This window comes from Psychrobacter sp. TB20-MNA-CIBAN-0197 (assembly GCF_040309765.1).
GTDB classification, from domain to species: domain Bacteria; phylum Pseudomonadota; class Gammaproteobacteria; order Pseudomonadales; family Moraxellaceae; genus Psychrobacter; species Psychrobacter submarinus.
Window position 1 is genome coordinate 1 of sequence record NZ_JBEOPC010000026.1, and the last position, 51,428, is coordinate 51,428.

The 51,428-nt window shown below is 44.9% G+C and carries 42 protein-coding genes; 24 read left to right on the top strand and 18 right to left on the bottom strand.

Features of this window, described 5'->3' with window-relative positions; genetic code table 11:
• Window positions 1-456: 456 nt before the first annotated feature.
• From AAEY83_RS09225 to yfaE, 13 genes are all read left to right on the top strand, one after another.
• Window positions 457-1,683: an outer membrane protein assembly factor BamD gene (locus AAEY83_RS09225; protein ID WP_025644217.1), complete on the top strand. Its 1,227-nt coding sequence runs from the start codon at window positions 457-459 to the stop codon at window positions 1,681-1,683.
• Window positions 1,684-1,914: 231 nt separating this feature from the next.
• Complete coding sequence (locus AAEY83_RS09230) at window positions 1,915-4,020, top strand: DNA primase (RefSeq protein ID WP_025644216.1); 2,106 nt, start codon at window positions 1,915-1,917, stop codon at window positions 4,018-4,020.
• Window positions 4,021-4,444: 424 nt separating this feature from the next.
• Entirely contained in the window at window positions 4,445-6,370 is a 1,926-nt protein-coding gene (rpoD, locus tag AAEY83_RS09235; protein ID WP_025644214.1) for an RNA polymerase sigma factor RpoD, read from the top strand.
• A 142-nt stretch (window positions 6,371-6,512) separates the two neighbouring features.
• Entirely contained in the window at window positions 6,513-6,893 is a 381-nt protein-coding gene (locus tag AAEY83_RS09240; protein ID WP_025644212.1) for a YbeD family protein, read from the top strand.
• Between the two features lie 571 nt (window positions 6,894-7,464).
• On the top strand, window positions 7,465-9,741 hold the full coding sequence (nrdA, locus tag AAEY83_RS09245) for a class 1a ribonucleoside-diphosphate reductase subunit alpha (protein WP_025644210.1): 2,277 nt from the start codon (window positions 7,465-7,467) through the stop codon (window positions 9,739-9,741).
• 76 nt (window positions 9,742-9,817) lie between these two features.
• Complete coding sequence (locus AAEY83_RS09250; protein WP_025644209.1) at window positions 9,818-10,282, top strand: hypothetical protein; 465 nt, start codon at window positions 9,818-9,820, stop codon at window positions 10,280-10,282.
• Window positions 10,282-10,692: a hypothetical protein gene (locus tag AAEY83_RS09255; RefSeq protein WP_025644207.1), complete on the top strand. Its 411-nt coding sequence runs from the start codon at window positions 10,282-10,284 to the stop codon at window positions 10,690-10,692. Before AAEY83_RS09250 ends, AAEY83_RS09255 begins: the two co-directional genes overlap by 1 nt.
• Before the next feature lie 135 nt (window positions 10,693-10,827).
• On the top strand, window positions 10,828-11,391 hold the full coding sequence (locus AAEY83_RS09260) for a hypothetical protein (RefSeq protein WP_025644205.1): 564 nt from the start codon (window positions 10,828-10,830) through the stop codon (window positions 11,389-11,391).
• A 338-nt stretch (window positions 11,392-11,729) separates the two neighbouring features.
• Entirely contained in the window at window positions 11,730-11,981 is a 252-nt protein-coding gene (locus AAEY83_RS09265) for a type II toxin-antitoxin system Phd/YefM family antitoxin (RefSeq protein WP_025644203.1), read from the top strand.
• A complete protein-coding gene (locus AAEY83_RS09270) occupies window positions 11,971-12,258 on the top strand; it encodes a type II toxin-antitoxin system RelE family toxin (RefSeq protein WP_025644202.1) in 288 nt (95 codons plus the stop codon). The genes AAEY83_RS09265 and AAEY83_RS09270 overlap by 11 nt, the downstream gene beginning before the upstream one ends.
• Window positions 12,259-12,323: 65 nt before the next feature.
• Window positions 12,324-12,701: a hypothetical protein gene (locus AAEY83_RS09275; RefSeq protein WP_227501922.1), complete on the top strand. Its 378-nt coding sequence runs from the start codon at window positions 12,324-12,326 to the stop codon at window positions 12,699-12,701.
• A gap of 83 nt (window positions 12,702-12,784) precedes the next feature.
• Window positions 12,785-13,918: a class Ia ribonucleoside-diphosphate reductase subunit beta gene (gene nrdB / locus AAEY83_RS09280; RefSeq protein ID WP_025644197.1), complete on the top strand. Its 1,134-nt coding sequence runs from the start codon at window positions 12,785-12,787 to the stop codon at window positions 13,916-13,918.
• Between the two features lie 103 nt (window positions 13,919-14,021).
• Entirely contained in the window at window positions 14,022-14,288 is a 267-nt protein-coding gene (gene yfaE / locus AAEY83_RS09285) for a class I ribonucleotide reductase maintenance protein YfaE (RefSeq protein WP_025644195.1), read from the top strand.
• A 126-nt stretch (window positions 14,289-14,414) separates the two neighbouring features.
• On the opposite strand, the gene AAEY83_RS09290 is transcribed toward yfaE, so the two are convergent.
• Window positions 14,415-15,728, bottom strand: coding sequence for a S1C family serine protease (locus AAEY83_RS09290; RefSeq protein WP_025644193.1), 1,314 nt, complete (start codon window positions 15,726-15,728; stop codon window positions 14,415-14,417).
• A 486-nt stretch (window positions 15,729-16,214) separates the two neighbouring features.
• On the opposite strand from AAEY83_RS09290, the gene AAEY83_RS09295 reads away from it, so the two are divergent.
• Window positions 16,215-17,138 (top strand): Nif3-like dinuclear metal center hexameric protein, encoded by a 924-nt coding sequence (locus tag AAEY83_RS09295; RefSeq protein WP_025644191.1) that lies wholly within the window; start codon window positions 16,215-16,217, stop codon window positions 17,136-17,138.
• A gap of 747 nt (window positions 17,139-17,885) precedes the next feature.
• Window positions 17,886-19,085 carry an MltF family protein gene (locus AAEY83_RS09300; protein ID WP_025644189.1) on the top strand — a complete coding sequence of 400 codons (1,200 nt, stop codon included), beginning with the start codon at window positions 17,886-17,888 and terminating at the stop codon, window positions 19,083-19,085.
• Window positions 19,086-19,232: 147 nt separating this feature from the next.
• Here AAEY83_RS09300 and AAEY83_RS09305 read toward each other — a convergent pair whose 3' ends face one another.
• From AAEY83_RS09305 to AAEY83_RS09315, 3 genes are all read right to left on the bottom strand, one after another.
• Window positions 19,233-22,208, bottom strand: coding sequence for a LysM peptidoglycan-binding domain-containing protein (locus AAEY83_RS09305; protein ID WP_025644187.1), 2,976 nt, complete (start codon window positions 22,206-22,208; stop codon window positions 19,233-19,235).
• Between the two features lie 447 nt (window positions 22,209-22,655).
• Entirely contained in the window at window positions 22,656-23,165 is a 510-nt protein-coding gene (locus AAEY83_RS09310) for a nuclear transport factor 2 family protein (RefSeq protein ID WP_025644185.1), read from the bottom strand.
• A gap of 183 nt (window positions 23,166-23,348) precedes the next feature.
• Window positions 23,349-24,536 (bottom strand): CNNM domain-containing protein, encoded by a 1,188-nt coding sequence (locus tag AAEY83_RS09315; protein ID WP_238062403.1) that lies wholly within the window; start codon window positions 24,534-24,536, stop codon window positions 23,349-23,351.
• 590 nt (window positions 24,537-25,126) lie between these two features.
• Between AAEY83_RS09315 and yajC the strand changes: the two genes are divergently transcribed.
• The 6 genes from yajC (at window position 25,127) to AAEY83_RS09345 (ending at window position 31,593) form a co-directional block, all read left to right on the top strand.
• Window positions 25,127-25,465 carry a preprotein translocase subunit YajC gene (yajC, locus tag AAEY83_RS09320; RefSeq protein WP_025644181.1) on the top strand — a complete coding sequence of 113 codons (339 nt, stop codon included), beginning with the start codon at window positions 25,127-25,129 and terminating at the stop codon, window positions 25,463-25,465.
• A 201-nt stretch (window positions 25,466-25,666) separates the two neighbouring features.
• A complete protein-coding gene (gene secD / locus AAEY83_RS09325; protein ID WP_025644179.1) occupies window positions 25,667-27,544 on the top strand; it encodes a protein translocase subunit SecD in 1,878 nt (625 codons plus the stop codon).
• Between the two features lie 9 nt (window positions 27,545-27,553).
• On the top strand, window positions 27,554-28,825 hold the full coding sequence (secF, locus tag AAEY83_RS09330) for a protein translocase subunit SecF (RefSeq protein ID WP_025644177.1): 1,272 nt from the start codon (window positions 27,554-27,556) through the stop codon (window positions 28,823-28,825).
• A gap of 159 nt (window positions 28,826-28,984) precedes the next feature.
• Window positions 28,985-30,415, top strand: coding sequence for an MATE family efflux transporter (locus AAEY83_RS09335; protein WP_029374370.1), 1,431 nt, complete (start codon window positions 28,985-28,987; stop codon window positions 30,413-30,415).
• 181 nt (window positions 30,416-30,596) lie between these two features.
• Window positions 30,597-31,241, top strand: coding sequence for an AzlC family ABC transporter permease (locus tag AAEY83_RS09340; protein WP_084212601.1), 645 nt, complete (start codon window positions 30,597-30,599; stop codon window positions 31,239-31,241).
• The gene (locus tag AAEY83_RS09345) at window positions 31,234-31,593 is read left to right on the top strand and encodes an AzlD domain-containing protein (RefSeq protein ID WP_025644174.1); all 360 of its coding nucleotides are present in this window, start codon (window positions 31,234-31,236) and stop codon (window positions 31,591-31,593) included. Before AAEY83_RS09340 ends, AAEY83_RS09345 begins: the two co-directional genes overlap by 8 nt.
• A 170-nt stretch (window positions 31,594-31,763) precedes the next feature.
• Here AAEY83_RS09345 and purF read toward each other — a convergent pair whose 3' ends face one another.
• The 11 genes from purF to AAEY83_RS09400 all read right to left on the bottom strand — a co-directional run bounded on the left by purF (window position 31,764) and on the right by AAEY83_RS09400 (window position 43,366).
• The gene (gene purF, locus AAEY83_RS09350) at window positions 31,764-33,299 is read right to left on the bottom strand and encodes an amidophosphoribosyltransferase (protein ID WP_025644172.1); all 1,536 of its coding nucleotides are present in this window, start codon (window positions 33,297-33,299) and stop codon (window positions 31,764-31,766) included.
• 386 nt (window positions 33,300-33,685) lie between these two features.
• Window positions 33,686-34,183, bottom strand: a complete 498-nt coding sequence (locus AAEY83_RS09355) for a CvpA family protein (RefSeq protein WP_025644170.1) — start codon at window positions 34,181-34,183, stop codon at window positions 33,686-33,688.
• A 98-nt stretch (window positions 34,184-34,281) separates the two neighbouring features.
• Window positions 34,282-35,340 carry a quinone-dependent dihydroorotate dehydrogenase gene (locus AAEY83_RS09360; RefSeq protein WP_025644168.1) on the bottom strand — a complete coding sequence of 353 codons (1,059 nt, stop codon included), beginning with the start codon at window positions 35,338-35,340 and terminating at the stop codon, window positions 34,282-34,284.
• Window positions 35,341-35,548: 208 nt separating this feature from the next.
• The gene (locus tag AAEY83_RS09365; RefSeq protein WP_025644166.1) at window positions 35,549-36,094 is read right to left on the bottom strand and encodes a DUF4870 family protein; all 546 of its coding nucleotides are present in this window, start codon (window positions 36,092-36,094) and stop codon (window positions 35,549-35,551) included.
• Between the two features lie 171 nt (window positions 36,095-36,265).
• Window positions 36,266-36,865: a type II secretion system protein M gene (locus AAEY83_RS09370; RefSeq protein ID WP_025644164.1), complete on the bottom strand. Its 600-nt coding sequence runs from the start codon at window positions 36,863-36,865 to the stop codon at window positions 36,266-36,268.
• Window positions 36,866-36,965: 100 nt separating this feature from the next.
• Complete coding sequence (gene gspL, locus AAEY83_RS09375) at window positions 36,966-38,177, bottom strand: type II secretion system protein GspL (RefSeq protein WP_025644162.1); 1,212 nt, start codon at window positions 38,175-38,177, stop codon at window positions 36,966-36,968.
• 92 nt (window positions 38,178-38,269) lie between these two features.
• Window positions 38,270-38,725, bottom strand: coding sequence for a phosphohistidine phosphatase SixA (gene sixA, locus AAEY83_RS09380; protein ID WP_025644160.1), 456 nt, complete (start codon window positions 38,723-38,725; stop codon window positions 38,270-38,272).
• Between the two features lie 45 nt (window positions 38,726-38,770).
• The gene (locus tag AAEY83_RS09385) at window positions 38,771-40,123 is read right to left on the bottom strand and encodes an NAD(P)H-dependent glycerol-3-phosphate dehydrogenase (protein ID WP_025644158.1); all 1,353 of its coding nucleotides are present in this window, start codon (window positions 40,121-40,123) and stop codon (window positions 38,771-38,773) included.
• 162 nt (window positions 40,124-40,285) lie between these two features.
• On the bottom strand, window positions 40,286-40,975 hold the full coding sequence (locus tag AAEY83_RS09390; protein ID WP_084212598.1) for a nitroreductase family protein: 690 nt from the start codon (window positions 40,973-40,975) through the stop codon (window positions 40,286-40,288).
• Between the two features lie 291 nt (window positions 40,976-41,266).
• The gene (gene zapE / locus AAEY83_RS09395; protein ID WP_025644153.1) at window positions 41,267-42,367 is read right to left on the bottom strand and encodes a cell division protein ZapE; all 1,101 of its coding nucleotides are present in this window, start codon (window positions 42,365-42,367) and stop codon (window positions 41,267-41,269) included.
• A 339-nt stretch (window positions 42,368-42,706) separates the two neighbouring features.
• Window positions 42,707-43,366: an alpha/beta hydrolase gene (locus AAEY83_RS09400; protein ID WP_025644151.1), complete on the bottom strand. Its 660-nt coding sequence runs from the start codon at window positions 43,364-43,366 to the stop codon at window positions 42,707-42,709.
• Between the two features lie 349 nt (window positions 43,367-43,715).
• Here AAEY83_RS09400 and AAEY83_RS09405 point away from each other — a divergent pair, with 349 nt between their 5' ends.
• The 3 genes from AAEY83_RS09405 (at window position 43,716) to xseB (ending at window position 46,341) form a co-directional block, all read left to right on the top strand.
• The gene (locus AAEY83_RS09405) at window positions 43,716-44,045 is read left to right on the top strand and encodes a hypothetical protein (protein ID WP_037058683.1); all 330 of its coding nucleotides are present in this window, start codon (window positions 43,716-43,718) and stop codon (window positions 44,043-44,045) included.
• A 228-nt stretch (window positions 44,046-44,273) separates the two neighbouring features.
• Window positions 44,274-45,830: an exodeoxyribonuclease VII large subunit gene (gene xseA / locus AAEY83_RS09410; protein ID WP_025644149.1), complete on the top strand. Its 1,557-nt coding sequence runs from the start codon at window positions 44,274-44,276 to the stop codon at window positions 45,828-45,830.
• Between the two features lie 265 nt (window positions 45,831-46,095).
• Window positions 46,096-46,341 (top strand): exodeoxyribonuclease VII small subunit, encoded by a 246-nt coding sequence (gene xseB / locus AAEY83_RS09415; RefSeq protein WP_025644148.1) that lies wholly within the window; start codon window positions 46,096-46,098, stop codon window positions 46,339-46,341.
• A gap of 99 nt (window positions 46,342-46,440) precedes the next feature.
• Here the strand turns inward: xseB and pncB are convergent, their stop codons facing one another.
• The 3 genes from pncB to AAEY83_RS09430 all read right to left on the bottom strand — a co-directional run bounded on the left by pncB (window position 46,441) and on the right by AAEY83_RS09430 (window position 51,116).
• Window positions 46,441-47,667: a nicotinate phosphoribosyltransferase gene (pncB, locus tag AAEY83_RS09420; RefSeq protein ID WP_025644147.1), complete on the bottom strand. Its 1,227-nt coding sequence runs from the start codon at window positions 47,665-47,667 to the stop codon at window positions 46,441-46,443.
• A gap of 512 nt (window positions 47,668-48,179) precedes the next feature.
• A complete protein-coding gene (locus AAEY83_RS09425; RefSeq protein ID WP_025644146.1) occupies window positions 48,180-49,067 on the bottom strand; it encodes an ATP-binding cassette domain-containing protein in 888 nt (295 codons plus the stop codon).
• Between the two features lie 78 nt (window positions 49,068-49,145).
• Window positions 49,146-51,116 (bottom strand): glycine betaine ABC transporter substrate-binding protein, encoded by a 1,971-nt coding sequence (locus tag AAEY83_RS09430; RefSeq protein ID WP_025644145.1) that lies wholly within the window; start codon window positions 51,114-51,116, stop codon window positions 49,146-49,148.
• Window positions 51,117-51,428: the final 312 nt, after the last annotated feature.

Genomic DNA, 51,428 nt, shown 5'->3' on the forward strand with positions numbered 1-51,428 from the left:
CAGGACTATTTTTTGCCGCTTTATTGATAAAAATAGACGCTTAGAACGACTAAACTTACCATTTTTATCTGCAAATCAGCTAAAAAATAGTCTCTGTCAGTGCCATGGTCGAATGTTCAACACGCCCTAGGGCTATATTGTAGCATGGCAAATGCTCAGACCCTACAGCATCACTCAGTTATCTGTTTTAAATTAAACTTAGTGATATAATTGATAATCGCTTTGCTGTAGTTTATTTGGAGCCGAGTATGGTTTAGAGCCAACTTTATAGTCAGCAAAATCGCTCAGCTTGCGAAAATAAACCGTGAAAAAATAGACGAAGCTTGCATTATTCTATAAAGTAGGCAGAACTTTTGCTAGTAGCTTATCGATTGGTGCTACTACTGACTTTTATTATTAACCTGTTATGTTGCATAGTAGCGTCGCTGCTATTATGCCTTTTGTGCGGAGAGAAGTATGCGCCCTGTAGGCAACACGTTTATCAAACTATCTTCAATGACCTTGCTTACCTTAAGTGTGAGCTTGGCTGGCTGCCAGACTTTTAAAAACCTAACAGGCGATGACGTAGACGCCGTCGAGACGGCCGAAAAGTCTGAACAAGCTTATTATAATGATGCGATTGCAGAAATCGACAAAGGTCGTTACAACCAAGCCATCGAAGACTTAAATAACTTGCGCACTTTTTATCCTACCGGTCCTTATGCAGAGCAAGCACTGCTCGATGTGATGTATGCCCAGTACGCTAGTGGCAGCTATGAGCTCGCTGCTGCCAGTGCCGAGCAGTTCATTCGTCTTTATCCTTCTAATCCGCAAGTCAGTTACGCCTATTATGTACGCGGCGTGGCCAATATGGAAGGCTCATCTGATGGCCTAAAAATCTTTAAAGTCAATCAAGCAGAGCGTGATACAGCCTATTTACGTCTTGCCTTTGCCAACTTCCAAGAGCTGGTCAATAAGTACCCCAATAGCCCCTACTCTCCTGATGCTGCTCAGCGTATGACCTTTATCTACAATCAGTTTGCACAAAGTGAGCTGACAGCGGCTAACTGGTATATCGAGCGCGAAGCTTATGTCGCGGCCGTCAACCGTGCCAAATGGGTCGTACAATATTATCCATTGAGTGAGTCTGTTCCTGAAGCGCTAGCTATCTTAGCTTACGCGCATCAAAAGCTTGGTATCACTGATCTGGCCCAAGAGTACCAAACGCTCCTACAGATTAACTATCCAAACTGGCTGACCAATGATGGCCGCGTTAAGCTCAATACCAAACGTGATAGCTCTTGGTTAAACAAGCTAACCTTTGGTAAGCTTGGTCGCGCAGGTATTAGCGAGTCCTCGATAGCGACGGATCAATATACTGGCGCAACCAAAGAGCAGATCATTCGTAGCGCCACTCAGCTACGCCTGCCAAGCGACAATGCTGCTGCCAGCAATGCTAATGCTTCTTCAAGCAACCTAGTCACCGGCGACAATCGCGGTGTCAATATCGGTCTAGGTCTGCCTGAAAATGAAAGCGAGCGCATCACTGACCAAGCAAGCACCGGCTCTACTGCCAGATCCGCTATTGTTAATCCGCAAACCACCAATCCTGTGCGCCGCGCAACCCTACCTGATGACAATACTAGCGAGCGTATTCAGCTCACGCCTGCCGATACGGATGTCATTGAAGAAGACACTGAATAGTCGGCTTACTGATATAATCAGCTGACTAATACTGTATCAAAGTACGATGTCAGTAGATAAAAATGCAAATAAATAAGGTCAACGCTATCGTTGGCCTTATTTATTTTAAACTAATATTAAATACTAGCGCGCTTCATGATGAGGTATCAGTAAAGCCACCTCTAAATATTTCACCAAAATTAAAAGCTGAGCATAACCTTGCTCAGTCTCTGTGCTAAAATATTTATCCTTATGAGTATTCCTAACCATATTCTCGAGCAATTAAATAGCCAAGCTGACTTAATCAGCATGATTGGTCGGCATACTACGCTCAAACGAGCAGGTAGCGAGTTTAAAGGCTGCTGCCCTTTTCATGGTGAAAAGTCGCCTTCTTTTTATGTCAATCCACAAAAAAACATCTACCACTGCTTTGGTTGTAGCGTCGGCGGCAATGCGATTAGTTTTTTGCGCGATTATGAAAACCTCACTTTTATGGAAGCGGTTGACGAGCTGTCTAAGCAGACCGGCATCGAAGTCCCGAAAGACGAGCAAAAAAACGTCAGCTACCAGCGCAGCAAGCCGAGGTCTACTGCTCAGCCTATGCCTCCAAAGGTAGTGGACAACACATCTTCGCCGGTGCAGCAAACTTCTGATACCGCGCCTGACTATCATAATGATGATGCATTCTATGCCAGCCACGCAAGTAGTGATTATTTTGATAACTATACTAGCGACTTGTCCGCGGCTATGGATTATCCTGATTACAACCCTATCGATGACCAACAGCCGCCAGATTGGCTTATGGCTGATGACTACTCAATGCCAATCGATGCTGATAGTGCCAGTGAGCAAGACGGCAACTTATACGAGCTGTTGACGCAGATTCAGCAATTTTATCAGCGTAATCTGCACACGCATCCGCATGCCAAGCATTACTTTGCCGCCCGCGGTATCACTGAGCAAAGTCTTGAGGATTTTGGTTTAGGCTACGCGCCTTTTGGCTGGCAGCACCTTGAGCATGAGTTTCCTCAAGATATAGAAGGGCTAAAGGCGCTAGGGCTTGTGCGCCAGTCAGAGTCAGGTCGTGATTATGATCTATTGCGTGATCGCGTCATCTTCCCGATTCGTGACAATCAAGGACGCACGATTGGCTTTGGTGGCCGCGCGCTCGATGATGAGGTCAAGCCAAAGTATATTAATTCCTCAGACTCGCCCGTCTTTCACAAGCAGCATGTGCTCTATGGTTATTATGAGTCGCGCCAGCAGCGGGCTAATGATTGGCTCGTCGTTGAAGGCTATATGGATGTCATCGCGCTGTATCAAGCAGGCATTTATGGCGCGGTGGCCTCTATGGGTACAGCGATTAATGAGAGTCAAATCTCAAGACTTTTGACCTTGAACCCGACGCTCACCTTAAGCTTTGATGGCGATAGCGCCGGACAAAAAGCGGCTTGGCGCACGCTTGAGGTGGCGCTACCGGTACTCGCCGATGACAAAGAGCTTAGGTTTTTGACCTTACCGAACAACCATGATCCCGACACTTTTATTAAAGCGCACGGCAATGAAGCTATGCGCGAGCAGATCAAAAACGCCATGCCGCTGTCGCAATATATCTTCGCTTACTTAAGTGAGCGTTATGATATGAGCTTAGCAGAAGGCAAAGCGAAGCTGATGTCGCAAGTGCGAACACTGACAGCTTCTTTGCCAAAAGGCAGTAGCTTTCGTTATCTGCTCAACAATGATATCTATCAAAAGCTGGGCGGCAAACGCAGTCAAAACAGTGAAGCTAAAGATGCCTTGTTAGACTTTGATGGTGATATGACCATCAGTCAGCAGCTGCAGCTGTGCTTTTTGTTTCAGCCCTTAGCGTTAAGCGAAGATCCGATTGAGATGATTTGGCAGCAAGCAGGGCTCACAAGCTTATCCCTGCCTGCCCATATCAAGCAAAAAGCCTCGGCTGACGCCATGCGCGCTTTGGTTTGGGAGGATTTGCAAGATGCTCCTTTGATAGATGTAGTCAGTACCATCAAGCGCTGTATCAATTACTTGCCAAAAGACCCCAATGCGGCAGCGCATTTTATATTATCTAATCTTACCGCGAGTACCCAAGAGTCGCTGAGTCGTAGCTGGGGTCCTTTTTATAAGACCTTACACGCCAGAAATATCTTAAGCTTGGATGCGCTGATTGAGACACTAGTTATGCAGCTACTACAGCTGCATATGCAAAAAAAGACCCAAGAGCTGATAAAAAACCCCAATCATGTCAAACTCGCCATCGTTAGAAAACAAACCCAGCACCTCAATGATTGGATGCGGGCCCAGCAAGCCGAACAATCCGCGCAAATGATGGGCAGCTAAGTAGATGGTGCGACGAGTCTGGCGCTACAAATGATCTAGGACGGGCTTAATTTATTTTTTATCCTAGCCAAACCCTTTAAAACCCTAGCAGCTGACCCCATCATCTATGATAATGCTCAATAAGCTTTCAAATCAGCGGTTAAAAAAACAAGAGATTCTAGTATCTGCGCTGATTAGCCGTATTCTGTTTTCATAGGTCTGTGTTAAACTACGCCGTTATCAGCTTGATTTGAGCAATTTGAACCAATTTTTTATTTTTTTGCTATTTTGAATTGTAGTTTATTTATAGCATTGATGCTTTTGAGCCCTTATTCATATCAACTCATTGTCATAGTAGAGGATGACTAATCGCTAAGCTTATAGGTCAATCCAAGCATTTAGCCTTTATATCTGTTATGACAATGCCCGATGCAAGCGAGTAATTATGAACGATAAGTCCTTATCTAATTCCACCTCCCAGCTAGCTACCCTAATCCAGATGGGTAAGGAGCAAGGGTATCTCACCTATGCTGAGGTGAATGATCAACTTCCAGACTCTATTACCGAAAGCGATCAGATCGAAGATATCGTGCAGATGCTGACGGACGTTGGGATCAAAATCTTTGAATCTGCTCCTGATGCTGATGATATCTTGATGAGCGATGATTCAAGCGATGATGATATGGCAGCGGATGAAGCAGCAGCCGTACTCGCTTCTGTTGAGACAGAACCTGGACGCACCACTGACCCTGTACGTATGTATATGCGTGAGATGGGTACTGTTGATCTACTGACTCGTGAAGGCGAGATCGCTATCGCTAAACGTATCGAAGAAGGTATCCGCGATGTGCAGCATGCGATGGCCTACTGGCCTGGTACGGTACAGTTTGTGCTTGATGAATACCAAAAGGTTCAAGAGGGTGAGAAAAAACTCTCTGATGTGATTACCGGCTTTTTAGATCCTGAAACTGAAGAAGATCGTCTGGCAGCTAAAGAAGAAAAAGATCGCGTTAAAGAAGAAAAAGAAAAGGCCCGTGAGGAGAAAGAAAAAGCACCTGTCCTCAAAGCTAAAGATAAGAGTAAGCTCGATGACGAAGACGATGAAGACGAAGACGAAGATGACGTCGAGGAAGAAGAAGCTGAAGAAGAAAGCGGCGGTATCGACCCAGAAGCCGTACGCCTGCGTATCGAGGAGATCGAAGACTTATTTGTTACTGCTAAAGAAGCCTTAGTTGAATATGGCCGTGGTAGCGAGCAAGCAAAAGCCGCTTATGCTCTACTCGCTGAGCGCTTTATGATGCTCAAACTGAACAATCGCATGTCCGATCAAGTCATGGCCATCATGCACGATGTCTATGATGATGTGCGTAAGCAAGAGCGCCAAATTATGCGCCTGGTCATTCGCCGTGGCCGTATGCCGCGTAGCGAGTTTCGTAAGACCTTCCCAAGTAACGAGACTAACGTCGATTGGCTCACAGAGCGCCTAAAAGGCAAGCCAGCCTTTGCCGAAACTTTAGAAAAAGTCACTGATGATGTGATTCTACTGCAGCGTAAAATCCGCGACTACGAGCAGCAGCTCGACATGGAAATCGTTGATATGAAAGATGTCGCGCGCCGTATGGCAGTTGGTGAAGCCAAAGCCCGCCGTGCCAAAAAAGAGATGGTCGAGGCTAACTTACGTCTGGTTATCTCAATCGCCAAAAAATACACCAACCGTGGTCTACAGTTCTTGGATCTCATTCAAGAAGGTAACATTGGTCTGATGAAAGCGGTCGATAAGTTTGAGTATCGCCGCGGTTATAAGTTCTCAACTTACGCCACTTGGTGGATCCGTCAGGCGATTACCCGCTCAATCGCTGACCAAGCGCGCACCATCCGTATCCCGGTGCATATGATTGAGACGATTAACAAAATAAACCGCGTTTCGCGTCAGCTCTTGCAAGAGATGGGGCGTGAGCCTACGCCTGAAGAGTTAGGCGAACGTCTCGAGATGGACGAAGTCAAAGTCCGTAAAGTGCTAAAAATCGCCAAAGAGCCGATCTCTATGGAAACGCCTATCGGTGATGATGAAGACTCGCACTTAGGCGATTTTATCGAAGATGGGACGATCTCAAGCCCTGTCGATGATGCAACATCTGCAGGTTTGCGTGAAGCGACGCGTGATGTATTAGGCAATTTGACCGAACGTGAGGCGCGTGTGCTCAAAATGCGCTTCGGTATCGATATGCCAACCGATCATACGCTAGAGGAAGTCGGTAAGCAGTTCGACGTCACTCGTGAGCGTATCCGTCAGATCGAAGCCAAAGCGCTGCGTAAATTGCGCCACCCTTCGCGCTCTGAACACTTGCGTTCATTCCTTGAGAATGATTGATATAGCAGCTTGAAAAAACGCTATTTTAGCCTCATAAAGGAGGCAAGACAGTAGCAGGCAATAAGTAAAAAAGCTGAGCGAGTCTCAGCTTTTTTGTGTGCGGCTCTAGCATTAATATTGAAAAAACAACAAAGGTTTCATTATGAGTAACGATCCAAAAAACAACTCTAACGATCAACAAGCCAGCAAAAGAGACGTCAAAGTCACCGAATTAATCGCTAATAACGGCATCTTAAAAGGTAAAAAAACGGATATTCAAAACCCAGAGCTGTGGGAATTTCCCATGAACTATCCGATGAGTGTGATCGGTCATGAAGGCGAACACGAAACATTGCTCAATGAGCTAAAACTCATTTTGGGCAGTCAGTTCCCTGAGTTCGACTTAGCCTCTATTGAAGTTAAGCCTTCAAAGACCAACCGCTTTCATTCAGCGCGGGTGAATCTGTATCTGACTAGCGCTGAGCAAGTGAATGAGCTTTATGCCGCGCTTGATAACGCGCAAACAGTACGTATGGTGGTATAAGCAGCAAACCTCTTGCTAGAAGCGGCTAAAACGAGTCAGCGCTCTATCTAAGCTGTTATTTGGCGAGTCTTACCTCTTAATACATCGAAAAGTACAACCAAAATCGTCACTGTTTAGGTGACGATTTTTTATGGCATTGACCGTGCTTATCGGGTACAATTTGTGCCGCTATTTTACGCTTCCCACTGCTATTATCAGTAGCAAAGATATCAAATTGGCAAAAGTGAAAAGCAAGCTGTTTTTTATAAAAAAATTTATGATTCTTTACATATCTTCTAGGCCTTATGCCATCGCTCTTTGCTGAAATTTAGCGCCTCAACAACATAAATTCAATCTAAAATCAATATAGCATTTTCAAATTATTCCCGCTATATTGTGTCTACTTACTAACAAATACGCTATATGTAGTGCTCAGTGGTTTTTTACCTGACTAGAGCCTTCGGTATTCTTTTGCCTAAAAAAAGCACAAAAGCTTTCTGGTTATAGCTTGCTTAATAAAAGAAGTCGATAACACTATAGGACAGTTTTGACTGAGTAATACGACTAACTATTGATAATTTACGAGGGCGGTATGACACATATTGACAATATTCAAGTAACCAAACGCGACGGACGCCTAGAGCCTATAGATTTGGATAAAATCCATAAGGTAATCGAATGGGCCGCGCACGATTTAGATAATGTGTCAGTGTCACAAGTGGAGCTTAAATCGCACATTCAGTTCTATGAAGGCATCAAAACCCGTGATATCCACGAGACTATCATCAAGTCAGCTGCCGATCTCATCTCAGAGGACACGCCTGACTATCAGTATCTCGCCGCGCGCCTTGCTATCTTCCATCTGCGTAAGATTGCCTATAACCAGTTTGAGCCGCCGCACCTATTCGATCATGTTACAACTCTAACTGAAGCAGGCAAATACGACGAGCATATCCTAGCCGACTACAGCCGTAGCGAGTTTGATGAGCTAGACGCCTATCTCGATCACTGGCGCGATATGAACCTTGCTTATGCCGCTGTTGAGCAAATGGCAGGTAAATACCTCGTACAAGATCGCGTCACCAAGCGCGTTTATGAAAGCCCGCAGTTCCTTTATATGCTCGTGGGTATGTGTCTATTTGCCAATTACGACAAAGCTGAGCGCTTAAGTTACGTCAAACGCTTTTATGACGCGACCTCACAATTTAAAATCTCACTACCGACGCCTATCATGTCGGGTGTACGTACGCCATCGCGTCAGTTTAGCTCGTGCGTACTTATCGAATGCGGTGACAGCCTCGACTCAATCAACGCGACCACCAGCGCCATCGTACGCTACGTGTCACAGCGCGCTGGTATCGGCATCAACGCAGGTCGTATCCGCGCTTTGGGTAGCCCTATCCGCGGCGGTGAAGCGCAGCATACTGGCTGTATCCCATTCTACAAACTGTTCCAAACGGCGGTGAAATGCTGCTCACAAGGTGGCGTGCGCGGTGGGGCCGCGACTCTCTTCTATCCATTATGGCATTTAGAAGTTGAATCACTCCTTGTACTCAAAAACAATCGCGGCGTCGAAGACAACCGTGTGCGTCACATGGATTACGGCGTACAAATCAACAAAACGCTATACACTCGCCTGATCAAAGGGCAAGACATCACCCTATTCTCGCCCTCGGATGTCCCAGGCTTGTATGATGCTTTCTTTGAAGATCAAGAAAAGTTTGAAGCGCTCTACACCAAGTACGAAGGCGACCCTTCTGTACGTCAGCGCCAGATTCCAGCGGCAGATCTGTTCAGCCTGATGATGCAAGAGCGTGCCAGCACCGGCCGTATCTACATCCAAAACGTCGATCATTGCAATACTCATAGCCCGTTCGATGCCAGCGTTGCACCGATTCGCCAGTCCAACCTGTGTATGGAGATTGCGCTACCGACTAAGCCGCTTGATAATATCAATGACGAAGAAGGTGAAATCGCCCTATGTACGCTATCAGCGGTCAATTTAGGTAAAGTCGAGAGCGTCAGCGATATCGAAGAGCCCGCAGAGCTGATCGTCCGCGCCCTTGATGCCCTACTCGACTATCAAGACTATCCAGTTAAGGCCGCTGAAAATGGCAGTATGCGCCGCCGTACTCTTGGCGTTGGCGTCATCAACTATGCTTATTATCTTGCAAAGAATGGCGTGCGCTACTCAGATGACTCAGCATTGGGTCTGACACATCAAACCTTTGAAGCACTACAGTACTATCTCTTAAAAGCGTCAAACAAACTTGCCAAAGAGCAAGGCGCGTGCCCTGCCTTTAATGAGACCACTTACTCGCAAGGTATTTTGCCGATCGATACTTATAAGTCTGACTTGGATAACATCTGCCAAGAGCCACTGCACTTGGATTGGGAAAGCTTGCGTCAAGAGATTACCGAGCACGGTTTACGCAACTCTACCCTAACCGCGCTGATGCCGTCTGAGACCTCAAGCCAGATCGCTAACGCCACTAACGGTATCGAGCCACCACGTGGTCTGGTCTCTATCAAAGCGTCAAAAGATGGCATTCTAAAGCAAGTCGTGCCTGAGATTGATAAGCTAAAAGATCAGTACGAGCTACTATGGCAAATGCCAAATAACGATGGCTACCTCAAGCTTATCGCTATCATGCAAAAGTTCGTCGATCAAAGTATCTCTGCCAATACCAACTACGATCCGGTGCGTTATGAAGGCGGCCGTGTACCGATGAAAATATTGCTTAAAGATTTACTCAACGCCTATAAGCTTGGAGTGAAGACGTTGTACTACCATAACACTCGTGATGGTGCGAACGATGCGCAAGCGGATATGGAAGATGATTGTGCTGGTGGTGCATGTAAGATTTAGGTTAGTGTTAATATATAGAACGTCGATAAAACATTAGCGTAAGCTACTAAAATTTAGTACAGGATAAGGAGTAAAAGTGACTACGGATAGTATAATTACACTAGTAGGTACTATAGTCACTTTGATTTCTATGTTTGTTGCAATAAAACAAGCATCAAGTGCTAAAAATTATAGGGAACAGATAAGAGCTGATGTCAGAAAAATTAGCTTAGCTAAATGTACTCGAGACATGGAAGGTATTTTAGACACATGCAATCAATTACCAATTGATCCAAAAAAAATGCCTAGGGGCAATAAGGTATCTAACACTATCAAAGATATTAAGAGTCAACTAGACAATTCAATAGGTGTTTTAAGCACAATTGGGGCAGATAATAAAATTCGTGAAAATCTTGTAAAAGCTCAAACAACACTTCATTCTTACGAAATTTCTTACACGCAAGGTAGAGTAAATAGCAATGAATTGTTAGAAATCAGATCATTTATTCAAGACTCTATATCTATTTCAAATACAACCCTTTACAGCATTGGAGAAAAATAATGGACTTGAATGAATTAGAAAATCAAGTCAACTTATTACAGTATCATTTGCAACTCCTTGCAAACTGTATTGACTCTGATGAACACCCAGTAGAAAGTTTAATACTGAATATGAACTGGAATGAAAAACAAATTGACAGAGCTCATGATATATTCCAAAAGTACGACCAGCTTATTGATTCAAAATCAAAAATAGTTTGGAGTAAATTTGAACATGAATTACGGGATGAGTTTGCGATTGGATATCAAACAGTAAAGGCGATTGTTATAGCCTTCTATAAGAATCATCAATGGGTAGACGTTTGCTATCAATATGCAATGAGTTTTGAACCAACCACTCCTATAGAGTTTCATCAAATTACTCGTAATAATAAGTTTAAACATTCTTTGAATGATCTTTATAAAAAATAAAGTACTTGGTTTTGATAGGGTATGCTTAGCGCACCAATGACATAGATAAGCTAGGCGTAGAATCGGTTAAACAAAACGCAATTTGTTGCTAATACTATGTTTCTATATTTCAGTCCTATTTAATGGAATTTTACTATGCATGTGCTGATGGATCTATGGGTAGGTATGGGTGAAAACTCAAATCAGCTACAGTTTATCTTGAGTGTTTTAGCTATTTCAGTTGGTATCAAAGCAGCACTATACGCAAAGAAGCAGATTTTAATTGCTAACAATCAAAGGCAAGATAGTAACGAATTAGCTAAATATAATTTGCAACTTAGAGTTTTAGAAACGGCTTTTAAATATGAAGAAGAAATTAATATTTTTAAAACTCGCTATCGAAAAGAGATTCTCGAAAAGTTTGAAAAAGGTCTTCAGAAATATGGAATGAATCTAGAAAGTCCAGTAATTGAAGGCGAAAACCATACATACAGTGAAGGTTTGAATACTCCATATGAGCTGTTAAAAAGCAGTGAAACCTTAATAAATAGCATAATTGAAAGACTGACTTCAGAAAATAGTGACGAATTGAATAGAACAGATTTAGAACAGATCTTAAAGGAACTGTTAAAACAAGCTTCTGTTATTCGCAAATCTAATTTCGAAATCTCTAATAAAGCAGAAGCACTAAGTAAAATCTTGGAAGATAAAAATATTTAGTCCTTGTAGGCTGGGTTTTTAACCCAGCCTACAGACCAAGCTCAAAAGATAAAGTTATTAAAAAAAACGAACCTTGCTACAACAAGGATTTTTAGCCGCGACTATAGCGGTATCCTGCTGACGACGATGGCGATGCAGTCTGTGGCTGGAAGCGGTCGCTCGAACGTTGGAACGCTACCAGACACCCTAGACTGCACGCCAGCGGCTAGGCAGATACAAGCGGAAGGCGGGATTGGCTACCTAAATAGTTAAGTTTAATAGATTAACAAATAAGACCTAATTTTCGTGCTAAAATTAGCCCTATATTTAGAGCCATAATTTTAGCGGGAGAATGAATCATGCAACCGATATTTGCGACACAGACAGCCAGTATCTCAGAGCTAAAAAACAATCCTTCCGCCTTGATTAAACAGTCAGATGGTGAGTCGATTGCCATTTTAAACCACAATAAGCCCGTGGCTTACTTAGTTTCCACAGACATGTACGAGCGCATGATGGAAGCGATGGACGATATGGCACTTAGCCAAACCGCTAATGCTCGCATGAATGACGGGCAGACACCGATAAAGGTTACATTGGATGACTTATAGTCTTGAGTTTCATCCTTTGGCATTAAAAGAATGGAAAAAGCTAGCGCCCAGTATTCAGCAGCAATTTAAAAAAAAGCTGCAGCAGCGACTAGCAAATCCGCGTGTGCCTGCGTCAAAACTCTCAGGGCATCCAGATACCTATAAAATCAAATTGCGTGCTGTAGGCTATCGTTTGGTCTATAGCGTCAAAGATGATGTAGTGGTCGTTTATGTACTAGCCGTAGGCAAAAGAGAAAACAATAAGGTATATGAGAGCCTTGCAGTACGCCAACCATAGCTCAAGTATAATCAAAAAAAACCCTTTAACTTTACCGCTATAATCGCAACACATAAAGAATAAAAATGACGGAGGTCATAGACGTGCACTATACCGCAATCATCAAAGACGGTGGTTTGTTTATCCCTAACGTATTTTCAGATATTAATGACGGTAGCTCGCACATCGTACAAATAGAAGTCGATATCGAAGCGGTGCGCGAGCAATTGAACCCAAGCGTTGCCTCAAATCAAGAAAGCGCAAAAAAAGAGGTCGCAAAAGCTGCGAAAAAACCAGTAATGCGTGTCACTAAAAAAACAGCGGCAAAACAATTTCAAGACGAAGGGTTAAGCCCGCAGCGTAAAAGCGCTATCGATGAATTGGAAGCTTTGGATGACGGTGAGCTCAGCGAAATGCTCAAAGCTTATGTTAACGAAGGGCAGATCTCTTTGGAGAACTTGTAGGTTATTGGGTAAGACACCCTATAGAATGTATTTAACGTTTATATCAATATATCAATCAACTAGATATTTAAAAAGGCAGTTTCATGACTTATTCAATCTTTAATCAAACCCCGAATAATGCGCTTACAGAGCCGATGTTTTTTGGTCAGCCGGTCAATGTCGCCCGCTACGATCAACAAAAGCACCCTATCTTTGAGCAACTGATTGAAAAGCAGCTGTCGTTTTTTTGGCGTCCTGAGGAAGTCGATGTCTCAAAAGACCGTATCGACTTTAGTAACTTATCCTCGCACGAGCAGCATATATTCTTAAGTAACCTCAAGTATCAGACCCTACTCGATTCCATTCAAGGTCGTAGCCCCAACATCGTGCTGCTGCCACTGGTGTCGATACCGGAGCTTGAAACGTGGATTGAGACGTGGTCATTCTCTGAGACCATTCACTCGCGCAGCTACACGCATATCATTCGTAATATCGTTAATGATCCGGGCCTTGTCTTCGACGATATCATGCAGAACGAGCATATTCTAGAGCGCGCCTCTGACATCGCAGGCTACTATGATGAGCTGTATCGTAACTCGCAGCTGTATAGCTTGTACGGTGCCGGCACGCATAAGGTCAATGGCGAAGAGATCAGTGTTGATTTGCGCTCATTAAAGAAGCAGCTCTATCTGTGCATCATGGCGGTCAACGTGCTTGAGGCGATTCGTTTTTATGTGTCGTTTGCTTGCTCGTTTGCCTTTGCCGAGCGCAAGCTGATGGAAGGTAATGCCAAGATTATTAAACTGATTGCTCGTGATGAAGCACTGCATCTGACTGGTACACAGCATATGCTGAACCTCATGCGTAATGGCAAAGATGATCCTGAGATGGTCGAGATTGCCGAGGAATGTCATGAGCAAGGCATTGAGATCTTCCGTAAGGCCGCTGAGCAAGAAAAAGAATGGGCGGGATACTTATTTAAAGACGGCTCAATGATCGGACTTAATAAAGATATCCTTTGCCAATATATCGAGTACATCACCAACTTGCGTATGGAAGCGGTTGGCCTGCCGTCTGCGTTTCCGAATTCGAAGTCTAATCCGATTCCTTGGATTAACACTTGGCTGTCCTCTGATAACGTGCAAGTCGCGCCGCAAGAGACTGAGATCAGCTCGTATCTGGTCGGTCAGATCAATTCAGACTTGTCCGATAGCGACTTTGATGACTTTGAGCTGTAATTTTTAGATGTTATTAGCGCGTCGATGACATATCGCTGTCATGTAGGCGCGCTATCATCAAGGCAAAAAACACCAATAAAAATGACCATCAGGAGCTTGGGCAATGACGTGGGTAGTGACCAGCAAACAGCGCTTTTATTTGCATGATAGCGAGACCTTGCTAGACGGCTTACTGCGTACTGGGCACGATATCAACTATCAGTGCCGTGAAGGCTACTGCGGTAGCTGCCGCGTACGTCGTATCGCCAGCTCGCATGTGGTGGAGTATCCTTTTGCTCCCCTTGCGATGATTGAGGATAATGAGATACTGCCCTGCTGCTGCCGGGTTCAAGGTGTTATCTATATCGATCATGAACTGGTAAAAGACTGAGTGGTGCATAAACAATTCGTTCATAAAAAACGCGCTGTCTTTGAAAGACAGCGCGTTTTTTGATGTTCAGTCATGTTGCTATTAGTTAATGCTACATAGACAATAGCGTTGAAGTAACGCAAGCGGTTATTGAGGTGCGCCATTGTTTTCAAATAGCTTCATCAGCTCTTCGCGCATACGGTCACGCTCCTCCTCACTCATCATCGGTCGCTCTTGTGACTCGCCGTGATAGTTCTGTTCAGGGCCACCCTCCATAATAACGGGACGTTGTACGACTTCTTGTGACGGGCGCTCAGCTAAGGTTACAGGAACTTCAGCGTGCTTACCATTGCGTAGTATTTGAGTATTGAGCACCGTGTTGGGCGGTTTGCGTGCGACATACTGAATCAGCGTATTGGCATCGGTCATCTCAACGCCATCAATAGTCAAAATAATATCGCCGGTCTTTAGGCCACTAATCGCGGCAGGACCTTGCGGAACCACATTAAGCACTTCGACACCAGTTGAGGTCTCAAGCTGAGTCGGATCACGAAGCTGCGACTGAATCTCAATGCCAAGCCAGCCACGGCTGACGCGGCCATCTTTGATCAGCGCGTTCATCACTTGCTCAACAAGCGCGGTTGGAATAGCAAAGCCGATACCCATTGAGCCGCCTGAGCGCGAGAAAATCACAGTATTAATACCGACCAGCTCACCGCTCGCATCGACTAGCGCACCGCCTGAGTTACCTGGGTTGATAGCGGCGTCGGTTTGGATAAAGTCCTCAAACTTATTGACACCAAGGCCCGTACGACCTGTGGCTGAGATAATACCTTGCGTCACCGTTTGACCCACGCCAAAGGGGTTACCTATCGCTAGCGCAAGATCGCCAACGCGAATAGGCTCTTCACGAAACCCTAATGGCGTAAGCCCAGTCATATCGACGCGAATCACTGCTAAATCACTATCTGGATCGGTACCGATGACCTTAGCGCGGCTTTTACGCCCATCGCTAAAGGCAACGGTGATTTCATCGGCTTTTTCGACCACGTGCGCATTAGTCACGATATACCCATCCTCAGAGACAATAACGCCTGAGCCTAAATTAGTAGATCCTGGGCCTTGCTGCTGGTCACCATGGTTCTCAAAGAATCGGCGCAGTACTGGATCATCGATGTAAGGATGCTCTGCCATCGCCTGCGTCGTATAAATGTTCACTACTGACTGGGAGGCGCGCGCTACTGCATTATGATAAGAAGAGATCGGCTCTGGCGTATCAGCAACTGGCGCTGAGGCCTCTTGCTCAGCTGGCGGAGTCCTTGGCGGCTCCCATGTCGCCTCTGATGGCGTCTTCATACTCATAAATAGCCAAACAAACGCTGCAATTACTACTATTAATAAAACCCAAGGCAACCACTGCCATAGCGATGCCTTGTTATTGGCGTTTGGGGAAGACGACATAGAGAACCTCTGTAAATGTTATGCTAATGAATAAAGCGCTAGTAAATATTATAGTTTAGATAGGGCTGCAATAAAATTTTTTAAAGGCAAGAGCTTAACGAAATTAAGCTATAGAACCTATCTACTGACATAGCTGCGCTCACCAATTATAACTGGGCTTATTATACAGTACTGCGGCATCGTGTAGCCTTTCAGTTATTATGCTCAAAGGTAGTTTTATGAGACCTTAAACTAACTATGAGTACTCAATATACTCACTACATTCACTATCACACTATTAGCTCAGTTATCAGCTCAGTTATCAGCTCAGTTAGCTGCTCCAACTAAGCGTAATAAATTGGCTTAATAGCAATATGATAAACTAAGCCTCATTTAAGTGCCTCATTTCAGCTACAACATAAAACCTCTGTCCTACTTATATAAAGAAGACAAACCACTAAAAATTTAAGCAATAAAGTAAGCATAAAAAAGTAATAAGGAGAACCCATGAACCAAAAGAACCAAAAGCATAATTTAGAAACGACTAGCCCGGCTACTAATCACAGTAGTTCTAGTGCAGCGCCATCGATAAGCGCACAGGCCTTAGCCAAATTTTGTGATGATTATCTAGACGCCAATGCATTTAAAGACTACTGCCCTAATGGTCTACAAGTCGACGGCGGACGGCCTATTCAGCGTATTATCACGGGCGTGACCGCTTGTGAAGCGCTAATAGATGCAGCCATTGATGCTGACGCTGACGCCATTATGGTCCATCATGGTTATTTTTGGAAAGGTGAGCCTGAGCCTATCACCGGAATGAAAGGCAAGCGTATCCGCAAGCTTATGCAGCATGGTATCTCTTTAATCGCTTATCATCTACCCCTTGACGCGCATCCAATCGTAGGCAATAACGCTAAGCTTGCCGAAAGTTTAGGACTCACCATCACTGGTGCTCTCTACCCTAATGAGACGCATCCCGTTGGCAATATAGCCATTGGCAAGCCGCAAAGTGCAGCAGATCTGATAGAGACGATTACTCAGACTCTAGAGCGTAAACCTCTGCATATTGCAAGTGACTTTTTGCTTTCTGGCAGCGATACTTATCAGTCACTTATCTCTAGTAAAGAAAACCAGCAGATATACACTACCTCTGCAGTAACAACTGCGTCCAAGCATATTGAGCGTATCGCTATATGTACGGGGGGCGCGCAGGATATGATTGAGCAAGCCGCGCTTATGGATTGCGACGCTTATATTTCAGGAGAAATATCTGAACGTACCACGCACAGTGCTCGTGAATTGGGTATTGACTACTTCGCTTGTGGTCACCATGCGACTGAACGCGGCGGTATACAAGCGCTAGGAGAATTAGTTTCTGAACAGTTTAATTTACCGGTTACTTTTGTCGATATTGTCAACCCTGCATGAGCGTTAAGTTTTATTACTGCTTTGTTAACGTAACTTGAATAATTGCTATATATTCCTCATAAAGTATAATTGTAAGAGAATGTTTTGTCATGAGACTTTCCATTAATATAGCCTCCGGTTATGACGTTGGCTGAGTACCGTTTTAACTTTTTGTTATACTATTTTAATAGCAATATAGGTATTCATCCCAATGTTGCATGAGATGCCAGTTCTTTGAAGATAGTCTATTTGGGTAGATTATCGTTAATAAAGAGCTTGCCTCACCGCTGGATAAGAGCTTATAGGTAGCAAGCGCAATACTATTAGCTGCTACTTATATAAGGCGATACTGGTTAAAAGTTTATTTACGACTTTACTTTTAATTTACTTTATCGCCCTTGCTGTTATCGCAATAACTTTTTCATGACCTTACCTTAGTACCTTTAGTCTTGATACCTAAGTATTTAGCGACTGGTGAAGAAACTATACCAAGTTACTCTCTTCATCCATTTTAGTGCGTTTTGAAACTTAGGGGTATCAATGGCTAGCGATAGTGCTGCTCTAACCAGCAGTTTCGACAATCTTATTCAGTCGACTATCTTGTATAGGTAGCAAACGACACTTTGCTTATCGAGCTACTATAATTGAACTAGTATCTTAGCGATGAGTATAAAAGTGTCAAAGATCGACATTTATATAAAGACAGATGTCTTTGCGTATGAATGTCAGTCTAAGGGTAAGTAGGATGGCTACAATTAGGAGACATCCATGCAGCGTATTACTTATCGTGTAAAAGTATCCGCGCAAGGGGCTAGACGTCGTATTTCATACTTATTACGTCCAGCCAATCGCACACTTAGCACCAAAAGTAAGATCGTTCCATCGGCTAAAGTAACTCGTTTTGCCAAATCCAAAAAAATTGCCCAAGTATCTAGTATCGCATTATTATCTTTGCCTGCTAGAAGTCTTACCACTATGGAGGTACCAGTACCGGCCTATGATCAGGTCATGCTAGATAAGACTTTAACCATAGCCGCTGTGCCTGGTGATAGTACTTATTTTGCTACTGATGGTTTTCAGCACGGTTTTGGTTATGATTTAGTGCGTAGCTATGCTGATGAGCTTGGCGTTACTATCGACCTAAAAGCTTATGCAACAGAAGAGACAGCACTTGCGGCACTAAAAAATGGTGAGGCTGATATGGCCTTGACTACGGCTAGTACTCAGCTTACCAATCAGCTCAATCTTGCCTCAGTGAATCTAAGCTGTGGTTATGATACTAGTTTGACTAATAACGGTCTAAACCCGAAAGTGAGCTGGACGTTTAAGGACTCCAGTGATCTGCTGTCACAAACGGCTAGTAGCTATCTGTGTGATAATATCAAAATCAATAATACCCAGAAATTAGCGGCTTTTTATAATCAAAAACTGCTAAAAGATGCTTATAGTCAAAATCACTTTCAGCAGACGCTGACAGAGAAGCTACCCGATTATCAGACGCAGTTCGAGCAGCAAGCTCAGAACTATAATCACGATTGGGAGCTGCTGGTTGCAATGGGCTATCAAGAATCGCATCTCGATGCTAACGCTGTCTCCCCTACTGGGGTACGCGGCATCATGATGCTGACCAATAGCACGGCAAAAGCGATGGGCGTCTCTGATCGCGTTGATCCGTATCAAAGCATCGGCGGCGGTGCTCGCTACTTGGAGCAAGTAAAAGCGGACTTTGCTGATGTGCCAAAGTCGGATCGGATTTGGTTCGCACTTGCCGGCTATAATATGGGGCCTAATGCAGTCAAACGTATTCAGCGTAAACTGCGTGAGCAAGGCATCGATGATAAGAGCTGGGCGAACGTATATGCTTATTTATCAGACAATAGAGCTTCGAATAGCCGCTACGGTCAAGCTATGCATTACGTCAGTAATATCAGAAGCTATCTTGAAACCATCAAGACCTATAGTGTGTAATAACTAGGATGTTTAGCTTATAAAGCATCTGATTTAAAATGTATTTAGCAATAAAAAGCTGCTCTTAGTATTAAGAGCAGCTTTTTATTCTATGCGCATTAGCTCAGTGAGCCATCAATCAGCTTAACGGACTCACTGAAATTATGCTTAGCGATTAGGCACGGTTAAGCGCTGACCGCGTTGTAACATCGTATCAGGGGCGATATCATTCATATCAGCCAGCTCTTTTGTCGAGACGCCGTATTTGCGCGCTAAGCCAATCAAACTATCTCCAGAAGCCACTTGGTAGCTAACCGTCATTTTTGGCACTTTAAGCGTCTGACCGCGCTGTAGCTGCGCTTTAGTCGATAGATTGTTTGTGGCTGCTAGATCGGATACAGATACTCCGAAGCGGCGAGCTAACGCAATTAGGCCATCGCCTGACTGTACTCTATAATTCTCAGTGTTGTCTAGCTTTTTACCTGTACTAGTAGTACTCGTTGATGCAGCGCTGCTCGTGCTAGTTGCGCTCGTAGCAGTAGAGCGATTACCCGCTGCTGGAATCGTCAAACTACGTCCTAAGATAAGGTTCGAGTTAGTGCTTAGATTATTGGCTGCAGCCAAGTCACTAACGCCGATTTTGTAGCGGTTGGCTACCCCAATTAACGTATCACCAGAGCGGATCTTATAGCTGATGGGTTTGTCATTGAGTTTATTGTCCACTTGTGACGCTGAGACAGGTACCTTAATGGTTTGACCGCGTTGTAGGCGAGCTCTTTCATCAAAGCTACTGTTAACCGCTGCTACTTGCGCCGCGCTCACACCCAAACTATTGGCAATACCTATGAGCGTCTCCCCAGATTTTACTTTGTAATTACTGGTTACAGCCGAGCTACTGGAACGACTAGCTGAGCTATTTGATGAAGATGTCGTATTGGCATCTGCTGGTATCTTTAACGTCTGACCGACGTACAGCGAATCTGTACTACCGATACCATTGAGATCGGCTAAAGCTTGGGTTGAGATACTAAACTGTTTGGCAAGGGCGATGAGACCGTCACCTGATTGGACTTTGTAGCTCTTAGTAGCGGTAGTTGACTGTGCACGTTTACGCGAAGGAGCAGCAGGAGTCACCGCAGGCGCAGTAACCTTACCTGGCACTAACCACAGCTTTTGACCGCGCAGCAAATCAGCGCGGCTACTGAGATTATTATAAGTCGCTAGCTGAGTGACTGATAAGCCGAAACGATTTGCTGTACCTATCAATGTATCACCGCTTTGTACCACATAGCTTTCGGGTTGAGCTGGCGTATTGCTACTCTTTAAAGGCTCGATAGGTTTAGCATTATACAAGTACAGAGTACTGCCAGAGAGTAAGTTAGCCTTAGGATCTATCTGGTTCCACTCGGCGATTTCACGCCAGCTCACCCCTGCTCGGCTAGCGATATTAGACAAAGTGTCGCCACGTTTTACGGTATAGGTGCTGCGTTTGCCTTGTGGTTTTGCCTTGCTATTAGCGCTGGTTGCAAAACTAAGCTTTTTCTCTCTACCGCTAGCCTCCAACACAGATTGCTGTGTCTGTACAGCGGACAGTTTAATATTACCATCGACCGCGCTGACCACCTCTCGCTGATCTGGAGTCTGTGATTGAATCTGTCTAGCAATAAAGTCGCGCTCTTCTTGGCTCAGTGGCGGCTCTTGTACGATAGTATTGTTACCTGTGATCTGCGCAGAAGTCGTCGGTAAGCTGTTGCTGCTTTTTAGCTCCGCATTGATTTTTTGCGTTTCACTACTAGTAATAGGCGGCTCAGTTCTGGCATTGTTATTACTGCTATACACTGAGCTACTAGACGGCGTAGCAGCTGGAGAGATATAACTGGTCGTTTGCTGCGGCACACTAGCACTAGCCGCATATTCAGCTAGACCACTTCCCGTTGAAGGTAGGGAGCCGCTGCTATAGGGCTTGTTATTATAAGATGTTGATCCTGAGGTACTTGGCGTAGCAGATGTGCTAGAGGCGATGACATTACTACTGCCATTACCTCGCAGTGCACTGAGTTTGGCGTCGATGTTGACATCGACATCGTTCGGGATAATGACTCGCTGTGGGCCTGAGGCGTCAATACGGCCAGAAGTGAGAGCGGTGTTTAATCTTTCAAGCTCGTCGTAGCTGACGCCTGTAAGCTGTGAGACTTCAGCCAGACTGACGCCGTAGTTGGCAGGAACACTACGAAAATGCTGACGGTTGGCGATAGCTGGTAGATAAACCCCAAACTGTGAGGGGTTAGCGACGATCTCAGCAACTGCCAAAAAGCGCGGCACGTAGTTCATCGTCTCAGTAGGTAGTCTTAGCGACCAATAGTCTGTTGGTAATCCTCGCGCCGCATTCGCGTCAATGGCTTTTTGTACCCGTCCAGGACCGGCGTTGTAAGCTGCTAAAGCCAGCTCCCAACTGCCAAATTGGTTATGCAGCGCCGTCAAGAAGTCATAAGCGGCGCGCGTCGACTCGATAACATCGCGGCGACCGTCATAAGTACTGCTTTGATTGAGACCGTAGATGCGTCCCGTGCTTGGAATAAACTGCCACAAGCCTGCAGCCGCCGCACTACTCGTACCACTAGGATCATACGAGCTTTCGATAACGGGCAATAATGCCAACTCGGTCGGAATATTGCGGCGCTCCGCTTCGCGCACAGTATGATATAAATAGCGACTGGCGCGCGCGGTCAAACGGTTTAAGTAATCTTGTCTACTCGTAAACCAGCCTTTTTGCCCCTCGATACGTTGATTGTAGATAGGGCGACCAGCGTTCATCCGATAACCGGCACGCAGGCGGTTCCATAAATCACCGTATTGTTGAATGGCAAGTTTATTACCCTCAACCATAGCCATGTCACTGGCTTCTAATAAATCCGCGAGCTCATCTAAGCTCTCTTCATCTAAATATGCCGTTGAATAGTCATCGCTAGCAGGAGTTTGCGGGGTCGCAGTTGGGCGCTTAGTGACCACAGGCGTACGAGTATTTTTAACCCCAGTGTTTTTTACCGCTGACGTATTACTACAAGCACTGACAAGTAGAGCGGATACGGCAAGGGTCAAAGGCAAAGCGATAGGTAAACGAGAGTTTGACGGCACGATAGACATGATAATGGCGGCTTCCTAGCAACAAAAATAGATAAAAATAACAATGGATAAAAATAGTTGACTGAAAATAAATTCTCAAGGCTTATATTTTACATAACAGTAAGCATTTATTAGAGCATAGCATTACCCTCTTGATTCACCCTAGCTTAGATAACTTTTGGTAAAGATAACTTGTCGCTATTACAGTGTAAGACGCAGCATAAGATAAACATTATAACTATCGCAAGCTTGAACGAATAACTCAATCAATCATATTAACTCATTGATTATTATTCATGGCTTATCATACAACGACAATGATTTGTGACTTATAATTTATGATCTTTGACCTATAAGTTACGGCGCATAAGTTACTAGTCAAACCATAGCCTATAAATACAATCTATTAATGAGCGCTTACTAATTATTTACTTAATGACTACTTATTAATTAGCTATTAATTACCTACTAATTAATAGTCACTTGTGATACCGCTCTTAATAGTATGGCGTTACCCGTTGATAAGGTTAAGGTTACTCTTGAATTAGTCACGAATGAGACATTATTACCATCTTTAACCCAGCTCTCTGTGGTGTTGACATTAGCTTTAGCTTGGTTTCCAGTAATGACGATATTATCGATATTAATGTCGTAGCGGTAGTTTGAGGTCTGATTCCAACTGTTTTGTAATAGTCTTAAATACGCCTCTTTATCTAGGCTGGTCGTTTTACCTTTTCTGGATAAAGAGATAAGCGCATCGTCAGACACCAAACGCGAGACTTGGCTAATGTTTTTATTATTCGCCGCCGTCTTCATGGAGCTGGCATAGTTTTGTACTAAGCCCTCGCTCATCGTCGCGGCCTGTGCGTTAACAGCGACTACACTTGCGCCGGTAGCTAATGCTGTGAGACTAGCGCCTCTGATTATCAACGCTAGTAATCTTGTACTCCCCAAACGTGTATTCCCCAAACGTTTCATCTTCTTCCTTAGCGGTTATCTTGAAAGTTTTAGCCTATCAGTAATTTCTCACAGTCATGTAACTCCCTGTGTGATAATTGCATATCTAATCGGCTAGGCTTATCTTATTGATTGATCTAAAAAAAGTCCTTGTTAGTGCTAGAGTCGAACTCCTAATATCATTAACACAATATCGATAACATACTAAGACTTAGATTTGTCCGTATTATGACTCTCATCTACTCTGACGTCATTGTCATGCTCATCGTCACTAAGTTTCATACCCAAGCGCTCAACACGGCGATCCATCATCTGCCTAGCCAGTGCTTGCATATCTTCAACTCTGTCAATCTCATCGACAATCTCAAGGCCTAATAAGGTCTCAAACACATCTTCTAAGGTCACAAGTCCTTTAACCTCGCCATACTCGCCAACAGTAATGGCAATATGAATACGATTTTTTAGCATCAGCTCTAACAAGTCAAACAATTTCATCTTGGAGAAAACAAAAGTGATCTCTCGCTGAAACTGCGTCAGAGGCTTATGGGTCGCGTGATTTACTTTTGCTAATAAGATATCTGTTTTAAGCACAAACCCAGTAATATTATCCAAATCACCATCATAAATAGGTAGGCGCGAAAAAGTCAGCTTAGGGCGATCCGCTAATAGCTCAGTGACGGTTTTGTTTTGTTCAAAAGCGAGCATTACTGAGCGCGGCGTCATGATGTCTTCGACTTTTATCGCCCCAAAGGCTAACAAATTACGAATAATACGCGACTCTAGCGGGTCAATTTGACCAGCCTCCTCACCTATACTAGCAAGAGCGGCAAACTCACGGCGACTAAAGACATCGGTCTCTTTGCTTCTGACCAGCAGCTTAGTGATACGCTCAGATATCCATATCAGCGGATATAAAAGCATAATAATACCGCGAACGAAGTACGCTACTACACCGCTAAGCTGACGCCAATAAACGGTCCCTAAGGTTTTGGGGATAATCTCAGATATAAACAAAATAGCCAATGTCATAAACGCTGAGAACACACCAAACCAAGCACTACCAAAGACAATCGTGGCTTGCGCACCGGCGCCAATAGAACCGACGGTATGCGCTACGGTATTTAAAGTCAAAATAGCCGCCAGCGACTGATCGATGTTATCGACCTTAAGACGTTTGAGCATGGCCGCTTTGTTGGGGTTCCTCTCTTGTACATCAGCGATGTAAGAGGGTGTCATAGTCAGTAGCGCTGACTCTGCAAGCGAGCAGACAAACGAGACACCAATTGCTAAGAGTACAAACAGCACTAGTAGTAGCACACTACTTGCTGTAGCTTGTGCTGCGACCTCTGTCGCTGCAGCTGAGCTCGCTGCTAGTACAGATGTCGGCAACAAAAGCAATGTCGCACTGAATATGGCAGTGCAAACCGATAAAATCCAGTGATAAGAGCTAGAGTTTTTTATAGGGGGAGGCTCCGCTGAAGCTTGTTTACGACAAGCGCGTAAGCGATATAAACGAGAAGTAACCAAAGAGGTAAGCAGCAAGTCGGGTAACCTAAATAATGATTTAATAAAAGGTGGAGCGAAAAATAAAGCGCTGCTATAAAGCCAACACTTTTATAAGCATTCGATATTATCATTGATACTCAGGTTACACAATATTTTGTCTTCATACGATGAAACCACGGGCCATTCAGCCTTAAATTTTGCAGTCCTATGAGCCGTTTTATCGGTATACTAACGCTTATCTATTTTGAGCCATTGATAGTTAGTCTCAATATAGGACTAAAACCTAAGACTAAAACTAGTATTTAGAAGCACTTATCTGCCCTAATGCGTACCGTCATAGCTGCTACCATTAGCGCTACGCTTATTGTCAGGCTAAGAAAAATGCGCTTGTGCTATGATTAACAGTTACTAAGTGTTAGATTTTTTGTTACTATGCGTCTAATTTTATTTTTGTACCTCACTTATCGAGAGAAATTATGAGCTTATTTATCCAGTCAGCCCATGCTGCTGAAGCAGCAGGCGATGCCGCCGGTGGCGCGTCACTATTTGGTCAGCTACTACTGCCAGTCGCTTTTTTTGCTATCTTTTACTTTTTGGTTATTCGTCCGCAGTCTAAGCGTACTAAAGAGCACCGCGCGATGGTAAGCTCGCTTACCGTTGGCAGCGAAGTTATCTTCGCCGGTGGCCTCATGGGCCGCATCAAGCAAATCGAAGGCGATTATGCTGTTGTGAGCTTAAACAACAATACAGATGTCAAAGTGCAACGCGCATCGGTAATCTCAGTACTCCCTGCAGGCACTATTGAGAGCGTTTAAGTCTTACCTTAGTGCTGCTTGACGATGAGTTAGATTGTAGTCAGCTATAGGTTATAGTACTTATTTATAGTCACACATTTATAGTCACACATATTGTAATGACCGTTCACTAATTGCGGTCATTTTTGGCTATTAGCTACCCTATTATCTATTCACTCATGGTCTGCATCACCAGTCTTTTATCAATATAAAGAAGTCATTATGCAATATCCCGCATGGAAATACCTAGTTATCATTGTCGTGCTTATCGTGGCAGGTCTTTACGCGGCTCCAAACCTTTATCCTGATGAGCCTGCGGTGCAGATTACGAGTGCTGCAGCAGGTACTCAGCTGTCTGAGAGCGTATTAACGGAGTCTGAGCGTCTGCTTAGTGAAGCCAATATCGACTTTCACGATGGTAGCTTTGAGGACAACAGTGCCTTGGTACGCTTAGATACTCCAGATGAGCAGCTAAAAGCTCAGGAAGTCTTGCGCCAAAACTTAGGCGATGATTATGTCGTCGCGCTCAACTTAGCGCAAACCACGCCGCAGTGGTTACGCGATATCGGCGCTAAGCCTATGAAGCTCGGTTTGGATCTTCGCGGCGGGGTGCGTTTTGTACTAGAAGTAGATATGGATAAGGCGCTAGAGCAGCGTCTTAGCAGCGCTAGCCGTGACGTGCGCCGAGAGCTGCGCGCTGAACGCGTAGCGGTGACCGGTACTAAAACTGAAGGTCAAAGCATCATTCTGCACTTCTCTGACACTGATGCCCGCGGACGCGCACAAAACATCCTACAAGCGTCAATGGGTAATGACTTTACGGTGCAATCAACCATTGATGACCAAGGCCCTGCGCTAGTCATGTCCTATAACGATGCCATGGTCGATGAGATTAACAGTTACGCCGTTAATCAAAACTTGACGACTTTGCGTAACCGGATTGCTGAGCTTGGGGTCGCAGAAGCATTAGTACAGTCGCAAGGCGCTAGCCGTATCGTGGTGGAGCTACCGGGCGTACAAGATACTGCCGAGGCCAAACGAGTGCTTGGCCGTACTGCCAACCTTGAGTTTCGCATGGTAGCAAAAGATGCCGAAAACTACACCGGCGGTATTCCTCCTGCTGGCACTGAGGCCTTCCCTTTTCAATCACTAGATGGCCCGCCGGTTCTGTTAGAGCGTCAAGCTATCGTTACCGGTGACAAAGTCACTAACGCGCAGACAGGCGTTGATGAGAGCGGTACACCTGAGGTGAATATTACCTTAGATAGCGCTGGCGGTAGACTCATGCAAAACGCCACGCGCACCTCAGTTGGTGAGCAAATGGCGGTGCTGTTTATCGAAAACAAACAACGCATCACTTATGAAGAAGATCCTGTGACGGGTGAGACGACTGAAGTTCGGACGCCTTACGCGGAGACTAAAGTCATCAACCGTGCCAATATCCAAGCGGTACTTGGCTCCTCGTTTCGTATCACGGGCTTAGATAGTAGCGCTGAGGCGGCCGAGCTTGCTTTGCTACTACGCTCAGGGGCGCTAGCGGCGCCGATGTACTTTGTCGAAGAGCGCACTATTGGCCCTTCACTTGGTCAAGAAAATATCGATAAAGGTTTATTTTCGACCCAAGTCGGTTACTTACTCGTGTTCATCTTTATGATAATTTTCTATCGCTTGTTTGGCGTCATTGCTAACGTTGCGTTAGCTGTCAACGTCATCATTATCATCTCAATCATGTCGATATTAGGCTCATCTCTTACCTTGCCTGGTATCGCTGGTATCGTCTTGACCATAGGTATGGCGGTCGATGCTAACGTGCTGATATTTGAGCGCATACGTGAAGAGATAGCCAACGGTGTGCGGCCAAAAACCGCCATTGTGGCCGGCTTCGATCGTGCGTTTAGTAGTATCTTCGATGCTAACATTACCACACTGCTGGTGGCTTTTATCTTATTCGCTATCGGTACCGGTCCGATCAAAGGCTTTGCTATTACTTTAGCGATTGGTATTGTCAGCTCACTGTTCACCGCTATTTTGGTGACACGAGCGCTAGTACAAATCGCTTATGGTAAGCGCAAATCTATCAAACGTTTGAGCATCGGTTAGGAGACTACTATGGCGATCGATCAGAATAACCCGAACAATAAAGACAACCTGCCGACCTCGAACAGCTCAGGCAATCAGTCAGGTAACAGCGGCTCGAATACTAACTCGCAAGGCAATAAGCGTCGCCGCCGTAATAAGCCGCGCCGTGATGGTAAAGGTAGCAATACTCAAACCAATAATTTAAATAAAACGACTAAAAGGCCTAAAGGAGCTCAGCGTGACAATGCTAAAGGCTCACAAGCCCTAGCAACAGCTAATGCTGTAGATCCTAGTCACTTCGAGGGCGACGCCGCTGATGACGCAGCAGCAGCAGCTGAAGGCGGTATAAAAGCCATTGGCGATCAGCGTATTATCCCCTTTATGAAATTAGAGAAGCCTATGGGCCTACTCTCTATCTTTATGGTTATCGCAAGTATCATTGCTATCGCCGTTAATGGTTTAAACCTAGGTCTTGATTTCACCGGCGGCGTCTCAGCGGATGTCAGCTACGAGCAATCGGTTGAGCAAGCGGCTGTGGTTGAGGCCTTAGCTGATAACGGTTTTGATGACGCTGTCGTGCAGTACTTAGGCACTAATAAAGAGCTGCTAGTACGCCTACCGCCGCAATCTGACAATATCGATGGGCTCAATACTAGCTTGGATACCGCATTAGACTTGCCTAATAATCCAGCTAGTATTAGCAACGTCAATATTATAGGTAGCCAAGTGGGTAACGAGGTCTATCTGAACTCAGTGATGGCCTTAGCTCTTGCCTTAGTCTGTATGCTAGGTTACGTCGCGCTACGCTTCCAGTTTAAGCTCTCATTAGGGGCGGTATTATCATTATTTCATGATGCGATTGTGACAATTGGGGTATTTGCACTCTTTGGCTTCCCATTTGATTTGACGGTTTTGGCGGCGGTACTGGCGCTGATTGGTTACTCGCTGAATGATACTATCGTTGTCTATGACCGTATCCGTGAGAATTTCCGCCGGGTTCGCGGTATCACGCCGCGCCAAACGATTGACTTGTCATTGACTGAAACCTTACGCCGTACGATCATGACTATCTCAACGGTGCTCTTAGTCGTGCTGGCTATGATGTTCTTAGGCGGTGATGGCTTATACTGGTTCTCAGTGGCGTTATTTATCGGTTTGCTTGCTGGTACTTATTCTTCTACTTATATTGCAAGCTCTATTCCGCTAGCGATGGGTCTATCACGCGATGACTTTGTGGTAAAAGTAAAACCTGAGTTTGAAGAAGAGATCGTTAGCTTTAATGACCCAAAAATGTTTGAATAGTTTATTGTAAATAAGTGAATTGGCGAATAGTTATTCATAGCTATTCGCTAAAAAGTTATTATAAAAGCACCTGACTCATTATCGATGAGTGTTGGGTGCTTTTATTTTTGTATTATGTATTACAGCGTTTAGCCTTTATCTCAGTAACAGCGATATTTTATGGCCACAACCTCAACAGCAGCGCCCCAACCTATCGATACCCGCTATCGGCGTATCATCTCTATCGCCGTGCCTGTTATGTTGGCAAACCTAGCCATGCCGCTACAAAGCCTGATTGATACTGCCGTCGTTGGTAATATGAGTGCGGCGGCCAATCTTGCGGGCATGGGACTTGCAATCCAGCTTTTATCGCTATTATTAGTCAGTTTTAACTTTTTGCAGTACGCCTCCTCTGGATTATCGGCTCAGGCTCTGGGTCAGCTCAGTGCCAGTGCGGCAGCTGAGGATACAACTGCTAATGGCTCAAGTAACCGCTCAGGCTCAGAGCAAATGGCCTCGGCCCTACTCTCTATTTTGCAGCGCGCTTTAGTACTCGCCTTTATCATCGGGGCGCTATTACTCTTAGCAAAACCTTGGCTGATCGAATACGGTTTGCAAGCGTTATCGGCGAATCCTGCTAGTGGCGTCGCTGCCCAAACTTACTTAGACGTGCGCTTCTGGGGCGTCATCGCTGAGCTGATGAATTTTGCTTTTATTGGCTGGTTCGCAGGGCAAGGTAAGACGCGTTACATGCTCTATCAGCAAGGTTTTATTGCGCTATTAAACATTATACTGACGCTGTTTTTTGTGTATGGTATGGGGCTGGGATTAGTCGGTGTTGCTTTAGGGACTACTATCGCCTTTTGGTCAGGAGTGGGGCTAGCACTTTGGCTAAGTCGCCAGCATTTACAACTGTCGTGGTCAGCTCTATTTAGTACTGACGCTGAGTATTTTACGCGCTCAAAGATGCTTAGGCTATTTTCTTTAAATAAAGATATTTTTATTCGCACCCTTATTTTGACTTTGAGCTTTGCTTGGGTCACAAGACTGTCAGCACAAAGTGGCGACTTAGTTTTGGCCGCTAACGCTATTCTTCTGCAAGTTCTCAGTATTTCAGCCTTTGCTTTAGATGGCGTAGCGGTGTCAGCAGAGACACTTGCAGGACAGGCCGCAGGGCGACAAGACTGGCGACGCTTTGCTATTATTGTCAAGCGGACAGGTATCGTCAGCTACGCTTTGGCATTGCTCTTAAGTCTGCTTTGGTTCCTAGCAATGCCGACATACTTGCAGACAATGACCAATATCGAACCGGTGCTCACCCTTACCCGCCAATATCAGAATTATGCGATACTACTGCCGCTGATAGGCGTAGGCGCGTACTGGCTCGATGGTATATTTTTCGGTCTCACTGCTGGTAGTGTCATTCGAAATGCGGCCCTGCTATTAGCCGTGGTCTTCTTCCCTATCAGCTGGCTACTTTATGAGCGCTACGATATGACAGGGATTTGGCTCAGCGTTTGGTGCCTATTAGCCCTAAGACTAGTGATTCTTGGCGCGTTTTTATACCGTGCTTACCTGACAGGCAATTACGACAAGCTACAACCTCAATAAAACTAGAATAAATTTAAATAAAACGTGACTACAAGCGCTAAATCCTAAAAATAAAAGCTGGATGTCACATATAACAACATCGAAAATCTCAGGATCTAACGTGACCATTTCTTATTCCAAACAACAAACACAGGCCTCCTATCGGTGGGCTGATGGCTTCAAAAAAAGCTTAGCTGTGGCAATGGGCTATTTGCCTGCTGGTATTGCCTTTGGCGTTCTTGCTCAAGTCGCTGGCATTCCTATTTGGGCAACTTTGATGCTGAGTTTATTTCTCTATGCAGGCGCAGCGCAGTATGCGTGCTTGCCCATGCTAAGCGCCGGTCTGCCTGTGGGTAGTATCGCAACCAACATTGCCGCGATTAACTTGCGTCATGTCTTTTATGCTATGCCGTTATTGCAATCTATGCCTACCCAAAAGCTGGCTAAGACCTATTGCTTATTTGCGCTAACCGATGAGACCTTTTCGGTAATGACTAGCCTGCCTGCTGAGGAGCGACAAGCGTTAATACTGCCTATCAGTCTATTTAATCAAAGCTGGTGGGTGGCGGCGTCTCTGATTGGGGTGATGATAGGTAGCGCTCTCAACGACTTAGTGCCGCATTTAGATTTCGCCTTAGTCTGTTTGTTTGCCATATTAGCTTATGAGCAGTTTCAAAATGTGAAGCGGCTATTTCCTATCGCTATCGCTGTCATTGGGCTGATACTGGCTTCCTTGTTCACTAGTGACTGGCTATTATTAGTCGCTATTAGCTTTTGTATGCTGCTGATTTTAGCGCGCGGATTTTGGCTGCAGTACTCTGTTACAGGAGACCACTCTGATGACTAGTCAATATCTAATTATAGCTACTCTCGCTATGGCAGCGGTGACTTTTGTCACTAGAGCTATCCCTGCCTTAATTCCCAAAAAAATACTAGACACGCCTTGGCTCCACAGGCTTAATGAGAGCTTACCTTTATCGGTGATGGTGCTGCTTATTTTGACTAGCTTGGCTTATCAAGACTTGTCGCTGAGCCATAGTTTAGCCAGTCCTGAGGTGCATCTATTGTTAGCTCAGATTGGTGCATTAGCACTGGTATTTTTAGTTTATCATTTTAGCAAGCAGCTGCTAGTGAGTATGATCGTCGGTATAGCGACTTTAAATGGTCTGCTTTGGGTATTTGCTCAGCTCTTAAGTTAAAATCTACTGAAAGCGCACAATCAAACACCGAACACTGAACACTGAACACTGAACACTGAACACTGAACACTGAACAATTAAATATCGGCATAAAAAACGAGCTTCCCTACTTAACATAGAGAAGCTCGTTTTTTATACTATGACAAGCAATGATGCTATTAATCTAAAGATTATATCTCTTCAATACCCATCATATCGACTGGCGTATCAGCAACAATTTGTACGCCTTTCTTGCCAGTCTTAGCCGTATCATTACGCTGAGCCTGCAGATGATCAAGATAAGCTTCATTGATTTGTCCAGTGATATAGCAACCATTAAATACGGCACAATCAAAGCCTTCCACTTTACTATGCTTAGTGTCTTTTACCGCATCAATCAAGTCATCTAAATCTTGGAATATCAGACGATCCGCGCCGATAATCTTACGCACTTCTTCAACACTGTGTCCCGAAGCGATCAGCTCACTACGTACTGGCATATCGATACCATAGACATTAGGGTACTTGACCGGCGGCGCTGCACTAGCAAAGAAGACTTTACGCGCGCCCGCATCACGCGCCATTTGGATAATCTCATGACAAGTAGTGCCGCGTACAATAGAGTCATCCACTAGCAAGACGTTTTTGCCTTTAAACTCTAGCGGCACGGCACTGAGCTTTTGCCGTACTGATTTTTTGCGTTGCTGCTGGCCTGGCATAATAAAGGTGCGTCCGATATAACGGTTCTTCATAAAGCCTTCGCGATATTTAATATTCATCTTCAGCGCCAGCTCCATCGCTGAGGTCCGCGACGTATCGGGAATAGGAATGACCACATCGATATCATGATCATCGCCCCACTCGGCCAAGATTTTATCGCCTAGTTTTTCGCCCATACGCAGACGCGACTTATAGACTGAGATATTATCCATAATCGAATCTGGACGCGCAAAATAGACGTACTCAAAGATACAAGGCGTATACTCTTGCTGCTCAACGCACTGATAAGTGTGCAAGTTATGGTCTAAATCGATAAATATCGCCTCGCCGGGTTTGACATCACGAATAATCGTAAACCCTGAGCCTGTTAGCGCCACTGATTCTGAGGCCACCATATATTCTGTACCGCCATTAGCCGCCAAGCGCTCACCGAATACCAGTGGACGGATGCCATTAGGATCACGAAAAGCTAATAAACCGTGACCGGTAATCAAAGCCACTACGCCATACGCGCCTTCACAGCGATGATAGACCGCTTTTACCGCTTCAAAAATATCATCAGCGTTAGGATTCGTCTTGCCTAAGTCCTGCATCTCATGGGCGAGCACGTTAAGTAACACCTCAGAATCTGAATCGGTATTGAGATGACGACGATCCTCGATATATAGCTCTTTGGCTAAGGTTTCCGCATTGGTCAAGTTACCGTTATGCGCTAAGGTAATACCATAAGGCGAGTTGACATAGAACGGCTGCGCCTCAGCACTGCTAGAGGTGCCAGCAGTCGGATAGCGCACATGACCGATACCAAACTTACCGACTAGCTTGATCATATGGCGGTTCATAAACACATCGCGCACCATACCGTTTTCTTTTCGCAGGTACAGACGCCCATCTTGCAAAGTAACGATACCGGCTGCATCCTGACCGCGATGCTGAAGCATAGTCAAGCCATCATAAAGAATTTGGTTAACGGGCTCATGAGCTGCAACCCCAACGACTCCACACATAGTTATGTCCTATTTTAGAGCAAAGATTAGTAACGAGAAGGTATAGCGTTTATTCATACTAGTGGTTTGGCACTAATGAATCCTGCACTAATGAATTCTGATAGCAATGAATTCATATTAGCTAGAAATTTAGAAACTTGAAAAGTCAGAAACTTGAAAATTTAGAAACAATGCAACTGATATACAATATCGATGCGTCTATATTTAAAGAGCGAATACTACGGTAATAACATCACTCTGATAGCATAATCCTGATGACGCAGTTTTATAAGAAAACTTTTTTTATTTTATAACACTACTATGCCAAAGCCTAGATAGCTTACATGCTCTAACCTTATAGAAAAATCAATAAGAGTAAAATAAATATCATCGTCGGCTCAGAGCTATTATGATTGGTTAATCTGTCCCCAAGCCATACCTAGCATATCGGTAGCTAGCTCTTTACCCATTGGTGCATAAGGCATCAGCTCAGGGGCAAGCACTGAGGTCTGCCACTGCGGCAGCTGTACCAATAAAGGCGCACTGATACTAAGTACTACCAACACCATTAAGGTGTTTTTGGCTGCTCCCAATACACCGCCTGCCATCTTATCGAGTACGCTAAGATTTAGCGTTTTGAGTGCGCTTGAGAAAATAAACGCTAGCAAGTGCATGATGGCTAAAATAACAATCACGACTATCAAAAAAGCTAATGCCGTCTGCAGTACCGGATTGGCAACTAAGCTTGATAACTGCGGGGCAATCGACGTAGCTAGCCGAGTGGCGACAATTAGAGCGACAAACCAGCCCATAAGTCCTACCGCCGTTTTTATCAACCCTGCCTGAAAGCCGCGCCATAAACCAATGAGCACCACGATAGCAATGATAATATCTAAACCACTCATCTCTACGGCCTCATTCGTTTAAGGAAAGGGTGAAAAGTATTATCATACTCAGCTATCATTGGGTCTATCAGTCAAATAGGCAAATAAACGGTTATACATCACTCTTTCGTAGTATTGTCACTGGTATCATAAATGGCATCGTAATAACCGCCGATAGCTTGAATACAAGACTGTACTAGCCCAGGCCCGCGATAGATAAGGCCAGTATAAAGCTGCACTAAATCCGCGCCAGCTTTGATCTTCTTGACGGCTTTATCGCCGCTATCGATACCACCCACGCCAATCAGTGCTACTTTGCCTTCTAACTGATCTGAGAATTGCTGTAAGATTTGGGTGCTCGTATGGCTCACCGGACGACCGGATAAACCGCCCGCTTGATCCCCGTCGCGTAAGTCCTCTACCCCGACTCGGCTCAAAGTGGTATTAGTGGCAATCAAACCATCAATGTCAAAATCTATCAGCTGCTGCGAGATATAATCGACCTGCAGCGGCTCTAAGTCAGGAGCGACTTTTAATACTAAAGGCACGTAAAAACCATATTCAGTGGCCAGCTGACTGTGACGGTTCTTGATAGTATCTAGTAGCTGAGTCAAGGCTTCACCGCTTTGCAAATCGCGCAGATTAGCAGTATTCGGAGAGGATATGTTGACCGTAATATAAGAAGCATGCGGATAGACGCGCTCTAAGCAATACACATAGTCATCAGCGGCTTGCTCAACAGGCGTGCTCGCATTCTTACCGATATTGATACCGATATTACCCTTATACTTGCAGCGTTTGACATTATCTATGAGATAATCAACCCCTTGGTTATTAAACCCCATACGGTTAATAATAGCATCGGCCTGTCTGAGTCGAAATAAACGCGGTTTGTCATTACCGACTTGTGGCCGCGGCGTCACCGTACCAACTTCAATGAAACCAAAACCTAATTCGGCTAGCGCGTCGATATAATCTGCGTTTTTATCGAGGCCGGCCGCTAGTCCTACCGGATTGGCAAATTGCAGACCCATGCAAGTGGTGGGCTGCATCGGCTGACCATATACCAACCCTAAAGTGCGGGCTTTGTGTGCTTTGTCCAATAAAGACAGCGTCATATCATGAGCGCGCTCAGGATCCATCTTAAATAAAAACGGACGAAGTAAGGCGTAGGACATAGTGACAACAAACCCTGATTAAATGGTGAATAGAAAAGGCAAAACGACTGCCATAAAGCGCTGCGATTATATCAGCTTGCTATAGGCTTAGCCAAAATAACCGCAAATATTATGCTATAAATATTAGCAATTAACGACTTTATAACTAAATAGACTGAGCGTTGTTCAACATTATTTATCAGACATTAATTTTCAAACAAAACCGCCATCAAGGCACAGGCCGCTTATCGCTCAAAGCAATCCAGCCACGGGCAATTCTATATACATGCCAAATAACCGTAAACAAGATAATTAAGATACCTAATCCGGTAAATAGCCCTGAGCCAATAGCAAGATTATTGCTTTCAGCTAGCACACTGATACCTAAGCCGCCAACGGCTACTAGCGTTATGATAAGACCGATCACAAACCAGATGATACTATACCAAAAAGTCTTGATTTGCCAATCAAAATGCGTGGCCAACCAAGTACCATCAGCATCGTGACGCTTAGCATAATTCATAGCGATAGGCACAATCCACAACAGCCCTGCCGTCAAATAGCTAATGACATAAAGCAGATAGGTAAGATGGTTATAAGTGATCAGTGAGCGCTGCTGTTTATCACTAAGCGCAGTATCTTGTCTTGAGCGTGTAAGCTCATGGGTCTGTTGGGCATGAATGCTATTTTCAAAGCGAGACTCTGATTTGTCTAAGGTTGGCCGAGATACAAAATCATCAGAGTTATCAGAATTAGGGTTAGAAGGTGAGCTCATAATAAGTATCCCTATCACACTTGACGGTAATGATGGCAAATTGCAGCGCCTGGCCATAAGATCGAGCTATCGATTTGATGATAACACTCAAATACTCAGTAGCGCTCATTTATCTAATATTGCGGTTATAAAGACGATTTTCAAGATTGAGATTGAATGCCAGTCTAACCGTTAAGAAGCAAGCGTGGCTTGTACTTGAATTTGCTTGGTGTTGATATCTTGCTGCATATTGAGCTGAGTGACCTGCCAGCCTTGCTCGCTCAGCTTACCAAACGCGCTAGTGATAAGCGCTTGGCTTGGGTTAGTAAAGCTTAACTGCACAGTATCACCAACGGCCGCTACTTGAGCATTAGCAATACCGGCATTGGTTAACAGCGAATTGACCGCAGTGGCAGGGGCAACGACTTGGCCTTCAGTACTGGCATTGAGCGCGTTGTTGTCAATATTGCTCGCCTGCGCACGTAACCAAAAATAATCGGCTACTTGCTGCTGGTACTGCGCTTTGCTGTCTTTCGCCGCTTGATTGACACTATAGCCGCCATAACCGCCGAGAAACACTAATAAAAATAGCGATAAAACGCCTAAGGCCAACTGATCGCGTGGAGACAGTGCTTGCCAGCGTGTCGTTAATGTCGATTGGTAACGGCTTAAACGCTCAGACCAAGTATTGCTAGAGGCAGGACTACTCGTCGCCGTATTTAAAGAACTTGAAGAGCTTGTACTATTACCTTTCGTACGGCTAGGTTTAGTACGGCGCTGCGGCTTATTCATCACTGAGCCTTTTTTTACTTAAATTTTAAGAAGCTATAAAAACATTTAATAAGTTATAAATCGTCAAAAGCAACATACCACATGACATTGACGAGCCGGGTTAAGAGGAAGATAACTCGCCAGCCTCAGCGCTATTATCCGCTATATTTACGGTTATCTGCCCACTGAACTCGCCTTGCTCATTACCGTTAACGCTTTGCAAGCTGGCCGCTATTCCTTGAGTGACTAGCGTATTAGCAAACTCGTCAAGACTGCTGCGATTAGGCGCAATAAGCGTAAAACTAAGAGAGCTTGGCTGCATCACTAAGCTTTGCGCAGTCAGTGAAGACTGCTTAATGAGAGGTGATATACGCGCTAGGATTGTCATATGTGCCGACTGGGCTTGACTATCTGTGCGCAGCTTGGCTTGCATCTGCGTCTGTAACAATGTCCGCGAATTTAAGCGATCTTCTGGAAACCAAGATTGAAATTGTTTGCCGATAGCGCTTTGGGTTGCCGCACTTGCTTGATTATAGCGGTACGCTTGTAAGCCATCGGTAGCCATTTGTAATACCAATGCTGATAGCGCCACCATAGCCGCCACTCGCAAATAAGGAGAGAGCTTTGTGTCTGAGGTCTTAGTAAAGAAGTTCAGAGCGTGACGATCAGGTATATCTATGGGCTCAGGCTTGGCGGCAATCTGAGTGAGTAATAGGTGCGGCGCGGAGAGCTGTGGCGACTCTATACTCGCTACAGACTCATCGATAGCACTTACTTGGCATATCTCACTGAGATGAGGCAAGCGCTCAACCACTAAGGGCAAGTAGCTGACTGCCATGCCCTGCTGCAACGACTGCCGCAGCAAAGTGGTGTGTTTATCTTGATACAGCACTACTTGCTGACCTGCGCCTTCCTCAGGCACCGGCAACAATAAAAAATCAGGCAGCAAAGCTCCAATACTAAACCCTGCCAGTATTGCGCTTTGTTGCCATGAGTCACTATCGTCTTTTGCGAGCGCGTAGAGATGATGGTGACTGGCATAACTCTGCTGACGCACCATCAGCTGCTCGACTGGGGTAATTGACGTTTCTTCAAATAAGTACTGCTTGCCAGTATCGCCTAGCTGCTTGAGCTGATTAAGACTGAGCTCAGTATCTACTTGGAGCAAATGGCTAGATGGAAAATACAAACAAAGCCGCTTGTCATTACCACTTTTATAACTAATATAATGCTCTTGCAATTGCTGCCAGTCATCGACTAGCTGCCACTGCTTAGCATCTGCTTGCCAGACCGCAAGTGGGCTATGCTGATCTCTTAACCAAACATGTAACAATAGAGGTGTCCTTTAGTGGCTAGCGGTTGAAGTTGACAGTTTATTTAAAAGTGGATAATTTATTAACGCTAATCTAAGCTACCGAAGGCTATCTACGGCTGCATAGGTACAAAACGATCAACCTCTTCGGCCATTCCTGACATCACAAACTCCATCTCAAACACTCGCGCTTCAGCTAGTGAAAACGACTCAGGACTTGCGCCAGTGAGTAAGCTGGCAATATTAGCGACAATAGACATATGACAAACCACCACCAGACAGTTTGCTTCAATATGGCCAAGCTCTATCAGTGCTGCATGAGCGTCATCTGAGGGCGTGATATTATCTTGTACACTAGCTGGCACATCGGTGGCACGCGCTTGCAGTTCTGCTAGGGTCTGCTGCGCTCTATCGTACGGACTGACCACAAAATGATCAGGACGATAATGCTCTATAAGATATTCAGCCGTCTGCGCGGCTTGCTGATGACCGTATTCGGTCAACTGCCGTGCGCTATCTGGGCGACTCTCGTTTTCAGCTTGTCCATGTCGCATCAGTATAATCTTCATAGCACTCCTTTTGCTCATCTTTATTTGCTTTATTTTTGATGAGGATTATTTATTAAGGTTATTACTGTCTTTTTTATCGGTGTTGCCTTCGCTGTCGTCTGCGCTACTCGCAGCGTTCATCTGCGCGGTAAGGGCCGCATTACTATGGTCATGCGGCATCACAAACTCCACGTCACTACGAAATCCGGCTTCCATCAAGTGTAGAGCGACTCCTAGCGCTGCCTTATCTTCATAGATGACCGCATGTAGAGCATGAGTAATAGGCATATAGATACCTTGCTTACTGGCTTTTTCATGAACTTGCTGAATAGTATTGACCCCTTCAGCGGTTTGGCCTAGCTTTTTGACCGCCGCATCGATATCCATACCGCGCCCGAGCATATTACCAATTCGAAAGTTGCGGCTCAGCTCTGAGTTACAAGTGGCATAAAGATCGCCTACACCAGCCAAACCTAAGAAAGTAAGCGGATTGGCGCCTTCTTCTACGCCAAAACGGCTCATCTCAGCCAACGAGCGTGTCAACAGCATGGCCTTAGTGTTTTCACCGACATCGTAGGCGGCAGCCATACCCATAGCGATAGCATAGATGTTCTTAAGCGCGCCGCCAAGCTCGACACCGCGAATATCATCACTAGCAAACACTCGGAAAAAAGCACTATGTAGCGCCGCTTGTACAGCGTGGCGTAGCGGCTCTGACTCACTGGCGATGACCGTAGCTGACGGCATGTTTTTCATGATTTCAACCGCCAAGTTTGGCCCTGACATCACCCCAAAGTTCACCTCCGGCAGCTCATCTTTAATGATATCGCTCATCATGGCAAACGTGTCTTTTTCCATACCTTTTGTGAGCGAAACAATCGATTGACCACTGATAAATGGTTTGATATTTTTGAGAGTCTCGCGAAAGGCTGAGCTGGGTACGGCTAAAAAGATAATATCTTTGTCTTTTACCGCAGCTTCTAAGTCGTAGCTGTACTTTAAGCGATTATCGAGCTTGTACCCTGGCAGATACTTCTTATTCATCTGCGTTTTTGCCATAGACTTGACGGTGCGCTTATTGCGTACCCAAATGGTAGTATCACAGCCATTTCGCGCGGCTAGGTTGGCCATTGCTGTACCGAAACTACCGCCGCCAAGCACTGTTAGACGTATCTTTTCTGGGCTCTTATGTATTTGATCCATTTGTTTGGCTACCGCCGCCTCAACTTTATTAGGGTTCAATTTTTTGCGACCAAAGCCTGATTTGGTGGCTCGATCAAGAATACTGGCTATCAAGCCAGTCGGTTTGTTCTCATTGCTATTGTTATTATTTTCGCTATTATTACTCTTGTCGCGACCTACAGTGTCAGCGTTATTAGCATTTTGTTTTTGCTTATCTTCATCTGAGGAGCTTGTCATATACTTATATCCATATTGTCAGTGCTTAAAGGATGAACCAAGTAGCTATTAGCTATTACGCCCTTTATACTTATTGAAAAAGTTTCAACCAAAAAAGCTTTAGTAAAAACCTTTTAACGCAAATATAGGTCAGCCATTATTACTCTTAACCGCAATAAATCTTTAAGACTCAAAACGCAGCAGCGGCTCTATATCCATAGGTTTTCTGCGAGGTTTGGGTTTTGGGCTCGTACCAGTATAAATAAAGGCGACAACATAGTCATCAGCCGCGACATCAAAATAATCTTTTACCGCAGGCTCATTGCACAGCAGACCTGTGCGCCATACGCTGCCAAAACCTTGCGCCATTAACGCTAATAGTAGGTTTTGCACCGCTGACCCGGCACTAAGCATCTGCTCAAACGGCGGGACTTTCTTGTGCTCTTGCATCTTAGTCACGACTGTAATAATCACTGGCGCGCGCATTGGCAGATTGGCAGTTTTTTTACGAGTCTTATCCGATAGTGTCTCACCTGCTCTCGCCGCTTGCGCTTCTGCCGCCTCAAGTAATGCTTGCCCCAGCTGTTGACGCGCTTCGCCTTCGCTGATAATAAAACGCCAAGGTCGTAGTTTTTTGTGGTCGGGCGCAGTCACCGCGCAGTCAATCGCCGCTCTGATTTGCTCGTGAGTCGGTGCCGGCTCTTGTAGATTGCCAATAGTGCGCCTAGACTTAATCCACTCAATGAGCTGCTTATCTTCTATATCACTTTCATTGCTACTATCAAGGCGGTCACTCTCATGATTAGAAGTTTCTTTGGTTGTTACGCTTAATTCATCTTCCTCGGTGATTAAACGCTCTCTTGGCGTACTCATTTGTCATCCTTTTATAATCGTCGGCTATTATCATTATTATTGCTATCAGTAGCTCTATTATCGTTATCATTTTATTAAGAAACTACACTGTTATTATTTGGCTTATCAATTAAGCTTGTATAGTCAATCAATATTAAAAGTGGTACAAGGCAGACGAGTGCAAGTACTACAGTAGTAGGCTAAACGAGTCTAACGCTGTAACACTTTAATAGTGGTTCGACTATAAGATACTCAATGTAGTACTTAATACAATACTTCGTAAGTTACTTCATAAGGTCATTAACAAAAGGCTTATGCGGCGTCATCGAGTCGATGCGGCATCTTTAGATAATCCTCTGATTGCATCTCAAGCAAGCGTGAACGAGTACGCTCAATCTCAAAGGCCAATTTCTCTCCTTGATAAAGATCAAGAATAGACTGCTCAGCACGCACTAACAGCTTAACCCTACGATCATAAAACTCATCGACTAAGTAAATAAAGCGGCGAGTTGGATCTCGCAGATCGTCGTCTAACGCTGGTACGGCATTGATCAAAACCGTGCTAAATCGATTGGCAATCTCAATAAAGTCAGCAGCGGAGCGCGGCTGCATACATAAATGGCGAAAGTCACAAAACAAGATGTCTTCGGTACGGGCATTAATCTTAATCTCGCGGCCATTAACCGTGATAGGCTCGCTACTGATTTTGAGATTGTTCGATAAACTCGCAAAGCGGTTGGCAAGCCAGTTATGGTTCTCACGCGTCATAGGCGATTTATATAGTTCCGCCTGCTGCAAGACACGCAAGCGATAATCGATACCAGAGTCGATATTCATCACCGTAGTATGTGTCTCAACCTCTTTGATAGCCGGCATAAAACGGTCTCGATGCAGACCATCTTTGTACAAGCCTGCCGGCTCGATGTTTGAGGTAGCAACCAAAGTCACCCCGCGATTAAACAGCATGGTAAATAAGTCGCCTAATATCATCGCATCAGAGACGTTAGAGACAAAAAACTCATCAAAGCAAATAACTACTGCTTCGTTATGGATAATATCAGCAACCTTTTCTAGCGGATCGCTTTGGCCTTGTAGTTGGTTGAGCTCTTTATGCACTCGCTGCATAAAGTGATGAAAATGCTGACGCATCTTACGCTCTATAGTCAGCGAATCATAAAACATATCCATCATCCAGGTCTTGCCGCGGCCAACGCCGCCCCACATATACAAGCCCTTTGGCGCGGCAGGTTTAGATTTGAAAAACCCAAAAATGCCCTTTTTTTCTTCGACCGTATTATTAAGCTTATGATAAAGATCATCAAGATAGCTCATGGCTATATACTGTTGTTCATCTCGGGTAAAGTCTTCAGAGCTGATGGCTTGCTCGTAGCGCTGTAATGGAGATAATCTCATAATACGACTCATATTTAACAAAATAAAAAAAGTGTTTTGGCCGTCTACTCTTATTCGCTTATGTCTTTTGCACTGAGACAATAAGGACAGATTCGTCAGAATAAATGGTGTCAAAGCAGTGGTGCTTGCTATACCAGCTTTATTCTCTAGGCCAACACGGCTCGATGTTTACGACTATAATGCAGCTTATGTAAAGCGATAATTATTGTTTTAGCTATACGGATACTATAACGTGCTCTAATGCTACTATGCTATAGCTATTCTATGATAACTACTATGTAGCACTTGTACTCTATAACTTGTACTCTATAAATAGCATCTGCACTTTTAAGCACTCAATTAGCTATCAGAACCGAAACTGTGCTGCTCTAATAGCTTTTTTAACTCCGTCAAACGCCCATGAAAAAAATGCCCCGCACCTTCGACTACGCTGACCTCAATCCCTAAACGCTCAGCAAAAGCTTGCATATTGTCAGGTGAGATGACCTCATCGGCATCTCCATAGATCTCAAACGTCTTCTCAATCGGCAAAGCAATATGCTCGCTATCGTTTTTTTCAATTGAAGGCGAGATGAGCGCGACATTGGCAATCTCAAAGTCGCTCAATCCCCAGACATGCGGCGACACTAAGACCTGCTCAGCGGTACGAGCCGTCACATAGCCGCCAAAAGAGAAGCCGCCTAGCCACAGTTTGCGAGCATCGCTCTGCCCGGCAATCCATTGTAACACGGTCATAGCATCGACCACCTCACCTTCCGCGTAGTCATGCTCTCCTGTCGACTGCCCTACCCCGCGAAAGTTAAAACGTACTACGTGCATACCGTTGTCGCGGGCAAAACGGTACATAGTCGTGACCACTTTATTATTCATCGTGCCCTCAAATAACGGGTTCGGATGACACAGTAGCGCCACAGTATCGGTATTAGGATCACAAGGATTGTCTTGTTGCCAAAGCGCATCAACTTCTAACACGCCAGCAGGAGCAGGAATTAAAGGCATAATAATAACGACCGATTAAAAGAGTGAGGTCAATTATGCTAGAAATCTGCTATATTTCAAGTGATTTGCTGTTTTAGTCTTATTAAAAGCAAACAGTCTCGTTAAAAATTTAAAAAAGCGCAACACTACAAACACGACATCTATAGACGTGACGTAAAGAGTAGTAGTAAGCTAATCTTGTAAAGATGACTAAGCATCCTAAGCAACCTAAGCAACCTAGTCATTTCATCTTGCTAATCTTGACTCAGTTGTAGTAAAGGAGCATCTTATGAACAACCTTTATAATCAATCCAATGATCAGTCCAACAATCTCGGCTCTACTAGAAAAACAGCGCTTCTAGCGTCAACGATGATCGTAGCACTAGCGCTGAGCGCTTGTCAGAGTACGCCCTCCTCCCCTGTTATTCAGCGTGCTGACTCCACTTATGAAACCACAGGCCTTGGCGCAACCAAGATACAAGCTCAGCAAAATGCCATTGCTACCGCTGATAAAACGTGTCGCGGTAAACAAGTCATCGTCGTCAAAGACACCGTTAGATATAATGGGATTTTGAATGAGCGTACTGGACGCATGGTCGGGCAAGCTGGCGCGATGGTAGGTGCTATACTAGGGACTGGCTCGCCTGAGCTAGCACGCGACGATGATTATGAATATATGATTAGTTTTCGCTGTCAGTAAAGACGCAGGCCTAACGAGCATTTGATCTTTTTTTGACATACCTAAGCCCTCTCTTGCAAGCTTGGATCTTTTGATCAACTTGGCTTCGCTTAGCGTTAGATTTTGAGGTAAAGTAGAAGGCTCTAATATCGTGGCAAAACCAGTTTGGCTGTTTGCTATTGTTTCAATTTAATATGGTTTAGCTTACCATTACCTCTTCATTTTATATTCCCTATTCGGTCTGATTCTATGCGCAAACCTAACCTTAATTCTGTTAAGTCATCCAATGCAAAAACTTTAGCGCCTGCCAAAGATTTAGCGACTTTGGAAGCAGAATTGGCCGAGGTCGAGAGTAGTTTAGAAAACAATCTTGAAGATACCGTGCTACGACTTAGTGATTATTTAAGCGCGGTTGAGATGGTGGTTAAACAAACCTTTGCCCACCGAGTTTGGGTTAAAGCTGAAATTCGCAACCTCTCGAGCAAAGGCGGCCATTATTATTTTGAATTGGCCGAAAAGGACGATGACGGCAAAGTCGTTGCTAGCTGCCGAGGCAACCTTTGGCGCTTTAAAGCGGCGCGTGTACTCGCTAAGTTTGAACGCGCGACGGGTATGGCGCTCAGCCGTGATCTGACTGTCCTACTTAAAGTATCAGCGAACTTTCATCCTCAGTATGGCTTTTCCTTGACGATTGAAGATATTGATCCGAGCTATACCCTAGGAGATTTGGCACGGCAATACGCGCAGATGGTCGATCGCTTGAGCGGTGAAGGCCTGATGCACCTCAATCAGCAGCTAGAGTCCCCTTTTGATATAGAGCACGTGATTGTCATTGCCCCAGAAAAAGCCGCCGGATTAGGCGATTTTCAAGCGGACGCCGATCGTCTTGCTAATACGGGCGCTTGTCAGTTTCATTATCATCACGCTACTTTTCAGGGCAATCATGCGCCCGCCGAGATTCGTCAAGCGATCGTCAGTGCTCAGCAGCGATTTTTTGATAGTTATCAGCGCCTGCCTGATCTACTGGTGATCATTCGCGGCGGCGGCGCGGTTGGCGACTTAGCTTACCTCAATGACTACGAACTTGCCGCCTTGGTCGCTGAGCAGCCAGTGCCAGTTTGGGTCGGTATTGGCCATGAGCGCGACAAAGTCATCCTTGATGAAGTAGCACATAGCAGCTTTGATACGCCATCTAAAGTGATAGCGGCGATTATCGCTCACTTAGCTCGCCTAATAGCGCAAACTTTGAACTATCAATCACAGATCAAGCAAGCAGCGCAGCGTCAGCTCAAAGTCGCTCAGCAGCAAAGCGTCAGACAACTCAGCCAACTGCAATCACAGACTATCGGGCAACTCACCGCGCTGAAAAAAGACAGCAACTACGCTTGGCAAAGTATTCAGCAAAGCGCGCAGCGACAAGTCAAACAAGCGGCTAGAGTGACTAGCGACTGGCAAGCTCAAATCAAGCAAGGCGCGCATCAGCAATTGACGGCGGCTAGTATTGCCGCCAAAAATCATCGAAAAACAATAATGCATAGTAGCGAGCAGCAGCTAGCACAAGCTCAGCGCGATAGTGAACATCTACGTGATATCGTCCTACTGCATCGGCCTACGCGAGTGCTAAAACAAGGCTATAGCATGCTAATGGACAATAAAGGTCAGCAGGTATTGACTAGTAGCAGCCAGCTTTATGCTGATCAAACCATCAACATTATGCTAAAAGATGGGCAAGCGACCGCGCAGATCTTAAGTGTCAAAAGCTTAGAAGCTATTAGTCCTACTAATGACAATCATAATGTTCTGTAATTACTTTAATTCAAAAACAATGATGTTTTTTGTAGGCTAGCGCTTTAGCCCAGCATTTTGCTTTTGCAAGATATAGAAGCTGGGCTAAAGCGCTAGCCTACGATGTATCTTTTTATTAAATTTAAAGTTTTTAATCTTTAAGTTTTTATCAATTAAGCTATGTAGGGCGCGCGAGGCGCACCATTAAATATGTTAAACCTGCAAGAATATTCGTAAATTAAACTTTAAAAACAACTCTTAAAGTCATATCAACAAAGGAAACCCTATGGCCACTTCGACTCGTAGACGTAAAAAAGCCGCCCCAAAAACCTTTAAGGCGGCCTACGATATTCTAAAAACCAATGCTGCAGAATTACAACAGCAAGACGAGCCAGATATCGACAACCTAATGACGACGGTTGAAGAGTCTATCGCCGCTTATCGCGTCTGCGAAGAGCGTATCAATGCCGTGCAGCAAGCGTTAGATGCTGCTTTTGCTGAGGAAGTCGTCGTCACTGATGAAGATGACTGATTAGACTTATCCACCCCTCTTTGACATTACAACTTCAAATAAGAATTTGCTGGGTTAAAAACCCAGCCTACATAAATAATATAAAGCTAAACTATTACGCTACTCCGGGTCATCAACCTCAAACACTTGCCGTAAATACGCCAAATAAGTGTCATTGTTGATCATGGTTTTGCCAGGGCTATCTGATATTTTCGCTACCGGCTGACCATTACACTCTACTAGTTTGAGTACAATATTGAGCTGCGTCAGACCCATGTCATTAGTGAGATTCGTGCCAATACCAAAGCTGGTTTTGATCCGATCCTTAAAGTACTGATGCAGCTCCCAGGCTTTTTCTAGGTTTAAGCCATCACTGAAGGTAATAATCTTGGTTTTTGGATCTATTTTTAGTTTTTTATAATGAGCGATGGCTTTATCACCCCAAATATAAGGATCGCCGCTATCGTGACGCAGGCCATCGAAGAGCTTGGCAAAGTACAAGTCAAAATCGCGTAAGAACGCATCCATGCCTACCACATCAGTCAAAGCGATACCCAAATCGCCACGATATTCATGCACCCAAGCTTCTAATGCCGCCTTTTGCGAGTTACGCAAACGCACGTCTAAGGCCTGAAACGCTTGCATAAACTCATGCGCCATCGTACCTATTGGCGTCATCTCCAGTGTCTTGGCTAACAATACATTGGACGTGCCGCTGATAATATTGGGCTCAGCCTGATGCAAGGTCTTGACCACGTGCGCTTGCCAGCGTTTACTAAAGCGCCGGCGCGTACCAAAATCCGCAACGATAAAGGGCGGCGTATCACTCTCATTATTGACTTGCTGCTCGGCATACTGATGCAGCAAAGCCACTTTATCATCGAGTCGGCGCTGCCCCTCGGCGATCACTTGCGGATTAGATAAAGCATTAAAATATAGCTCATTGACAATAGCCAGTACAAATACCTCAAAAAACATCGCTTGAATCATTGGCCCTTCGATATCGATGAATAAGCGCCCTTTGCTATCAGTACTGACGGTGATAAAACGACGCTTGAGCTGAAATAGCTCTAAATAATCGACAAAGTCTGAGCGCATAAAGCGTAAGGTTCGTAAGTACTCTAATTCGTCAGGCAAAAACCGCAGTTCACAAAGACTATCTAGCTGCTGCTCTAATGATTCTTTGATGGTCGCTAGCGGATAAGCAGCATCATTATTATTGCGGCAGCGAAAACGATACACCCCATGCGTCTGCGGAAACTGATGCAGCATTGCTTGTAGCATAGTGAACTTATAGAGATCATTGTCTAACAAAGAGGTGATAATTGGGGTATGAGTAACAGCCATACGGTAACCTTAGCGTGTGGATTTTATAATAAAGAGTTTTCTAGCAAACAATAGCAGTAAACAAAACAGGGTTTAAGTATAACGCCATTATCTAGCATTTGCTTATCTGCCGCTTAATAACCTCAAAACCGTTAGCATACAGTCATGACTGGAGCAACTTCATTAACGGCGCGTACCCTAATTGCGGCTTGACACTGACAGGGATAAAAAATGACCAAAATACAGACCAATCATTGAAAAGCTAGAGACGACTTGAAAAGGACTTTGGATAAGATATCGTAGATAAAACGAGCTTTAGTTGAATTTTTTTGCTTTGGTTTACTTTGGGTGGCTTATTTTAGCCTCATATTACGAGCATTAAGAGGCTAAAACAATGAGCTAATGTTAATACGACTATCTAGGCATTAAGATTGTGTTAACCAGAGAAGAGACTCACTTTAAAATATAGCGTGTAAAACCCGCCTTTAAGCAAGCAGGTTCTATCGCGGTAACTATCTTTATTTATTATCGCTTTAGTGCTTCGCACTCATAAACTGCGCAACATAGTCATCGGCAGGATTGTCTCGCAGCTCATTTGGTGTGCCGGTTTGTACTAAGCGCCCGCCGTTTAAGATGCTAATGCGCTGCCCGACTTTGACCGCCTCATCGATATCATGAGTGATAAAGACGATGGTCTTATGCAGCCGAGCCTGTAGCTCTAATAGCTGATCTTGCAATTGACCACGGATGAGCGGATCGAGTGCGGAGAAGGCTTCATCCATCAGCAGTATCGGGTTATCGGTCGCTAAAGCGCGCGCCAGCCCTACCCGCTGCTGCATACCGCCCGATAATTCATCCGGGTAGCTGCTCTCCAGATTCGGCAGACCAACCTCAGCTAACCAATGACGAGCAATCTCATGACGCTCGCTGACACTCATTTTGCGTACGCGCAGTCCGTAAGCGACGTTTTGTAGCACAGTCATATGCGGCATCAGACCAAAATGCTGAAACACCATGCTGACCGTATGCTGACGATACTGCTGCAGGCCTTTATCATCCAGATCTAAGATATTTATGGCTGAATGGCTCGTATGTGTATCGGCAGCCGCGGGCTTACTAATGTTAGCAGCTCTATCATTTCGCATGTCTGTATTGACCCAAATCTTGCCAGTAGTCGGATCAATCAAACGATTTAGATGGCGTATCAGCGTTGATTTACCTGAACCCGACAAACCCATAATGCAGTGTAGCTCACCGGCCTTTATCGCTAAGTTGACATCGTATAGCCCGACCGAATAACCGGTTTGTGCTTTGACACGCGTACTGTCCATTCCGTCAGCCAATAAGTCTAAGGCAGACTGTGCTTGCTTTGGGCTTGCATTATAAATCTTACTGATATTTTCTAGTTTGATATGATCCATCATTTTTCTCAATAGTTATTAATTATGCCCGTGTTTGCTATTTAGTCGTTGCTCATAAGGGCGAATAAAAAGGTCAGCTTAACCTATCGTTGGGCGGCGACCTTCTTCGATGGTCTTTTGCCGCGCGCGCTTACCTTGACCAAATGCTTGGCTGATACGGTCAATAATAATCGCTACAATGACAATCGCCGTACCTGCCTGCAAACCTTGACCGATATTGAGCGTTTGAATAGATTGCAGCACATCTTCGCCTAGTCCCGGCGCGCCAATCATTGAAGCTAGTACTACCATCGCAAGCGACATCATTACCGCCTGATTAATCCCTGCCATAATACTCGGCAGCGCTTGCGGCAGTTTAATCCAGATCAGTAGCTGCCAGTGTGTACTACCAAATGAGCGGCCCGCTTCGATCATTTCATGATTGACCTGGGTAATACCTAACGTCGTCAAACGTATCAAAGGTGGCAGCGCATATATTATGGTGGCAAATAACGCCGGCACTTTACCGATACCAAACAGCATCAGCACTGGAATCAGATAAACGAAGCTTGGCATGGTCTGCATAACATCGAGAATGGGGGTCACAATTTTGCGTAATAAGGCACTCCCTGACATCGCAATCCCGATGGGGATACCGATGACAACCGTGATGAGCACTGAGACAATCAATAGCGCCAAGGTATCAATCAAAGCGCCCCACAGCCCAAATGCGCCAATCAAAAACAGCCCTACGCCGCAAGCGACAGCGAACCATATTTTGCGCACCCCAAACCAAGCCAATACCGTCACTAAAGCGATAATCAGCCAAGGGGGAATGACGGTTAACAAGCGCTCAATAGGCAATAATAAATAAGTCAAGGTTACGCTGCTAATACCACGAAACACCTCTCCGTAATCTCTTACTACCGTTGCTAGCGCCTTATTCAGCGGGGTCTCAAGCGACCATTCTGGGAAGCTTGACGATAGCCCTAGTAAATTATCTGATGCCGTTTCATCATTTAGCGGCGAGTCAATACGAGTATCCCCAGCAGTCGTACCTGTCAAACGAATATCTAGATCAGTCGCCAATGCCGTGGCAGCCTCTGCAGAGAGCCAGTTCTGCCAAATGTCAGGGTTTTGTTGCAAAAACATCAAGGCCTGCTCATCACCGCTACGCTTATTCTCGCTCATCTCCAATATCGCGCCATTGAGCTGGTCTGGAGTGAACTGTACTTTTTTGAAGGCTTGGCTGAGCTCTGGATTGCTATCGAGAAATGGCGTCGATACCGCAATCGCTAAAGGTGACACAGGAAACCCAGTCACACAGTCGGAGGTACCATTGGCTAATAATAGATCATCCCAGCAGCTCTTATCATGTTCAGGGAACTTGAGCGCTGCAAAGTCGTATTTCGCCATCAGTCCTGTCGGCTGCCAATAATAAAACAACAACGGCTTACGCTGCTCAAAGGCGGAGGAAATCTCAGCGTCGAGCGCCGCTCCTGTTCCGGGGCTTGTGATATTAAAGATACGATCTAAGCCGGTGTTTTTGAGTAGACGCACATTGAATATTTCACAAGTCCAGCCTGCAGGACAGTTCATAAAACGGGCTTCATCAGGGCTTTCAGGATCAGTGAATAGCTCAGCGTACTCTGGCAAGTCTTGATAATGACGTAGACCAGGATTATCGTCCATTACGTATTGCGGCACATACCAGCCTTGCGTCGCACCGCCTTTTAGCGTATCGCCAATGATCGTCACTTTATCGTCTTCAATAGCTTGCTCTAAGATGGGTGAGCGTCCTATCCACTGCTCGCCGATGACTTGTATGTCATCTTGCAATAGCGCGTTCTCAAGCGCTGGCCCCGCTCCTGGTACTTCTTCAACGACGCAGCCGTAGCCGCTCTCAGTAATGTACTTGAGGACGCCTGTAGTGAACTGCCCGCTCTCCCAAGTAAGCGCGCCAAACTTAATGGGGGTCTCACAAGACGATGTGGAAGCTGCAGCCGAGGCAGATAAAGGCAGTAATAGTGAGCTTAATAGGAGTAAGCTAAAAACAATCCATTGGCGCATAATAAATCCTATATATGGTTTTAGCGATGACTACTTATGATCAAAGCGAGCTTTTATGACTATTTATGTTTATAAATATTAGCTTGTATAGCCTTTCGCTGGTAGCCATGAGACGGTAATCGCAGCGCCATAAAAGATGGGTATGAAATATGAGTAATGAATAGTATGTAAAACCTTTGCAGGTTTTGACAGTATTTTTTCAAAAAAATAGCGCTTATCAAAATAAACGCTATTTTATTAGGGCGTGTTGAACATTCGCAAATAGGCACTGCTGATTGCTAAAATTGTTCCAGACAAGGCACAAAGCGACGA

Bases quoted from the DNA above. Each gene is read 5' to 3' on its own strand.
- AAEY83_RS09225 (WP_025644217.1), top strand. From the start codon at position 457: ATGCGCCCTGTAGGCAACACGTTTATCAAACTATCTTCAATGACCTTG.
- AAEY83_RS09230 (WP_025644216.1), top strand. From the start codon at position 1,915: ATGAGTATTCCTAACCATATTCTCGAGCAATTAAATAGCCAAGCTGAC.
- rpoD (WP_025644214.1), top strand. From the start codon at position 4,445: ATGAACGATAAGTCCTTATCTAATTCCACCTCCCAGCTAGCTACCCTA.
- AAEY83_RS09240 (WP_025644212.1), top strand. From the start codon at position 6,513: ATGAGTAACGATCCAAAAAACAACTCTAACGATCAACAAGCCAGCAAA.
- nrdA (WP_025644210.1), top strand. From the start codon at position 7,465: ATGACACATATTGACAATATTCAAGTAACCAAACGCGACGGACGCCTA.
- AAEY83_RS09255 (WP_025644207.1), top strand. From the start codon at position 10,282: ATGGACTTGAATGAATTAGAAAATCAAGTCAACTTATTACAGTATCAT.
- AAEY83_RS09260 (WP_025644205.1), top strand. From the start codon at position 10,828: ATGCATGTGCTGATGGATCTATGGGTAGGTATGGGTGAAAACTCAAAT.
- AAEY83_RS09265 (WP_025644203.1), top strand. From the start codon at position 11,730: ATGCAACCGATATTTGCGACACAGACAGCCAGTATCTCAGAGCTAAAA.
- AAEY83_RS09270 (WP_025644202.1), top strand. From the start codon at position 11,971: ATGACTTATAGTCTTGAGTTTCATCCTTTGGCATTAAAAGAATGGAAA.
- AAEY83_RS09275 (WP_227501922.1), top strand. From the start codon at position 12,324: ATGACGGAGGTCATAGACGTGCACTATACCGCAATCATCAAAGACGGT.
- nrdB (WP_025644197.1), top strand. From the start codon at position 12,785: ATGACTTATTCAATCTTTAATCAAACCCCGAATAATGCGCTTACAGAG.
- yfaE (WP_025644195.1), top strand. From the start codon at position 14,022: ATGACGTGGGTAGTGACCAGCAAACAGCGCTTTTATTTGCATGATAGC.
- AAEY83_RS09290 (WP_025644193.1), bottom strand. From the start codon at position 15,728: ATGTCGTCTTCCCCAAACGCCAATAACAAGGCATCGCTATGGCAGTGG.
- AAEY83_RS09295 (WP_025644191.1), top strand. From the start codon at position 16,215: ATGAACCAAAAGAACCAAAAGCATAATTTAGAAACGACTAGCCCGGCT.
- AAEY83_RS09300 (WP_025644189.1), top strand. From the start codon at position 17,886: ATGCAGCGTATTACTTATCGTGTAAAAGTATCCGCGCAAGGGGCTAGA.
- AAEY83_RS09305 (WP_025644187.1), bottom strand. From the start codon at position 22,208: ATGTCTATCGTGCCGTCAAACTCTCGTTTACCTATCGCTTTGCCTTTG.
- AAEY83_RS09310 (WP_025644185.1), bottom strand. From the start codon at position 23,165: ATGAAACGTTTGGGGAATACACGTTTGGGGAGTACAAGATTACTAGCG.
- yajC (WP_025644181.1), top strand. From the start codon at position 25,127: ATGAGCTTATTTATCCAGTCAGCCCATGCTGCTGAAGCAGCAGGCGAT.
- secD (WP_025644179.1), top strand. From the start codon at position 25,667: ATGCAATATCCCGCATGGAAATACCTAGTTATCATTGTCGTGCTTATC.
- secF (WP_025644177.1), top strand. From the start codon at position 27,554: ATGGCGATCGATCAGAATAACCCGAACAATAAAGACAACCTGCCGACC.
- AAEY83_RS09335 (WP_029374370.1), top strand. From the start codon at position 28,985: ATGGCCACAACCTCAACAGCAGCGCCCCAACCTATCGATACCCGCTAT.
- AAEY83_RS09340 (WP_084212601.1), top strand. From the start codon at position 30,597: ATGGGCTATTTGCCTGCTGGTATTGCCTTTGGCGTTCTTGCTCAAGTC.
- AAEY83_RS09345 (WP_025644174.1), top strand. From the start codon at position 31,234: ATGACTAGTCAATATCTAATTATAGCTACTCTCGCTATGGCAGCGGTG.
- purF (WP_025644172.1), bottom strand. From the start codon at position 33,299: ATGTGTGGAGTCGTTGGGGTTGCAGCTCATGAGCCCGTTAACCAAATT.
- AAEY83_RS09355 (WP_025644170.1), bottom strand. From the start codon at position 34,183: ATGAGTGGTTTAGATATTATCATTGCTATCGTGGTGCTCATTGGTTTA.
- AAEY83_RS09360 (WP_025644168.1), bottom strand. From the start codon at position 35,340: ATGTCCTACGCCTTACTTCGTCCGTTTTTATTTAAGATGGATCCTGAG.
- AAEY83_RS09365 (WP_025644166.1), bottom strand. From the start codon at position 36,094: ATGAGCTCACCTTCTAACCCTAATTCTGATAACTCTGATGATTTTGTA.
- AAEY83_RS09370 (WP_025644164.1), bottom strand. From the start codon at position 36,865: ATGAATAAGCCGCAGCGCCGTACTAAACCTAGCCGTACGAAAGGTAAT.
- sixA (WP_025644160.1), bottom strand. From the start codon at position 38,725: ATGAAGATTATACTGATGCGACATGGACAAGCTGAAAACGAGAGTCGC.
- AAEY83_RS09385 (WP_025644158.1), bottom strand. From the start codon at position 40,123: ATGACAAGCTCCTCAGATGAAGATAAGCAAAAACAAAATGCTAATAAC.
- AAEY83_RS09390 (WP_084212598.1), bottom strand. From the start codon at position 40,975: ATGAGTACGCCAAGAGAGCGTTTAATCACCGAGGAAGATGAATTAAGC.
- zapE (WP_025644153.1), bottom strand. From the start codon at position 42,367: ATGAGATTATCTCCATTACAGCGCTACGAGCAAGCCATCAGCTCTGAA.
- AAEY83_RS09400 (WP_025644151.1), bottom strand. From the start codon at position 43,366: ATGCCTTTAATTCCTGCTCCTGCTGGCGTGTTAGAAGTTGATGCGCTT.
- AAEY83_RS09405 (WP_037058683.1), top strand. From the start codon at position 43,716: ATGATCGTAGCACTAGCGCTGAGCGCTTGTCAGAGTACGCCCTCCTCC.
- xseA (WP_025644149.1), top strand. From the start codon at position 44,274: ATGCGCAAACCTAACCTTAATTCTGTTAAGTCATCCAATGCAAAAACT.
- xseB (WP_025644148.1), top strand. From the start codon at position 46,096: ATGGCCACTTCGACTCGTAGACGTAAAAAAGCCGCCCCAAAAACCTTT.
- pncB (WP_025644147.1), bottom strand. From the start codon at position 47,667: ATGGCTGTTACTCATACCCCAATTATCACCTCTTTGTTAGACAATGAT.
- AAEY83_RS09425 (WP_025644146.1), bottom strand. From the start codon at position 49,067: ATGGATCATATCAAACTAGAAAATATCAGTAAGATTTATAATGCAAGC.
- AAEY83_RS09430 (WP_025644145.1), bottom strand. From the start codon at position 51,116: ATGCGCCAATGGATTGTTTTTAGCTTACTCCTATTAAGCTCACTATTA.